Genomic DNA, 44,878 nt, shown 5'->3' with positions numbered 1-44,878 from the left:
CTTCATCGAGCACGGCTACCGCCGCTTCATCGAGCGCCGGCTGCGCGAGGAGTTCGGCTTCGCGGGCGTTACTTCTTCTTGTTCGCGCCGCGCTTCTCGCGCACCCGCACCGAGATGTGGATCGGCGTGCCCGCGAAGCCGAACTCCTCGCGCAGCCGGCGCTCGATGAAGCGGCGGTAGCCGTGCTCGATGAAGCCGGAGGAGAAGAGCACGAACCGCGGGGGCTTGGTGCCCGCCTGCGTGCCGAACAGGATGCGGGGCTGCTTGCCGCCGCGGACCGGGTGCGGGTGGGCGGCGACCAGCTCGCCGAGGAAGGCGTTCAGACGGCCGGTCGGGACGCGGGTCTCCCAGCCGTCCAGGGCCGTCTCGATCGCCGGGACGAGCTTCTCCATGTGCCGGCCCGTGCGGGCCGAGACGTTCACCCGGGGCGCCCAGGCCACCTGGGCGAGCTCGGTCTCGATCTCCCGCTCCAGGTAGTAGCGGCGCTCCTCGTCGAGGGTGTCCCACTTGTTGAAGGCGAGGACGACGGCGCGGCCGGCGTCGACGGCCATGGTGACGATGCGCTGGTCCTGCACCGAGATGGTCTCGGACGCGTCGATCAGGATGACCGCGACCTCGGCCTTCTCGACGGCGGCGGCGGTGCGCAGCGAGGCGTAGTAGTCGGCGCCCTGCTGGAGGTGGACCCGCTTGCGGATGCCGGCCGTGTCGACGAACTTCCAGGTGACGCCGCCGAGTTCGATGAGCTCGTCGACCGGGTCACGGGTGGTGCCCGCGACCTCGTTGACGACCACGCGGTCCTCGTTCGCCACCTTGTTCAGCAACGAGGACTTGCCGACGTTCGGGCGGCCGATGAGGGCGATGCGGCGGGGGCCGCCGACCGCGGTGCCGAAGGTCTGCGCCGGGGCCTCGGGCAGCGCCTCCAGGACGGCGTCGAGCATGTCGCCGGTGCCGCGGCCGTGCAGCGCGGAGACCGGGTGCGGCTCGCCGAGGCCGAGGGCCCAGAGGTACGAGGCGTCGGACTCGCCGCTCATGCCGTCGACCTTGTTGGCGCACAGGACGACGGGCTTGCCGGCCTTGCGGAGAAGGCGGACGACCGCCTCGTCGGTGTCGGTCGCGCCGACCTTGGCGTCGACGACGAAGACGACCGCGTCGGCGGCCTCGATCGCGTACTCGGCCTGGGCGGCGACGGACGCGTCGATGCCGAGGACGTCCTGCTCCCAGCCGCCGGTGTCGACGAGCTTGAAGCGGCGGCCCGCCCACTCGGCCTCGTAGGTGACGCGGTCGCGGGTGACGCCGGGCTTGTCCTCGACGACGGCCTCGCGGCGGCCGATGATGCGGTTCACCAGGGTCGACTTGCCGACGTTCGGGCGGCCGACGACGGCGAGGACGGGCAGCGGGCCGTGGCCCGCCTCCTCGATCGCGCCCTCGACGGCCTCGATGTCGAAGCCCTCTTCCGCGGCGAGCTCCATGAACTCCGCGTACTCGGCATCGCCAAGCGCCCCGTGATCGTGCTCTGCCGAGCCGTCGGGCTGGATGTGGTCGTTCATGAAGTCCGTACCTCGTCGTTCATTCGTGGTGATCGGTGGAGCACCCGTAAACCGGGTGATCCACTACTAAGTGTCGCCTAACGCCCGGCGGGGCGCCCGGCGTTTTCCCGGCGTCCGGTCAGATGTCTGGCGTTGTCCAGGTGGGCGCTGAGGTGCTTCTGGATGCGGCCGGTGGCCTCGTCCAGCGCCTGTCGCGTACGCCGGCCGCTGCCGTCGCCCGCTTCGAAGGGGTCGCCGAAGACGACGTCGACCCTGCTGCGCAGCGGGGGCAGCGCCTTGGTCAGCCGGCTGCTCCGCTCGGAGCTTCCGAGGACCGCGACGGGGATGATCGGGGCTCCGCTGCGTACCGCGAAGTACGCGAGCCCGGCCCGCAGCGAGGCGAAGTCGCCCTCGCCCCGGGTGCCCTCGGGGAAGATCCCGAGAACTCCGCCGGACGCCAGGACGCCGAGGGCGTCCGTGATGGCGGCACGGTCGGCGATCTCCCGGTCGACCTTGAGCTGGCCGATGCCCAGCAGGAACGGGTCGAGCGGGCCGATGAACGCTTCCTTCTTGATCAGGAAGTGCGTGGGCCTGGGCGCGACGCCCATGACCATCGGCCCGTCGATGTTGTGGGAGTGGTTCACGGCCAGGATCGCCGGGCCGGTCGCGGGGACCTTCCAGGCGCCGAGCACGCGCGGCTTCCACAGCCCGTACATCAGGCCGACGCCGATCCGGCGCCCGACCTCGGCGCGTCTCGCGGAGGGTGCGCTCACTCGGCGGCCCGCTTCTCCTCGACGAGGGTGACGACACACTCGATGACCTGCTGGAGCGTGAGGTCGGAGGTGTCCACCTCGACCGCGTCGTCCGCCTTGGCGAGGGGGGAGGTCTTGCGGCTGGAGTCGGCCGCGTCCCGCTTGACCAGCGCCTCACGGGTCGCGTGTATGTCCGCGCCCTTCAGCTCACCGCTGCGCCGGGCGGCACGCGCCTCCGGGGAGGCGGTGAGGAAGATCTTCAGGTCGGCGTCGGGGAGCACGGTGGTGCCGATGTCCCGACCCTCGACGACTATGCCGGCCGCCGCGGACCCGGCGAGGGTCCGCTGCAGCTCGGTGATGCGGGCACGCACCTCGGGCACCGCGCTGACCGCGCTGACCTTGGAGGTGACCTCCTGCGTACGGATCGGGCCGGCGACGTCGGTCCCGTCGACCGTGATCGTCGGCTCGGCCGGGTCGGTGCCGGAGACGATCTCCGGCTTGCCCGCGGCGGCGGCGATCGCGGAGGGGTCCGTGATGTCGATGTCGTTGCTGACCATCCACCACGTGATGGCGCGGTACTGGGCGCCCGTGTCCAGGTAGCTCAGACCGAGCTTCGCGGCCACGGCCTTCGAGGTGCTCGACTTGCCCGTGCCGGAGGGGCCGTCGATGGCGACAATCACAGCCGGAGCGGTACGGGCGGCGCCGTTGTCCACGGTGGGAACACCTTCCTGGTGCGGGGTGGAGGTCTCTGCGGGACGCGAGGGCGCCCCGCACAAGGTTACCGGCCCCGCGGACCCCGTATTACTGGCCCTTCCCGGCACCCCTCACCGGGAAGGGCGCCGGTCCTACTGGCGCAGCGCCCAGCCCCGCTCCCGCAGGGCCGCGGCGAGCACCGGCACGGCCTTCGGCTCCACCATGAGCTGCACCAGACCGGCCTGCTGACCGGTGGCGTGCTCGATGCGTACGTCCTCGATGTTGACGCCGGCCATTCCCGCGTCGGCGAAGATGCGGGCGAGCTGACCGGGCTGGTCGTCGATGAGGACGGCCACGACCTCGTAGACGCGCGGCGCGGAGCCGTGCTTGCCGGGAACGCGGACCTGGCCCGCGTTGCCGCGGCGCAGGACGTCCTCGATGCCGGAGGCTCCCTCGCGGCGCTTGGCCTCGTCGGAGGACTGCAGGGCGCGCAGGGCCTGGACGGTCTCGTCGAGGTCGGCGGAGACGTCCGCGAGGAGGTCCGCGACGGGGCCCGGGTTCGCGGAGAGGATGTCGATCCACATCCGGGGGTCGGAGGCCGCGATCCGGGTCACGTCGCGGATGCCCTGCCCGCAGAGCCGTACCGCCGTCTCCTCCGCGTGCTGCAGGCGCGCGGCGACCATGCTGGACACCAGGTGCGGCATGTGCGAGACGAGCGCCACGGCGCGGTCGTGGGCGTCCGCGTCCATGACGACGGGCACGGCACGGCAGTGCGAGACCAGTTCCAGGGCGAGGTTCAGGACCTCGGTGTCCGTGTCCCGGGTCGGGGTGAGCACCCAGGGCCGGCCCTCGAAGAGGTCGCCGCTCGCGGCCAGCGGGCCGGACTTCTCGCGGCCCGACATGGGATGGGTGCCGATGTACGGGGTGAGGTCGAGGCCGAGCGCCTCCAGCTCGCGGCGGGGGCCGCCCTTGACGCTGGCGACGTCGAGATAGCCGCGGGCGAGACCGCGGCTCATGGCGTCCGCGAGGGTCGCGGCGACGTGCGCGGGCGGTGCGGCGACGATCGCGAGGTCGACCGGTCCCTCGGGGGCCTCGTCCGTGCCGGCGCCGAGCGCGGCCGCCGTACGGGCCTGCTCCGGGTCGTGGTCGGCGAGGTGGACGACGACGCCGCGGGCGGCGAGCGCGAGGGCGGCGGACGTGCCGATCAGCCCGGTTCCGATGACGAGTGCGGTCCTCACTGGGCGATGTCCTTGCGCAGTGCGCCCGCGGCGCCGAGGTAGACGTGTACGACGTCGGCGCGCGGCCGGTCGGACTCGATGTGGGCGAGAACACGGACCACCCGGGGCATCGCGCCCTCGATGTCCAGTTCCTGCGCGCAGATCAGCGGGACGTCGACGATGCCGAGCTTGCGCGCCGCCGCGGCCGGGAAGTCGCTGTGCAGATCGGGGGTCGCGGTGAACCAGACGCTGATCAGGTCGTCCGTGGTGAGCGCGTTGCGCTCCAGGATGGCGGTGAGCAGTTCGCTGACCTGCTCGTCCATGTGTCCGGCCTCGTCCCGTTCCAGTTGGACGGCGCCCCGGACCGCTCGTACCGCCACGGTGATGCTCCTCGCTGATCTGTGTGCCTGTCGTGTCACACCAGCGTAGTCAGCCCCTCGCGCGCGGGTGCGCGGCGCCCGCCTGACGAGACGCGGGGCAGGGCGCCTTCGCGGCCCGCGCCGGTGGCCCGGCATTGCCGCTGTCACCCGAATCGCCCCATTCCGTCACCTCTGGCGAGAACGCGCCCGTGCGCCTCTGGACGCGGGCGCGCTCGTCCGCTCTCATGGCTCATGGCAGGCGGCCCGCGCCGGGGGAGGACCGGATGAAGCGACCAGGACCCCTTCTCACCCTTCTCGCGGGGCTCGTGCTCGGCGTGTTCCTGCTGACGCTCAACGCGACGACGGGGACGAAGAGCACTTCGAATCCGTACAAAGAGGCGTCGCCGGGTGTCTCGGTGTCGGCCACTGCGCCACCGGCCTCCGCCCCGGCGTCGCCGTCGCAGGCGCCGTCGTCGAGTCCGTCTCCGTCCCGCAGCGCCGTGCCCAACGCCGACTACGCGGGCCGCACCGACGACGACACCTCGGCGGTCGCGGTCTCCCTGCGGGGCGGCAAGGCGATCGCGTACTTCTGCGACGGGCACGACAAGGAGTCCTGGCTGAAGGGTGCTGTCGAGGACGACGGCACCATGAAGCTCACGGGCGGGAACGGCGACGAGCTGAACGGCACCCTCCAGGACGACAAGCTGATCCGCGGCACGGCCGACGTCGGCGGGCAGCGGTACGCGTTCACCGCCGACCGGGCCGTCAAGCCGTCCGGCCTGTACCGGGCGACGGCCACCGTGCGCGGCGCGAAGATCGACGGCGGCTGGATCGTGCTGCCCGGCGGACGGCAGGTCGGCGTCGTCGAGCGCGACGGCACGCCTTCGGCGGCGCCCGAGATCGACCCGGAGACCGGCGCCGTGACCATCGACGGCCAGAAGATCATCGCCCGTCCTGTCACCCCCTGACCTCCTCCTCCACAGGGAGCCGTTGATGACCGTGGACCCGAACGCCGCCACCCAGGGCTTCCCCTCCCCGCCGCCCGGCCACGGCAGCCCGAGCGCGGCCCGCTACCTCGTCCCGGCCCTGGTCGGCGCGGCCGTCGCGGTCGCCCTCGGCGTCTACGGCAAGGTCCACGACCCCGCGGGAACGGCGTTCAACCTCGCCGGATTCAGCAGCACGGGCGCCGTCAAGTCCTGGCTCGCGACGACGGCGTTCTTCTTCGCCCTCGTGCAGCTCGTGTCGGCGCTCATGCTGTACGGAAAGCTGCCGGGCCCGTCCTGGTCGGCGACGCTGCACCGGTGGTCGGGGCGCGTCGCGTTCCTGGTGGCGGTGCCGGTCGCGGTGCACTGTCTGTACGCGTTGGGCTATCAGACGTACAGCACGCGCGTCATGTGGCACTCGCTCCTGGGGTGCTTCTTCTTCGGTGCCTTCAGTGCCAAGATGCTGCTGCTCCGCTCGGAGCGCCTGCCCGGCTGGCTGCTGCCCGTCGTCGGCGGTCTCGTCTTCGCCGTGCTCACCGCGCTCTGGCTGACGTCCGCCTTCTGGTTCTTCCGTACGTTCGGAGTGACGACATGACCCACCGCTCGACACGGCGCACGGTGATCCTCACCACGGGAGCGTCCGCGCTGCTCGCGGCGTGCAGTCAGTACGGCGACGACAACAGCTCCTCGAACGCGTCACCGAAGGCGTCCAGTGGGCAGCAGCTCGCCGCGACCGGCGACATCCCGGTCGGCGGAGGCACCGTCTTCAAGGACCAGAAGGTCGTGGTCACCCAGCCGGCGAAGGGTGACTTCAAGGCCTTCTCGGCGGTCTGCACCCACCAGGGGTGCCTGGTGGACAAGGTGGCGGACGGAACGATCGACTGCCCGTGCCACGGCAGCAAGTTCAGTGTCGAGGACGGGGCGGTGAAGGCCGGTCCCGCGCCGCGTCCGCTGCCCGCGGAGAAGATCACGGTGCAGGGAAACTCGATCAAGCTGGCGTGAGCGGGCCCGTACGCTCCTGGCATGCGCTCCGAGCCCCCCGTACCCCAGGCAGCCCCGACGCGGCCGGTTTCCCCGGCACCGGTGGTGCCGCCCGTGCCGTCCTCGCCGTCCGACGCGCCCGCGCCGGCGGTCCCGGCGGCCGGGCTCTCGCTGGTGCGTGACCACACGGTCTACTCCTGTGTGATGGGCTCACGCGCCTTCGGGCTGGCCACGGACGACAGCGACACGGACCTCCGGGGCGTCTTCCTCGCCCCCACCGCGCTGTTCTGGCGCTTCGAGAAACCGCCGACGCATGTCGAGGGCCCGGCGCCGGAACAGTTCAGCTGGGAGCTGGAGCGGTTCTGCGCGCTCGCGCTGCGCGCCAACCCGAACATCCTGGAGTGCCTGCACTCCCCGCTCATCGAGTACGTGGACGACTCGGGCCGCGAACTCCTCGCCCTGCGGCAGGCCTTCCTCTCCCGTCAGGCGCACGAGACGTTCGCCCGTTACGCCGTGGGCCAGCGCAAGAAGCTGGAGGCCGACGTCCGCACGCACGGCGCCCCGCGCTGGAAGCACGCCATGCATCTGCTGCGCCTGCTGACGAGCTCGCGCGACCTGCTGCGCACCGGGTCCCTGACGATCGGCGTCGGGGAGCAGCGCGAGCCGCTGCTCGCGGTGAAGCGGGGCGAGGTGTCCTGGGGCGAGGTCGAGCGCTGGATGCTCCGGCTGGCGGCGGAGGCCGACGAGGCGGCCGTCCGCAGCCCGCTCCCGCCCGAGCCGGACCACGCGCGCGTGGAGGACTTCCTGATCCGGACCCGCCGGGCCTCAGCGCTCCGGGACGCCGCCGGACACCGTTAGTCCTCCCGGGACCACGTCCTGGCCTCCCCCGAAACCGTCCAGGCGGACCCTGACGGCGAAGGCGTGCAGCGCGTCGTACGCGGAGGCGGCGTCCGGCAGTTCGGAGGCCTCCTGTGCCTCGTCGAGCAGGACGTGCAGCCTCTCCACGTCCTCCTCGACCCGGGCGCGCGGGATGTCCGCGGGCCCGTGCTCGCGCTCCGCCTTCGCGGCGATCAGGTCCGGGAGATACGCGGGTGAGGCGATCTGCCCGGCCAGCGTGGGCAGATCGGCCTGCACCTCGCCGCTGCGCATGAGGTGGACGCCGGTGAGCAGCACACGGAACGTGTAGAGCAGCGGCTTGAGTTCGCCGCTCTTCTCGAAGAGCCGCCACTGCGTGGCCGCGAACCCGCGGTAGTGGTGGGCGTGGTGGCGGGTGAGGACCCCGGGGGCGAGCGCGATCAGCTCACGGTGTTCCTCGCTCGTGCGCACGACCAGTGGCGACAGGAGCTGCTCCAGCACATAGCCGTTGCGCCGCAGCATGAGGCGTACGAACTTGCGCAGGTCGTGGGTGACCAGGTCCATCTCGGTCCCGTCCCGGAACCACATGCGCGACCTGGTCTCCTCCGGCTCGCCCAGCCCGACGAGGGCGGCCGTGGGCAGCAGGTGGACGCCGCGCAGGTCGACGTCGGAGTCGCGGGAGGGGAAGCCGTACAGGTGCGCCCCGGAGACGGTGGCGAAGAGGACGGGGTCGGGCTGTTCGCCCACCACGCTCGCGAGGTCGGCGCCGGGACCGAGGACGTCTGTCATGGCTCAAGCATCCCAGAGCGCCCCCAGGGACATGAGGTCGCTGTGGTACTCGATGCGGTCGGCCCAGGCGGTCGGCCAGGCCTCGGAGCCGTGGTGGGCTCCCGCGAACGCCCCGGTCAGGCAGGCGATGGAGTCGGAGTCGCCCGAGGTGCAGGCGGCCCGGCGCAGCGCGGTGACGGGTTCGTCGACGAACATCAGGAAGCACAGCAGGCCGGTGGCGAACGCCTCCTCGGCGATCCAGCCCTCACCGGTGGCCAGGCAGGGGTCGTCCTCGGGCGACGCGGTGCGCAGGGCCTGACGGAGGGTGCCCAGGACGGCGATGCACTCGTCCCAGCCGCGGGAGATGTACGCCTCGGGTGTGGCGTCGTGGCAGAAGGTCCACAGGTCGCCGAGCCAGCGCGAGTGGTAGCGGTAGCGGTTCTCGTGCGCGTACGAGAGCAGCAGGCCGATCAGTTCCGCGGGCTCGGCTCCCTGGGAGAGCAGCCGGACGGTGTGCGCGGTGAGGTCCGAGGCGGCGAGCGCTGTGGGGTGGCCGTGGGTGAGGGCGGCCTGGAACTGGGCGGCGCCCGCGCGCTGTTCGTCGCTGAGGCCGCGGACGAGCCCGACGGGCGCCACGCGCATGTTGGCGCCGCAGCCCTTGGAGCCGGCCTGGCTGGCCTCCTGCCAGCGGCGCTTCTCGTCCTTGAGGAGGTCGCAGGCGACCAGGCAGGTCCGGCCGGGGGCGCGGTTGTTCTCGGGCGACTGGTACCAGTTCACGAACTCCTCGCGCACCGGCCGTTCCATGCGCAGCGGGTCGAGCAGGCCGCGGTCCATGGCGGTGCGCAGTCCGTGGGCCAGCGCCAGGGTCATCTGGGTGTCGTCGGTGACGATCGCGGGCCGGGGCAGCGCCATCTGCCGCCAGGGGCCGAACTTGTCGAGGATCGCGGGCACGGTGTTGAACTCGGTGGGGAACCCGAGCGCGTCTCCGAGGGCCAGGCCGATGAGCGAACCGGTGGCGGCGCGTTTGGTCAGGGTCGTGCTGGTCATCGGGGCCGTCCTTACGAGGTGGGACGCAGCAGTGGTGGATGCAGAACCTTGGCGCCACCCGCGCGGTAGAGGGCGGCGGGTTTGCCGCGGCCGCCGGTGAGGCGTGCGGCACCGGGGACCTGTTCGACGAATCCGGGCGTGGCGAGGACCTTGCGCCGGAAGTTGGGGCGGTCGAGCGCGGTGCCCCACACCGTCTCGTAGACGTGCTGCAGCTCCCCGAGGGTGAACTCGGGCGGGCAGAAGGACGTGGCGAGGCAGGAGTACTCGAGCTTGGCGCCGACGCGTTCATGGGCGTCGGCGAGGATCCGGTCGTGGTCGAAGGCGAGCGGGCCGAGCGCGTCGAACGGCCGCCACTCGGCCCGTGCCGCGTCGCCGCCGCCGCGCGGTTCGGGCGGGTCGGGGAGCAGGGCGGCGAACGCGACGGAGACGACCCTCATGCGGGGGTCGCGGTCGGGTTCGGTGTAGGTGCGCAACTGCTCCAGGTGCAGTCCCGAGAGGTCCGACAGGCCGGTCTCCTCGGCGAGTTCACGCCGTGCCGCCGCCTCGGCGGACTCGCGGGGCAGCACGAAGCCGCCGGGCAGAGCCCAGCGGCCCGCGTACGGTTCCTGGCCCCGTTCGATCAGCAGTACCTGAAGTGCGCCCGCGCGCACGGTCAGGACGGCCAGGTCGACGGTGACGGCGAAGGGCTCGAAGGCGTGTTTGTCATAGCCCTCGGGTGCCGCGCCCCCCGGCGCGCGGCCCTTGCCCGTCTCCACTCCCGCGCCCCCCGGTTTTCATGGTGACCCTTTATGGTCACCCTGACCATGGTCAACTCGACTATAAAGGGAGCGCGGGGCGTCAACAAGGCTTTCGACCGGGGGAAGTTGTGGTCCCCAGGGCAGGCGATGTCACCGGACCCGGCCGCGCGACTCCTCCGGCCGCCGGACCCCGGCCCGGGGCGCATCCGGCCGGCGCGCCGGAGCGTGAGCCGGGGCCAGGGCGGCCACCAGTGCTCCGGCGGCCGCGACTCCCGCCGAGACCCACAGCGCCGGACCGCATCCGTCGACGAAGTCACGCGCCGAGCCGTAGCCCCCGAAGTGCGTGAACACGGCCGCCGCGGCGGCGATCCCGAAGACTCCGCCCAGTTCGCGCAGCGCGTTGTTGACGCCGGCCGCGACACCCGCGTCGGCGGGCGGCACCGCGGACGTCACGGCGTTCGCGACGGTGGGGAAGACCATGGAGATGCCGACGCCCGCGACGATCAGGGGCAGCACCAGCCGTCCGTAGGCGACACCGGGCTGCACCTGCCAGGCCAGCAGGCCGAGTCCGGCCGCCTGGAGAACGAGTCCGCCGAACATGAAGGGACGGTTCCCGAACCGGTCGGCGAGCGCGCCCGCGAGCGGTGCCACGAGCAGGGGCATGCCGGTCCACACCAGGATGCGGACGCCGGCCTGGAGGGGCGAGTTCCCGAGGCCGAGCTGGAACAACTGCGAGATCATGAACAGGGAGCCGAGCAGCGACATGAACGTCAGGAAGACGGCGCCGTTGGCGGTCGAGAAGGCGCGCCTGCGGAAGTAGCCGAGGGGCAGCATCGGGTAGCGCGCCCCCGACCGCTCCCAGCCGAGGAAGGCCGCCACGAAGACGACGCCGACGGCCAGCGCGCCCAGCACCTCAACACTCCCCCAGCCCGCCTGCGGGGCCCGTACCGGCGCCCAGGCCAGGCCGGTCAGCCCGACGGCGGCCAACAGCAGTCCCACGACGTCGAGTTGCGGACGCGGGCCATGGCTCTCCCGCAGTCTCAGCGCGGCGAGCGGCAGCATCGCGAGCCCGGTCGGCACATTCAGCCAGAAGATCCACTGCCAGGACAGGCCCTCGGTGACCGCGCCGCCGAGCACGGGTCCGGCCGCGACACCGAGGCCGGTCACCCCGCCCCAGACCCCGATGGCCACGCCCCGCTTCTCGGCCGGGAACGCCTCGCTGATCAGGGTCAGGGTGAGCGGCAGCAGGACCGCGGCACCGGCGCCCTGGAGCACCCGCGCGGCGATGAGCTGGCCCGGCCCCGGGGCCAGCGCGGCGAGGGCCGAGGCCAGGGTGAAGACGGCGAGCCCGACGACGTACATGCGCCGCCGCCCGAACCGGTCGCCGAGCGCGGCACCGGTCAGGGTGAGGCAGGCGAAGACGAGGTTGTACGCGTTGATCGTCCACTCCAGGTCGGACAGGCTCGCCCCGAAGTCGGCCCGCAGGGCCGGCAGCGCGGTGGCCACGACGACCACGTCGAGGGAGCAGAGCAACGCCCCGAGTCCGGCCAGGATCACGGTCCACGCACGGCGTGCGGGCGGGGCCGACGGCTGCTGGACGGGGGCGCGCGCGGTGGTGTGGGTCATGACGGTTCCTTCCGTGAGGATCACTCACGGAAGACGGACCCGGGGCGGGGCGAAAAGGAATCGCGCGTGGGGTGCCGGCCGAGGAACGCGAGGAGCCGGTCGCCGGGCGGGGTCCCCGGCGGGGCGTCGACGGGGCCGGCGAAGCGCACGCCCCGGTCGGCGTCGGTGACCACGAGGTGCGCGAGCGGGAGCAGTTCCAGGGCCAGTGCGGACGGGATCGGCCGCGCCCGCCCGCAGGCCCGCGCGACGTCCCAGCCGTGCACAGCGATCTCCAGGGCGCCGACGGCCACCAGCAGCCCGGCGCCCAGGGACCGGTCCCCCACCGCCGGGTCCGGGGGTGGCGCCCCGGACACCGCGGCGCAGACGCCGAGGAGGGCGCCCGCCCGCTCGCGGAAGGCACAGACCGGATCGGCGGCGGGGCGGGCCGGGCACAGCCCGACCCGCCCGTCCGCGACGCCTTCGTAGAGGGCTTCGACCGAGTCGTCGAGGTGGTGGAGCAGCTCCCCCAGATCCCACTCGGCGCACGGCGTCGGCCGCCGCAGGCCCGCGCGCGGCACGGCGGCGACACCGACGCTCGCGTACGCCAGCGAGCGCTCCAGGAGCTCTCCGGGATTCACGGGAGGATCCCGGGGAGCCCGAAGGAGCCGAACAGTCCCGGGTCCAGGAAGACGGTGAGCCGTGCGACACCGCCCGCCTCGACCGTGAGCACCTGCACGGAGTGCGCCCGGAGCACCCCGTCGGCGCCGCGCTCGTAGGCCGCCACCGCGGGCTGCCCGTTGGCCCCGACCGGCAGCATGCGGATCCACCCCGCCGCGCGCCCGGAGAGCACCCGTACACGCAGGAACCGCAGGACGTCCTTCCGGCCGCTGAACCACTCCAGGTGGGGCGGCATCTCCAGCTCGACCCCGTCGCGCAGCAGCGTCAGGAGCGACTCCATGTCGGCGTTCTCGAAGGCCGACATGTAGCGGTCGAGGAGTTCGCGGTCGTCGGGACCGTCGGGCTCGACCACCAGGTCCTCCTCCGGCGCGACCTCGCCGAGCCGGGCACGCGCGCGCTGGAGGCTGCTCTTGACCGCCGCGGTCGACGTGTCGAGCAGGGCGGCGACCTCCGAGGCCCGCCAAGCCAGCACGTCCCGCAGGATCAGCACCGCCCGCTGCCGCGCGGGCAGATTCTGCAGCGCGGCGACCAGGGCGAGCCGCAGGCTTCCGCGCGCCGCCACGACCGTCGCCGGATCGACGAGCCTGTCGGGCAGCGGCTGGAGCCAGGGGATGTCCGTCGCGGGGCCCCGCAGCGGCTCCTCGGGCGCGTCTCCCGGACCGCCGAGCCCGGTGGGCAGGGGACGGCGCCCCCGCCCCTCCAGGGCCGTCAGGCACGTGTTGGTGGCGATCCGGTAGAGCCAGGTGCGCAGGGAGGCCCGGCCCTCGTACCCCTCGTAGGACCGCCAGGCCCGCAGGTACGTCTCCTGGACGAGGTCCTCGGCGTCGTCGACCGAACCGAGCATGCGGTAGCAGTGGGCGAGCAGCTCCCGCCGGTACGGGTCGGTCAGCCGGACGAATGCGTCGCGGTCCGTCGTCGCGGTCATCGCCGCTCCCTTCGTTCGCACGGGGGCATGCCAGGGCACACCGGTGGTTCGTTCACAGGTGCAGACCGTCGGGGAGACGAAAACGAATCGGCCGGCCCCGGAGAAGTTCCGGGACCGGCCGTCGCGGGCGCGGTGGATGTCCGCGGGCCGCCGGAGCCACAGGGGCTCCGGGGCCTCAGGGGGCCGGCTGGATCAGAGACCGACCTCGGCCATGAGCATGCCGACCTCGGTGTTCGACAGGCGGCGCAGCCAGCCCGACTTCTGGTCGCCCAGGGTGATCGGGCCGAAGGACACGCGCACCAGCTTGTCGACCGGGAAGCCGGCCTCGGCGAGCATACGGCGCACGATGTGCTTGCGGCCCTCGTGCAGGGTCACCTCGACGAGGTAGTTCTTGCCGGTCTGCTCGACGACGCGGAAGTGGTCCGCCTTCGCGTACCCGTCCTCGAGCTGGATGCCGTCCTTGAGGCGCTTGCCCAGGTCGCGCGGGATCGGGCCCACGATGTGCGCGAGGTAGACCTTCTTCACGCCGTACTTGGGGTGGGTCAGCCGGTGCGCCAGCTCGCCGTGGTTGGTGAGCAGGATGACACCCTCGGTCTCGGTGTCGAGCCGGCCCACGTGGAAGAGCCGCGTCTCGCGGTTCGTCACGTAGTCGCCGAGGCACTGACGGCCCTCGTTGTCCTCCATCGTGGAGACGACACCGGCGGGCTTGTTCAGCGAGAAGAACTGGTACGACTGCGTCGCGACCGTCAGGCCGTCGACCTTGATCTCGTCCTTCTCCGGGTCGACGCGCAGACCCTGCTCCAGGACGATCTCGCCGTTGACCTCGACCCTGGCCTGGTCGACCAGCTCCTCGCAGGCGCGCCGGGAGCCGTAGCCCGCTCGCGCGAGGATCTTCTGGAGGCGCTCGCCCTCCTCCTCGGCACCCGGGAAGGTCTTGGGCAGCTTGATCTCGGGCTTGCCCGCGTACCGGTCGCGGTTGCGCTCCTCGGTCCGCGTCTCGTACTCACGGGAGCGCGAGGGCTCCGTGCGTCCGCCGCGCTGCTGGCCCTGCTTGGGCCCGCCCTTGGCACCACCGCGCGCCGAGGCGCCGCGCCCGGACTTCGGGCCTTCGTGCGTGCCCCCGGGGCCTACGTCGTAACGGCGCTCCTCGGGACGGGGCTTGCTGGGACGCTTCGGCTGGTCGTCGGCGCGATCCGCCGCCGAGCTCCTCGGCTGGAAGCCGCCGCCGCCCGAACCCCGGGAACCACCGCCGGCTCCGCGCGAGCCACCGCCCCCACCGCTCCCACGGGGCGCGCCGCCTCCACGCGAGCCACCGCCCCCGCCGGCTCCGCGCGAGCCACCGCCCCCGCGAGGCGCGCCGCCTCCACGCGAACCGCCGCTCCCGCCGGTTCCGCGCGAGTTGCCGCTCCCGCTGTTCCTGCCACTGCCACTGCCACTGCCACTGCTTCGCATCAAAGTTCCGTCGTCGTCGTGTCGTCTTCGTCTGCATCCGGTGCGTCCGGATCGAACGACGGGACCCCTTCCAGCGTCTCTGCTTCGATCGCGTCCGCCTCGGGGAGGAAGGGCGCGAGCTCCGGGAGCTCGTCCAGACCGCGCAGGCCCATTCGCTCCAGGAAGTAGTTCGTCGTCGTGTACAGGATCGCACCTGTTTCGGGTTCCGTGCCCGCCTCCTCGACCAGACCGCGCTGGAGGAGGGTCCGCATCACACCGTCACAGTTGACTCCGCGGACCGCGGAGACCCGGGACCGGCTCACCGGCTGGCGGTACGCGACGACGGCCAGAGTCTCCAGAGCCGCCTGGGTGAGCCGGGCCTGCTGGCCGTCCAGGACGAAGCGTTCGACGGCGCTCGCGTAGGCGGGACGCGAGTAGAAGCGCCAGCCGCCCGCGATCAGCCTGAGCTCGAATCCGCGGCCCTGGACGGTGTATTCGTCGGCCAGCGCGCGCAGCGCGTCCGCGACCTGCCGCCGGGGCCGCTCCAGGATCTTGGCGAGGTGTTCCTCGGTGGCCGGCTCGTCCACGACCATCAGGACGGCCTCCAGGGCGGCCCCGAGATCGAGGTCGGCGACGGTGGGCGGCCCCGCGGGGGTGCCGGTGGTCTCCTCGCTCACGCCTTCTCCTTCTTGGCCCCGCGCCCTGCCTCGTCGTCCGCCGTTTCCGCCGGCCGGTCGAACTCGTCGGTCACCCGCGGCGCCTCTTCGCCCTCCCCGCCCGTCCAGCGCACCATGAGGTCCCCGAGGGCCTCCTCCTGGTCCAGGGCGACGGCCTTCTCCCGGTAGAGCTCCAGCAGGGCCAGGAAGCGGGCGACCACGGTGAGGGTGTCGTCGGTGTCCTCGACGAGCGAGCGGAAACTGGCCTCACCGAGTTCCCTCAGCCGTGCCATCACGATCCCGGCCTGTTCCTGCACGCTGACGAGCGGCGCGTGGATGTGGTCGACGTACACCTGGGGCTTGGGCTTGGGCTGCATCGCCTTGACGGCGAGCTTCGCGAAGCCCTCGGGCCCGATGCTGATGACGACCTCGGGCAGCAGCTCGGCGTACCGCGCCTCCAGGCCGACGGTACGGGGGTAGCGGCGGGCCTCCTCCGCCAGGCGCGTGTTGAAGATCTCCGCGATCTGTTTGTACGCGCGGTACTGCAGCAGCCGCGCGAACAGCAGGTCACGTGCCTCCAGCAGGGCCAGGTCGGCCTCGTCCTCGACCTGGGCGGCCGGCAGCAGCCGGGCCGCCTTCAGGTCGAGGAGGGTCGCCGCGACGACGAGGAACTCGGTCGTCTGGTCGAGGTCCCAGTCCGGGCCCATCGCGCGGATGTGCGCCATGAACTCGTCGGTGACCTTGGACAGCGCCACTTCGGTGACATCGAGCTTGTGCTTGGAGATGAGCTGGAGCAGCAGATCGAAGGGCCCCTCGAAATTCGAGAGGCGCACCTTGAAGACCCCGTCCCCGGGGACGGCGGAGGCGGCGCCGGATCCCTCTACGGGCGACGCGGAGGGCTCGGCGGGGGCTCCAGGCGTCCCGGCGGGCTCGGCCGCGGTCCCTGGCCCGGCCGGCCCCCCGGCGCCCTCACGGGGCGCCTGGGAGGGCTCACGGGGGCTCGTCAAGGGTTCGGCCGGTGGTCCGGACGACGGTTCGACGGGCGGGGCGGTCGCGGGTTCGGCCGGCGGGCCGGACGGCTCGGGGGGTGCCTCGACCGGTCCTGGCGCGGGGCCGGGACCACGCCCCAGTGCACGCCGACGGCCGCCGGGGGCGGCTGACGAAGGCGGGACGTTCGAGGTCATAGCCGTCGAAGGCTACCTCTACCGCCCGCGCAGGCGCCGTACGAGAATGCTCGCGTCCCCGCGGGACTCCAGGTCCGCCAGGACCACGGCGACCGCCTCGCGGACGATCCGCCCGCGGTCCACGGCGAGACCGTGTTCACCGCGGAGCACCAGGCGCGCGTGCTCGAGGTCCATCAGCTCCTCGGCGGACACGTACACCGTGATCTTCTCGTCGTGCCGCTCCCGCCCGGTGGGCCTGCGGTTCGCGCCGCGCCCCCGCTTGCGGGACGACTGCACGGACGTGGAGGAGGAGGCAGAACCTTCCTGCGCCGGCCTGCCGCGCCCCGAACGGTCCGGGGCGCCGCCCCGGCTGCGCGACTCCCCCGCGTCGGACGGCTCGGCGCCGGCGGCGACATGTTCGTCGCCCTCGCCGTCACCGCCCTGGACGGGCACCGACTGGGGCGCGTCCTCCCCCGCCGCCGCGTCGCTCTCGCCGGCCGGAGCCGGCACCCGGACCTCGCCGTTGGACCGGCGAGTGGGGGTGGATGACTGGAGCGCCATGCCCCCGGTGGTACGGAACAGTTCGTCGGCCCCCGGCAGACTCACTCGGCGTGACACCGGGCGAGCACCTCCCTGGCGAGCTGGCGATAGGCGGCGGCACCGACGGAGTTGGAGGCGTACGTGGTGATCGGCTCACCGGCGACCGTGGTCTCCGGGAAGCGGACGGTCCGGCCGATCACGGTGTGGTAGACGTGCTCGTCGAAGGCCTCGACCACGCGCGCGAGCACCTCACGGCTGTGCACCGTGCGGGAGTCGTACATCGTGGCGAGGATGCCGTCGAGCTCCAGCTCGGGGTTGAGCCGTTCCTGGACCTTCTCGATCGTCTCGGTGAGCAGCGCGACACCGCGCAGCGCGAAGAACTCGCACTCCAGCGGCACGATCACCTTGTGGGCCGCCGTCAGCGCGTTCACAGTGAGCAGGCCCAGCGAGGGCTGGCAGTCGATCACGATGTAGTCGTAGTCGGCCAACAACGGCTTCAGGGCGCGCTGCAGCGTGGACTCGCGCGCGACCTCGCTCACGAGCTGTACCTCTGCGGCGGACAGGTCGATGTTGCTGGGCAGCAGGTCCATGTTCGGGACCGCCGTCTTCAGGAGCACCTCGTCGGCCGCCATGCCCCGCTCCATGAGCAGGTTGTAGACGGTGAGGTCGAGCTCCATCGGGTTGACGCCGAGTCCCACGGACAGCGCGCCCTGCGGGTCGAAGTCGACGAGCAGCACCCGGCGTCCGTACTCCGCGAGCGCGGCACCCAGGTTGATGGTCGACGTGGTCTTGCCCACGCCGCCCTTCTGGTTGCACATCGCGATGATCGTCGCGGGGCCGTGACTGGTCAGCGGACCCGGGATCGGGAAGTAGGGCAGCGGGCGCCCTGTCGGGCCGATGCGCTCACGGCGCTGACGGGCCGCGTCGGGCGCGAGCGTCGCCGCGTACTCCGGATCGGGCTCGTACTCGGCGTCGGGGTCGTAGAAGTGCCCCTCGGGCAGTTCGTCGTAGTCGGCGAAGTGGGTGTGGTTCTCGCCACTTCCGTTGCCGGCCATGGCGTTCACGTGATGGCCATCCATGCTCGGGTGTGCTGTCCGGGTCATCCGGGGACTCTGGTGGGCTGCGAAGGTGCGGACAGCGACGGAGCCGACAGCCTCGAGCCCCGTGGGGCTCTGGCCCCGCGCCGGCATTCCTGGTTGACCACCCCCGGGAGTAAATGTCGACTCATTCACAAGTCGTCTTACCTCCTTGGTGACCAGGGAACTTCTCGATAGGTCAGCGTGGCACCATGCCGACGATTGGCGACTCTATGGCGTGTCACCGCTCCGCAGCAACACAATCCGCCGGACCCGACCCGATGTGTCGGCAACCGAACACCCCTCTGTCAAGGGCGTAAGGCCGTCGCACGGCAGGTTTCACCGGTGTGTGAATCGGTTGAAGAGTTACGTTCGTGCCGAGTTGAACGAGTGTCGCAAAGTGAGCCGACACACACCCGGCCGGACCTTGTCGTGCAAGGTCCGGCCGGGTGAGCGGTGTTGACGACCGAGTTGACGTATCGCCTTTTGTCGACGCCAAGTCGACCGAAAATGTCGACTAATGGAGCCATCGGCAAACTCAGCCGAGCAGGCTCTCCAGTGCCACGTGCTCCAGCCCGTGCGCCTCGGCGACCTCGCGGTAAACAACCTTGCCGTCGTGGGTGTTGAGACCCTTGGCCAGCGCGTTGTCACGGCGCAGCGCCTCGGTCCAGCCCCGGTCGGCGAGCTCGACGATGTACGGCAGCGTGGCGTTGGTCAGCGCGTACGTCGAGGTGTTGGGGACCGCGCCGGGCATGTTGGCGACGCAGTAGAAGACCGAGTTGTGGACCGGGAAGGTCGGCTCGGCGTGCGTGGTGGGGCGCGAGTCCTCGAAGCAGCCGCCCTGGTCGATCGCGATGTCGACCAGGACACTGCCCGGCTTCATCCGGGAGACGAGCTCGTTGGTGACCAGCTTCGGCGCCTTGGCGCCGGGGATCAGCACGGCACCGATCACGAGGTCGGCCTCGAGGCAGGCCTTCTCCAGCTCGAAGGAGTTGGACATGACGGCCTTGACCTTCGTGCCGAAGATCTTGTCGGCCTCGCGCAGCTTGTTGATGTCGCGGTCGAGCAGCGTCACCTCGAAGCCCATGCCGATGGCGATCTGCGCGGCGTTCCAGCCGGAGACACCGCCGCCGATCACGACGGCCTTGGCCGGCAGCACGCCCGGGACACCGCCGGGCAGAACACCGCGGCCGCCGTTGGCGCGCATCAGGTGGTAGGCGCCGACCTGCGGGGCGAGGCGGCCCGCGACCTCGGACATCGGGGCGAGCAGCGGCAGGGCGCGGCTGGGCAGCTCGACGGTCTCGTAGGCGATCGCCGTGGTGCCGGACTCCAGGAGCGCGTCCGTGCACTCCCTGGAAGCGGCCAGGTGCAGGTAGGTGAAGAGCGTCTGGTCCTTGCGGAGGCGGTGGTACTCCTCCGCGATGGGCTCCTTGACCTTCAGCAGCAGGTCGGCGGTGGCCCAGACCTCGTCGGCGGTGGGCAGGATCTGCGCCCCGGCGGAGACGTACTCCTCGTCCGTGATCGAGGAGCCGACACCGGCGCTCTGCTCGACGAAGACCTGGTGGCCGTGGCGCACGAGCTCGTGCACACCGGCGGGGGTGATGGCCACCCGGAACTCGTTGTTCTTGACCTCGCGGGGGATGCCGACCTTCACGTCGATCACGGTCCTTGACTCAGAGGGCTCTGGGGGATGCATGCCGAGGCGATGCAAGCCAGGCAATGCATGTCATACCCGACGTACGGGAGCACACCGGGAGACACCACGGAAGAACGCGGCGGAGCCAGTCTAATGAAGGGATTCCCTCTGTCTAGCCTTTCAATGCATCAATCTTCAGCGGATGCACTGCGGATTTCGTAGGCATTACCGTCGCATTCCGAGCCGGATGTGCTGTCCGGGAGCTCCTCTCCCAGCATGCGCTCGGCCGCCGCTCGGTGCAGCCGGGCGGCCGCCGGGTCGCCGAGCCGGTCCAGGGTGTCGGCCAGCCTGACCTGGAGCGCGGCCTGCAGGCGCACGTCGTCCGCGCGGCGCGCCCACTCCACGGCCTCCTGGCAGGTGCGCAGCGACTCCTCGGGCCGTCCGGCGTACTCCTGGACCCGGGCCATCTCGCTCAACGCCCTTGCCTGGGAGGCGACATCACCGTTCTTGCGGTGCCAGGCGACCGCGGCGCGCCAGTTGACCTGAGCCTCGCCGTAACGGCCCGCGTAGGTGTGCGCGGTGGCGATGCGCCCGTACAGCCGGGCGGCGTCCACGCGCTCGTCCCGCGCGAGCCGCTGGGCGAGCGCCCTGCCGTACCAGTCGGCGGCCCGGTCGTGGTCCTCGAGTTCCTGGTGGGCACCGCCTACGGATTCCATCGCGCGGCCGGTCGCGTACGGGTCGTTCGCCTCGCGTCCGGCGTCGAGCGCGGCACGGTAGCGGGCGAGGGCGTCGGCCTTCCGGCCGGTCTGCGCGTCCAGGTCGGCGAGATTGAGCAGCGCCGCCGCCTTCTCGCGGGGCAGGTTCCGGCGTTCGGCGACGTCCAGGACGAGCCGGTGGACGCCGTACAGATCCGGCGCCGCGGCCCGGGTGCCGAAATGAGCCGCCATCGCCCGCACCAGGGCGGCCATCAGGCGCCGGGCGAGGGTGTCCAGTTCCCCGTCGGCGACCGCGAGCCGGGCCGAGGCGAGCAGTGCCGGCCGGCGCACGCGCAGCCAGTCCTCGGCCGCCCTCGGACTGGCGAACCGCAGGGCGCGCGGCATGCCGGCGAGCTTCTCCCGGGCGGGCGAGCTGTCGGTCTCGGTGATGGCGCGGCAGGACACCAGGAGCCGTACGGTCCGCTCCAGCATCCGGGCGCGGGCGAGCTGCACCTCGGCGGGCCGGTCATGGGTGTCGACGAGCGCGCGGAGCAGGCGATGGAGGCAGCCGGGGACCTCGTACTGCGGCAGCGGCGAGGGGATCGCCCGCACCAGGCCGAGGCCGACGAACTCGTCCAGCGCGGTGTGCGCCGCCTGGACCGAGCAGCCGGCCAGCGCGGAGGCGGTGTGCGGGTCGACGAGGCCCGCGGGGGCGAGCGACAGCAGTCGCAGTATCCGCGCGGCGGTGCCCGGCAGGGAGGTGTACGAGAGCCGGAGGACGCGTTCCAGCGGTGTGCCGTCCTCGCCCTCGGTGCGCAGGTGCTTGGCGAGGTCGGCGACGGCGGAGGCGGGACGCGCGGCGAGCCAGCCGCCGGCCAGCACCAGGGCGGTCGGCTGACCCGCGCACAGTTCGACCAGCCCTTCGGCGGCGAGCGGGTCGACGGTGATGCGCACCGAGCCGGTGAAGTGGCCGAGGAGTTCGAGGGCGGACTTGGTGTCCAGGCCGCCCAGGGTGCAGGGGCGGACGTCCGCGATGCCGGTCAGCGGCCCGCCGGAGACGGCGACGACCAGGCAGTCAGGGGAGTCGGGCAGCAGCGCGTCGACCTGCTCGGCGTCGGCCGCGTCGTCGAGCAGGAGCACCGCCCGGCGGATCGCGAGGGCCTCGCGCAGCAGCTCTCCGAGGTCGTCGGCGCCGGCTCCGGGGGGTGCTGTCAGGCCGAGGGCGGTGAGCAGTTCGCGCGCGGTGGCCTCGGTGGGCACCGGTGTGCCGTCGGGTTCGGTGAGCCGGGCGCGCAGGAGGCCGTCGGGGTAACTCTCGGCGACCTGCTCGGCGAGCCGGCCGGCGAGCGCGCTGCGGCCGGAGCCGGGCTTGCCGGCGATGAGGAGCACCCGTGCCCGCGGGGCCTTGCGGCCGGCGATGGTGTCGAGGCCCGCACGCTCGATGTCCGCCCGGAGTTCCTTCAACTCTCTTGTACGGCCCAGGAACTGACTCTCCGTAGGAGGGGACCCGGCAGCCGGGGGCTGCCCGTGGGACGACACCTTGGTGCCGCCGTCGTCCACCACCTGATCCGCCACGGGCCACGCTCCCGTTCCACTGCACGCGCAAGCCCGCCGGGACTCCGGTACGGGCGTTTTCCAGAGCCTAGTTCACGCTCTGCGACGATCCGGGCGGAGCGCGGCGGCGGCGTCCCCCGATCGGATCAGGCGATCGTAGGACCGGCATCCCCGGATGGGCGTACCCGGCTCCCCGAACGGGCGTAGCCGGACTCCTCGGGCGGGCACGGCCGGACTCCTCGGACGGACGTACCCGGCCCGTCCGAGGCGGGTTCCGGGTCGGCGCGCGCCTCCCCGGAGGCGGGCGTCAGGCCTCGAAGGGGCGGGCGGGCCAGGGCGCATCGGCCGGGCGCAGGGCGTCGAGTCCGTCGCCCTGCCGTGCGGCGAGAAGCGAGAGAACGCCCACGACCAGGCAGTTGTTGTGCAGGTCGCCCGCGAGCACACCGCCGACGAGTTCACCGAGGGGGACGCGGGCCAGCTCCATGTCGGCCTCCTCGTCCTCGACCTCGAACCGCTCGCCCTCCGCCTGGGAGAGGCCGGTGGCCAGGAAGATGCGGATGGCCTCGTCGCAGCCGCCGGGGGTGGTGTAGACGTCGGTCAGCACCCGCCAGGTCTCCGCCTTGACGTGCGCCTCCTCGTAGAGCTCGCGCCGGGCGGCGTGCAGCGGGTTCTCGCCGGGGATGTCGAGCAGGCCCGCCGGGATCTCCCACAGCTTGTGGCGCACGGGGTGGCGGTACTGGCGCAGGACCAGGACACGGTCCTGCTCGTCCAGGGCGAGCACGGCCACGGAGCCCGGGTGGACCTGGTAGTCGCGGCGGACGACGGATCCGTCGGGCATGACCACGTCGTCGGTGCGCACCGAGGTCTTGTTGCCCTTGAAGGGGGTCTCGGTCGCCCGGACCTCCCACTCCTCGGGGGTGTCCTTGATCGTCATGGCCTGTCCTCCCACGCACGCAAACAGAAGCCGGTCCGGTGACGGAACCGGGGCGCGCGCCCGGCGGGAACACCCGCGGACCCGCACCCCGGTCACCGTACAACCCTGGTGTTACTCGCCCGTCTTGCGCGCCACCGCGGCCTTGACCAGGCCCGCGAAGAGCGGGTGCGGCCGGGTCGGGCGGGAGCGCAGCTCGGGGTGCGCCTGCGTCGCGACCAGGTACGGGTGGACGTCGCGCGGGTACTCGACGTACTCGACGAGCTTGCCGTCCGGGGAGGTGCCGGAGAACTGCAGACCGGCCTTCTTCTCCAGCTCGGCGCGGTAGGCGTTGTTCACCTCGTAGCGGTGACGGTGGCGCTCCTCGACGTACTCCTTGCCGTCGTACACCTCGCGCACGATCGAGCCCTCGGCGAGCTTGGCCGGGTACATGCCCAGGCGCATCGTGCCGCCCATGTCGCCCTCGCCCGCCACGATGTCGAGCTGCTCGGCCATCGTGGAGATGACCGGGTGGCCGGTGCCGGAGTCGAACTCGGTGGAGTTGGCGTCGGGGATGTCGGCCAGGTTCCGCGCGGCCTCGATCACGATGCACTGCAGGCCCAGGCACAGGCCCAGCAGCGGGATGCGGTTCTCGCGGGCGTACTGGATCGCGCCGACCTTGCCGGACACACCGCGGTCGCCGAAGCCGCCGGGGATGCAGATCGCGTCGACGTCGCCGAGCTGCTTGGCCGCGCCCGCGGAGGTCTTGCAGTCGTCCGAGGTGACCCACTTGATCTTCACGCGGGCCTTGTTGGCGAAACCGCCGGCGCGCAACGCCTCGGTGACCGAGAGGTAGGCGTCGGGCAGGTCGATGTACTTGCCGACGAGCGCCATGGTGATCTCGTGGACCGGGTTGTGGACGCGGTCGAGCAGGTCGTCCCAGGTCGCCCAGTCCACGTCACGGAACGGCAGGTCCAGCTTGCGGACGACGTAGGCGTCCAGGCCCTCGGTGTGCAGGACCTTCGGGATGTCGTAGATCGACGGGGCGTCGATCGCCGCGACCACGGCGGCCTCGTCCACGTCGCACATCAGCGAGATCTTGCGCTTGATGGCGGTGGGGACCTCGCGGTCGGCCCGCAGCACGATCGCGTCCGGCTGGATACCGATGTTGCGCAGCGCCGCGACCGAATGCTGCGTCGGCTTGGTCTTCAGCTCGCCGGACGGGCCGATGTAGGGCAGGAGCGAGATGTGCACGACGAACACGTTGTCGCGGCCGACCTCGTGACGGACCTGGCGGACCGTCTCCAGGAAGGGCAGCGACTCGATGTCGCCGACCGTGCCGCCGACCTCGGTGATGACGACGTCGACGTCGTCGGCCGCCATGCGGCGGATGCGGTGCTTGATCTCGTTGGTGATGTGCGGGATGACCTGCACGGTGTCACCCAGGTACTCGCCGCGCCGTTCCTTGGCGATGACGGTGGAGTACACCTGACCGGTGGTCACGTTGGCCGAGCCGTCCAGGTCCACGTCGAGGAAGCGCTCGTAGTGCCCGATGTCCAGGTCCGTCTCGGCGCCGTCGTTGGTGACGAACACCTCGCCGTGCTGGAACGGGTTCATGGTGCCCGGGTCGACGTTCAGGTACGGGTCGAGCTTCTGCATGGTGACGCGCAGACCCCGCGCCTTGAGCAGCGCGCCCAGGCTGGAGGCGGTCAGTCCCTTGCCGAGGGACGAAGCGACACCCCCGGTGACGAAGATGTGCTTGGTCGTCGTGGCTGTGCTGTTTCGAAAAGCACTGGGCGGCATGGCCAAGAGGGGGCTCCCGTGGTCGGTCTGGGGTGCGTGCCGGCGTGGGGCCCGGAGATTTCCGGGGGTTGCCGTCGCTGCGGTTCGGGGGTTTCTTGCCCACCGGTCCACGGGCTACCAGGGTATCAGCGACCGGACGAGGCCGCTTCCGGCCACGCTCCGCGCACGCCCGGACACCCGGTCGGGCACGCCCGGACACCCGGCCGGGCACACACCTCACACACCGCTCACTCGATCGGCGCAGCCAGGTTGTCCGGAGCGGCACGCGGATGTTCCACGTGCGTCGTATCCTGCTCGGACACTCGCTGCCGAGCACCTCCGGCACACGGCACCATCCCGCACGTAACCGGAACAAAGAGGGCCTGTCAGTTCGTTTCGAAACGACAATCGCATCGCCCATCGCACCGACAACCGGCGTTTCGCAGCGACGCACGGCGGACGTCCCCCATCATCGACGTTCCGCAGTTACCGACTCCCATTGCCTACTGTTTTGCAGTACCTACGTTCCCTTTGACCGCAAGAGCGACCGCCCCGCGCAGGGGCGCCGTGGCCGTTCGACTGGAGATGCACGTGGCCGGGCGCATCGAGGACTACGCACTCATCGGAGACATGCAGACAGCCGCGCTGGTCTGCCGGGACGGCACAGTCGACTGGCTGTGCCTGCCCCGCTTCGACTCCCATGCCATCTTCGCGGGACTGCTCGGCACGGAGGATCACGGCTTCTGGCGGCTCGGTCCCGCGCACGCCGCCGACGCGCCGCCGCCCGCGGCCTCGCGCCGCCGGTACCGCGGCGACTCACTGATCCTCGAGTCCGAGTGGGACACACCGCGGGGCACGGTCCGGGTGACCGATTTCATGCCGCCGCGTGACGGCGCGCCCCAGCTCATCCGGATCGTCGAGGGCGTCAGCGGCCGGGTGCCGATGCGCTCCGCGCTGCGCATGCGGTTCTCCTACGGCCGCGTCGTGCCCTGGGTGCGCCGGCACGAGGGGCGCACGGTCGCGGTCGCCGGACCCGACTCGGTCTGGTTCGACACGGACTGTCAGACGTACGGCAAGGACCTGACCACCTACGCCGACTTCACCGTGGCGCCGGGCGAGCGCATCACCTTCACCGTGTCGTGGGAGCCCTCGCACAAGGAGCCCCCGCCGCTGCCCGAGCCGGAGCAGTCACTGGAGGCGACCGAGGACTTCTGGCGCGACTGGGTCGACCAGTGCACGTACCACGGCCCCTACCGCGAGGCCGTCGTCCGCTCCCTGATCACGCTGAAGGCCCTCACGTACGCGCCCACGGGCGGCATCGTCGCCGCGCCCACCACCTCCCTCCCGGAGGAGATCGGTGGCGTACGCAACTGGGACTACCGCTACACCTGGCTGCGCGACGCGGCCATCACCCTCTCCTCGCTGCTGCGCACCGGCTACCGCGAGGAGGCCCGCGCCTGGCGCGAGTGGCTGCTGCGCGCGGTCGCCGGCGACCCGGAGAACCTCCAGATCATGTACGGCATCGCCGGCGAACGGGAGTTGGGCGAGGCCGAGCTCGACTGGCTTCCCGGGTACGAGAATTCGGCGCCGGTCCGGGTCGGCAACGGCGCCGCGCACCAGCTCCAGCTCGACGTCTACGGCGAGGTCACCGAGGCCCTGCACCTGGCCCACATGACGGGCCTGTCCCGCAACGACTACGCCTCGCTCCTCCAGTTGAAGCTGATCCGCTACCTGGAGACCCACTGGGACCAGCCGGACGAGGGCATCTGGGAAGTCCGGGGCCCGCGGCGGCACTTCGTGCACTCCAAGGTGATGGCCTGGGTCGCCGTCGACCGCACCATCAAGCTCATCGAGTCCGGGGACGCGCACGGCCCCCTGGAGAAATGGCGCGAACTGCGCGACGACATCCACCGGGACGTGTGCGAGAAGGGCTACGACCAGGAACGGAACACCTTCACGCAGTCCTACGGCTCCAAGGAGCTCGACGCCTCGCTGCTGCTCATCCCGCAGATGGGCTTCCTGCCGCCGGACGACAAGCGGGTGATCGGCACCATCGAGGCGATCCAGCGCGAGCTGTCCACCTCCGACGGTTTCATCCTGCGCTACCCGACCTCCGGCGAACACGCGGGCGTGGACGGCCTGGAGGGCGACGAGGGCGCCTTCCTCGCCTGCTCGTTCTGGATGGCCGACGACCTCGCGATGATCGGCCGGGTGGACGAGGCCCGCAAGCTCTTCGAGCGCCTGCTGGCCCTGCGCAACGACCTCGGCCTGCTGGCCGAGGAGTGGGACTCGCGCCTCCAGCGCCAGGTCGGGAACTTCCCGCAGGCCTTCAGCCACGTCCCCCTCATCGACACGGCCCTGCGGCTGACGGCGAGCGGGGCGTACGGCGGCTGAACCGCACCACGCCGGGCGCGCCGGGGGCCTCCCCGACGCGCCCGATGCGCCGCGCCCGCCTAGCCTGGTAGAAGTCCTGTCCCCTCATGGAAGGGGGCGGCTTCCATGGCTCCCCTTTCGAAGGCCGGCGCGGCACTGGCCGCACTCCGCGCGGGTCTCTCCGGTGAAGTGGTCACCCCTGACGATCCCGGGTACGACGAGGCCCGGTCGATCTTCAACGCGATGATCGACCGGCGGCCCGCCGTGATCGCGCGATGCGAGGGCGAGGCCGACGTGACACGCGCGGTGCGCTTCGCGCGGGAGCTGGATCTGCCGATCGCCGTACGCGGGGGCGGTCACAGCGTCTCGGGCATGTCGCTCAACGACGGCGGTCTCGTCGTCGATCTCAGCCGCATGCACGCGGTCACCGTCCACCCCGGGTCCGAGACGGTCCGGGTCGAGGGCGGAGCCCTGATGAGCCATCTCGACCGGGCCACCCAGCCGTACGGCCTCGCGACCACCGGCGGCCGTGTCTCGACGACCGGCGTCGGCGGCTTCGTCCTCGGCGGCGGCAGCGGCTGGCTGGACCGCTCCTTCGGCCTCGCCGTCGACAACCTGCTCGGCGTCGAGCTGGTGACCGCCGACGGCTCGCCGGTACGCGCCACCGACCAGGAGAACCCGGAGCTGTTCTGGGCGCTGCACGGCGGCGGCGGGAACTTCGGGGTCGCCACCGCGCTCACCCTCAAGCTGCACCCGCTGCCCGAGTTCTCGATCGCCCTGGTGATGTTCCAGCCGGAGGCCGGCCCCGACGTCGTACGCGTCTACCGCGAGATCATCGAGAACGGGCCGCCGGAGGCGAGCGGCGGCGTCCTCTACCTGACCGCCCCGCCCGAGGAGTTCATGCCCGAGCATCTGGTCGGCAAGCGGCTGTGCGCCGCCCTCGTGGCGTACGCGGGCGGCGAGGGGGACATGCGCAAGGTCGCGCAGCCGCTGCTGGCACTGCCGCACGAGGTCGAGATCGTCACCGCCCTGCCCTACCCCGACTTCAATTCCATGCTCGACGACCCGCCCGGCATGCGGAACTACTGGTCGGCGGAATACGTCACCGGCGCGCCCGACGACTTCGTGGACGTCTTCTGCGCCCTCGGCGAGGCCATGCCCGTCCCCACCGGCACCCAGCACGTGCTGTTCCCGCAGGGCGGCGCCATCGCCGCCGGACCGTCCCGGTTCCCGGTCCCCTACCGCGACGCGCCGTGGGCCGTGCACCCCTTCGGGATCTGGGAGGACCCGGCCGACGACGAGCGGTGCGTCGACTGGGTCAGGAAGGTCCGCGAGGACGTCCGGCCGTGGAGCACCGGCGCGGTCTACCTGAACTTCATCGGGGACGAGGGCACGGACCGCGTCACGGCCGGCCTCGGTGAGGACAACCTCCGGCGGCTGGCCGCGGTGAAGGCCGAGTACGACCCGGACAACGTCTTCCGCTTCAACCACAACATCGCCCCGGTACCGGCCGCCGCCTGACCCCGGTACCCACCTCGGACACCGCCCGCGGCGGCTCCGGCCGTCGTCCGTCACGGCCCGGAGATGCCTCCGGAAGCCGTCCGCGGGTAGCGTCCGCTCCATGGACAGCCGTTACGACACCCAGGGCGCCGGAATCACCGTGCAGCGGGCCCTCGAGCTGCCCGGACTGCGGAGCGGGCTGCCGGAGATCATCGCGGGGGCCGACCGGCTGCACCGGACTGTGCGCTGGGTGCACGCGGGCGAGGTCCCGAACATCGCCTCGCTGCTCAAGGGCGGCGAACTGCTGCTGACCACGGGCTACGGTCTCGGCACCCGCCCCGCCGACCAGCGCGCGTTCGTCCGCACGCTCGCCGAGCGCGGGATCGCGGCGCTCGTCGTGGAACTCGGCCCGCGCTTCACCCGGCTGCCCGCCGCGCTCGTGGAGACGGCGCGCTCCACCGGCCTGCCGCTGGTGCAGTTGCACCGCGAGGTGCCCTTCGTGACGGTCACGGAGGAGATCCACACCGAGATCGTCAACGGCCACTACGCACTGCTCCAGCAGGCCGAGGAAGTGCACCGGCGCTGCACCGAGGCCCTGCTCGGCGGCGGCGGAGTACCCCAAGTCCTGCGCATTCTCGCCGACTTCAGCGGCAACCCGGTCTTCCTGGAGACGGCCGACGGACAGCTCCTGTACGCCGCCGGGGCCGGCTCCACGGGCGCCGATCCGCTCCAGGTCTGGGAGGGGCTGCGCGGCCAGCACAAGGAGGAGCCGCCCGCGGGGACCACCCTGGTGGACGTGCCCGGCGGCGGCCCCGGCACCGGCTCCGTACGGGCCCGTCTGGTGCTGCTGCCCGTCGGCGCGCCGGTCGCCCCGGTGCACCGGATCGCCGCGGAGCGGGCCGCCGGCATCCTGGCCGTCGTGCTGATGCAGGCCCGCCAGGAGGAGGAACTGGCGGCGCGGGGGCGCGGCGACTTCCTGACCGACCTCGCCGAGGGCCGTATCGAGGCCGAGGACGCGCCGGCGCAGGCCCGCGTCCTCGGGTTCAAGCCCGGCGCCGGTCCGCTCCTGCCGGTCGTGATGCGGCTCGCCGACGGTCTCGCGCCCGGCGGCGGCTGGGCGGTCCTGGCCCGCGCCGTCGCGGAGGAGCTGGCCTCGGTGGGCGTCCCGGTCCTGCTGGGCGTCCGTCCCGTCGAGGGGCGGGTCCCGCTGCTCCTCGGCCTACGCTCGGAGTCGGAGCGGGCGGCCGTCGCGGACCGTGTCGCGGCCGCGCTGCGCGCCGGGGTGGAACGGGCCGGCATGCAGCGGCCCGGGGCGCAGCCGCCGGTGGTGGTCGTCGGGGTCGCCGGGGGCTGGGCGGCCGCGTCGGCGGGCCTGCGGCACGCGGCGGAGACGGCGACGGCCGCGCAGGGCCTGTCGGACCGGCCCTGGTACGACGCCCGCCGGCTGGACATCGACCTGCTGCTGTGGCGACTGCGCGAGCATCCCGACCTGGCCGCGTTCGTGGAGCGCGCGATCGGCCCGCTCCGCGACCACGACGTCCGCTCGAAACCGCCTCTTCTGCCCACCCTGCAGACGTACTTGGCGCACGCGGGCCGCAAGGCGGAGACCGCCCGCGAACTGCATCTGAACCGGCAGACCCTGTACAACCGCCTCGCCAGGATCGGCGAGTTGCTGGGCATGGACCTGGACGACCCGCAGACCGTACTGGCGTTGAGCCTGGCGCTGCGGGCCCGCAGACACGTTCCCTGAGGGCCGCCCGCCGCTTCGGCGCCGGTCAGGCCGGCGGCCGGAACCGGGTGAACTCGTCGTAGACGCTGAGCACTTGGGCGACCGTCTCGTCCTCGGTCGGCCACGTGGCGGCCTGCCGGGCGCCCTTCTCCCGCAGCGCCTCCTGACGCGCGGGATCGGCGAGCACGCGTACGACGGCGTCGGCGAGCGCTTTCGCGTTGCCGTACGGGACGAGTTCGGCCGCGTCACCGACCATCTCGGGGATGCCCCCGACCGCCGTGGCGACGAGCGGGACGCGCGCGTGCAGGGCCTCCTGCGCCAGCACCGAGCGCGACTCCCATCTGCTGGGCAGCAGCACGACGTCGGCGGCCGCCAGGAGTTCCGCGACATCCTCGCGGCGCCCGATGAGCCGGACCGGCAGTTCCTCGTCCTCGATCCGGCGCTGGAGAACCGCGCGCAGCGGCCCCTCCCCCGCGATCACGAGCAGCGGCATGGGATCGAGGCGGCACCAGGCGCGCGAGGCGTCCAGGAGCGTGTGATAGCCGCGGTGCCGGTCGAGCGAGCCGACCGCGATGAGCAACGGGCGGTCGGTCGACCCGAGTTCGGCCCGCGCCTTGTGCCGGAACCGGTCGGGTTCCACCGGCTCGACGGGCAGGCGCGGCGCCGGGAACGCGACGGCGGCGAGCCGCGCGTCGCGCGCGCCTCTCCTGCGCGCCCGGTCCACCAGGTCGGACGAGGTCCCGAGCACCACGGCTGCGGCCCTGGCGACCCGGCGTTCGACGAGCCGCAGGACATGGGCCCGGGCCCCGTCCGCCTCCGAGCGGGTGTGCCAGGTGACGACGAGGGGAACGCGGCGCCCGCTGAGCGCCAGTACCGCCCGCAGCGCCGCGTGGATCCCGTGCGCGTGAACCAGATCGGCGTCCGCGCAGGCCGCCCGCAGCGCGGACACCGAGGCGGGGTCGCTGCTGCGGGGCACGGGCACGTGGTGCGCGCCGACGCCGGTGAATCCGTACACGCGGTCCGCCTCGGCGGGGGCGCAGACGGTGACCCGGACCCCCCGGGCGACCAGACCCGCGGCCAGCGACCGTACGTGCGCGCTGCTGCCCGCACTTCCGCCGCCGAGCACCTGCACGGTGCGCAGCGGCGACTGGCCGTGCGCTGAGTGGCTGCTCACGTGGCTCACGTGGCCGGGGCTCCTGGTTCGGCGTCGGACGGTCACGAGAAACGTACAGAAGGACCGTGCGGAGAAAGGGATACCGCACGTCGTGCACCGCGTACTACGCCAAGGATGCCAGGCCGCACGGGCGTTCCGGCACCGCCATCACGACGAGGGCACGTCAGACAAGGCAACCCGGCGACGACGGTCACCCGCACGAGTGATGAATAGTCCATTCCGGGGAGGACCGAACCACACGACCGAATAAGCCCCCTGGCCCCGCGGGTCACCCCGGCCTCCGGAAGGCGCCGGGCGCATCACGCGTCACCTCGGCACCGAAGACGCCCGCGCGCGCCGCACCACCGGCAAGGTGCACCCGCGCACCGAGAGGCGCACCCGAGAGCCCGCACTCCCCGGCACACCTTTCGGGTGCGGAGAGTTTCAGCCCCTCTGGCCCGCCTTCGGGTGCGGGGCAAATTTCAGCCCCTCCGGCGTTTGAGGAGCGGGGTCTGGGGCGGAGCCCCAGGTACGGGAAGGGTAGGGGCGGAGGGGGCGAAGAGAGCAGGCGAGACGGCCACGGAGCCCGGGCGACTCCACCCGGCCGGGAGGCAGGACCGCCCCCCGGCGAGAGAGGGGCGGGTCTGCCGCTAGGCGTCCGCGCGAGCCGCCGCCAGCAGCTCCTCCGCGTGGGCCCGGGCCGTCTCGGAGTCCTCCTGCCCGGCGAGCATCCGGGACAGTTCGCGGATGCGCTCCTCGCCCTCCAGCACCTTCACACCGGACCGCGTCACCGAGCCGTCGTTGGTCTTCTCGACCAGGAGCTGCCGGTCGGCGAAGGCGGCCACCTGCGGCAGGTGCGTCACGACGACGACCTGCGCGCTCTTGGCGAGCTTCGCCAGCCGGCGCCCGATCTCGACCGCGGCCTTGCCGCCGACGCCCGCGTCGACCTCGTCGAAGAGATACGTCGGCACGGGGTCGGTCCCGGCGAACACGACCTCGACCGCGAGCATCACACGCGAGAGCTCACCGCCGGACGCGCCCTTGGCGATGGGCCGCGGCGGCGCCCCGGGATGCGGGGCGAGCAGCAGTTCCACCTCGTCGACGCCGGCCGGGCCGTAGGCCACCGGACGTCCGCCGACCTCCACGCCCTCCGGGTCGTCGGTCTGCCGGATCTCGAAGGACACGCGCGCGTGCGGCATGGCGAGCGAGGCCAGCTCGGCGGTGACGGCGGCGGCGAACCGCTCGGCGGCCTCCGTACGGGCGTCCGTCAGGGCCTGGGCGAGGCCGCCCAGTTCGCCGCGCAGCGCGTCCCGCTCGGCGGTCAGCTCGCCGATCCGGTCGTCGTCGCCGTCGAGTTCGGTGAGCCGTTCGGCGCTCCGCTCGGCCCAGGCGATCACGGCGTCGATGTCCTGGCCGTACTTGCGGGTGAGCTGGGTGAGCGCGGCCCTGCGCTCCTCGACGGCCGCCAGCCGCAGCGGGTCGGCGTCCAGGTCGTCGGCGTAGCCCGCGAGTTCGCCCGCGACGTCGCCCAGCAGGATGGCGATCTCGCCGATCCGCCCGGACAGCGTGGCGAGGGCCGAGTCGTGCGACCGTACGGCCTCCAGTGCCCGGTGGGCGCCCGCGACGAGCGTGGCCGCGTCGATGCCCTCGGGGTCCTCGGGGTTGCCCGCCAGCGCGGCGTGCGCGGCGGTCGCGGCGGATGCCAGCGCCTCCGCGTGACCGAGCCGCTCGGCCTCCGCCGCCAGCTCCGCGTCCTCGCCCGCGCGCGGCTCGACGGCCGCGATCTCGTCGAGTCCGAAGCGCAGCAGGTCGGCTTCCTGGGCCCGCTCCCGGGCGCGCGTCGTGATCTCGTCCAGCTCGACCGAGACGGCCCGCAGCCGGCGGTAGGCGCCCACGTACTTGGCGAGCGGTACGGCGACCGCGTCACCCGCGTACCGGTCGAGGGCCTGCCGCTGCCGGGACTGCTTGAGCAGCCCCTGCTGGTCGGTCTGGCCGTGCACCGCGACGAGTTCGTCGGCGAGCTCGGCGAGCACGCCCACCGGCACCGAGCGCCCGCCGAGATGCGCGCGTGAACGCCCCTCGGCCGAAACGGTACGGCTGATCAGCAGCACACCGTCGTCCAGCTCGGCGCCCGCCTCCTCGGCCCGTACGACGGCCGTCCCGCCCGCGGGTACGCTGATCCGCCCCTCCACGACCGCGCTCTTGGCGCCGATCCGCACGAGGGCCGGGTCGGCCCGCCCTCCCAGCAGCAGCCCGAGGCTGGTGACCACCATCGTCTTGCCCGCACCGGTCTCACCGGTCACGGCGGTGAAGCCGGGTGACAGCTCGACGACCGCGTCGTCGATGACTCCGAGCGACCGTATCCGCATCTCCTCCAACACGCCCCCGACCATACGAGGTTTTCCCGGCACCGTGCGACGCCGCCCCCCGCAAAGAGAACCGAGCGTTACCTGACGGGGGTGATCTCGTTCGCCGACGGACCGTGCGGAGGCGGCCCGGCACCCGGGGGAAACCCGGGTGCCGGGCGTGTCCCCGGGACCTGTCCTAGTGCGGTGCCCCGCGCCATCCGGAGACCGGCAGCGCGAACTTGGCGACGAGCCGGTCGGTGAAGGAGGCATGATGCAGCCGGGCCAGCCGCACGGGCACGGCCCCGCGGCGCACCTCGACCCGCGCGCCCGGCGGCAGCTCCACGGTCCGCCGCCCGTCGCACCACAGCACACCCGGCGGGACGTGCGGCAGCACCTCCACGGCGAGCACGGAGTCCGGCGAGGTCACCAGCGGCTTGGCGAACAGGGCGTGCGCGCTGATCGGCACCATCAGCAGCGCCTCGACCTCGGGCCAGACCACGGGGCCGCCCGCCGAGAAGGCGTACGCCGTCGACCCGGTCGGGGTCGCGCAGACGATCCCGTCGCAGCCGAACCCGGTGACGGGCCGCCCGTCGATCTCCAGCACCACTTCGAGGAGCTTCTCGGCGGACACCTTCTGCACGGCCGCCTCGTTCAGCGCCCAGTCGGTGTGCACGATGTCGCCGTTGCGGTGCACGACGACGTCGACCGTCATGCGTTCCTCGACCTCGTAGGCCTTGGTGACGACCCGGTCGACGACCTTGTCCAGATCGTCGCGCTCGGCCTCGGCGAGGAAGCCGACGCGCCCGAGGTTCACGCCGAGCATCGGCACCCCGGAGGCGCGGGCGAACTCGGCGCCGCGCAGCAGCGTTCCGTCACCGCCCAGAACGATGAGCAGCTCGCAGCCGTCGAGGCACTGCGGAGTGGCCTCCTGGACCAGCTCCACCTCGTGGGGCAGCGGCAGATCGGCCGCCTCGGCCGCGAGGACCCGCACGCCGATCCCGGAGCGCAGCAGCCCCTGGACGACCAGCTCGGCGCTTCGGATGGCTGCCGGCCGCCCGGTGTGGGCCAGCAGGAAAACAGTACGAGCTCGGGTCTGTGTCAACGCGGCCCCTCCGCCACTGCACGGTCAACGTCGGCCGGGTCGAGGTCGGGTGCCCCGGCCCGCAGCCACAGAAAGTACTCGACGTTGCCCGACGGTCCGGGCAACGGGCTCGCTGTCACGCCCTTCACTCCGAGCCCCAGCTCACGGGCTCGCCCCGCCACGCCGCGCACGGTCTCGGCGCGCAGCTCCGGGCTGCGCACGACACCGCCGCTGCCCAGCCGGTCCTTCCCCACCTCGAACTGCGGCTTGACCATCATCACCAGGTCGGCATCCGGCGCCGTGCACCGCGCGAGGGCGGGCAGCACCAGTCCGAGCGGGATGAAGGACAGATCCCCGACAACAAGGTCCACGGGCTCCCCATCGATCGCCTCCAACGTCAACTCGCGTACGTTCGTACGGTCCTTGACGGTGACGCGTTCATCGCTCTGGAGAGACCACGCAAGTTGGCCGTAACCGACGTCCACGGCGACGACATGGGCGGCGCCCGCGCGCAGCAGTACGTCGGTGAAGCCTCCGGTGGACGCGCCGGCGTCCAGCGCCCGCCGTCCCTCGACCTTCAGTCCCTGCGGCCCGAAGACGGCGAGCGCGCCGGCGAGCTTGTGTCCACCGCGCGAGACGTAGTCGGGGTCGCTGTCGTCCTTGCTGACCACGATCGCCGCGGCGGTCTCGACCTGCGTGGCGGGCTTGGTCGCGAGGGTCTTGCCCACGCTGACCCGGCCCGCGGCGATGAGCTGTCCGGCGTGCTCGCGCGAGCGGGCGAGCTTCCTGCGGACGAGCTCGGCGTCGAGGCGGCGGCGTGCCACTCCTGCCACGTTCGGTTCAGCTCCTGCGGTCGTACGGCGATGGACAGGGTGCCCGGAAGATTCTCCGGATGTCCCGAAGGTTCCTCGGGTATCCGGAACGTTCTCCGGGTGTCCCGAAGGATCTCATTGCGGGGCGGCGGCCGGGCGGCCGCCGGGAGCCGGAGCGCCCGGGCGGACGTCGAGCGCGGTGAGCTCGTCGCGCAGCCCCCGGTGCACATCCTCGTACACCTCGAGGTGTCCGTCCGTGGCGAGGTGGTCGGCGTCGGCCAGCCGGTCGAGCCGGGCGTCGACGTCGGCGTGGCCCGTCGGGACGCGCGGCACGTTCAGCGGGGCCGGTGCGGCGGGGTCGTAGGCGGGTTCCGGTCCGGCCTCGGCGGCCGGGCCGGGCTCCCGCGCGGTGACGGCCTCGGGGAGCTCGCCCTCGGGGACTGAGTCGTTCATGCCCCGACGCTACCGCGAAGGGCTGCGGTACCGTCGATCACGATGGCGACGACTGAGGAGTGCCGCACCGCACTCGACAAGCTTTCGGACAACATGGCGGGTGCCGACGGGGACGTACGGGCCGCGGCGGCCCTGGACCGCTCGCTGAGCTGCCGTATCACCGACCTGGACATCACCTTCGTCGGCCGCCTCAGGGGCGGCCGTATCGAGGTGCTGGACACACTCCAGGGCCCGCCCCCCGAGCGGGCCCAGATCCGCCTGACGATGAAGGGCGACGACCTGGTGTCGATGGTGAACGGCAAGCTGAACTTCGCCAAGGCCTGGGGCTCGGGCCGGGTGAAGCTGGAGGCGGGCCTGCGCGACCTGCTCCGGCTCAGGACGCTTCTGTAGCGGCCACGGCGGCGCGGACCCTGGCCTTGCGGGCGGCGGGCACCACGAGGGGCGTCCCGGTCTCCGGGTCGTCGATGACCTGGCAGCGCAGCCCGAAGACCTCCTCGACCAGTTCGGCCGTGACGATGTCGTTCGGGGCGCCCTCGGCGACGACCTGGCCGTCGCGCAGCGCGATCAGGTGGGTGGCGTAGCGGGCCGCGTGGTTGAGGTCGTGCAGGACGGCGACCAGGGTGCGGCCCCGCGTCTCGTGCAGCTCGGCGCACAGGTCGAGGACGTCGATCTGGTGCTGGATGTCGAGGTAGGTCGTCGGCTCGTCCAGCAGGAGCAGCGGGGTCTGCTGTGCGAGCGCCATCGCGATCCACACACGCTGACGCTGGCCGCCGGACAATTCGTCGACATAGCGATCGGCGAGTTCGGCGACCCCGGTCGAGGCCATCGACTCCTGCACCACCCGCTCGTCCTCCGCGGACCACTGCCGCAGCAGGCCCTGGTGGGGGTAGCGGCCCCGGCCGACGAGGTCGCCGACCGTGATCCCGTCCGGCGCGATCGACGACTGCGGCAGCAGCCCGAGGGTGCGCGCCACCTTTTTCGCGGGCATCGACTGGATCGCCTGTCCGTCGAGCAGGACCCGCCCGGCCGAGGGCTTCAGCATGCGCGACAGGGCGCGCAGCAGGGTGGACTTGCCACAGGCGTTCGGGCCGACGATCACCGTGAAGGACCGGTCGGGAATCTCCACCGACAGTTTCTCCGCGATGACACGCTGGTCGTAGGCGAGGGTGACGTCGGCGGCGGACAGGCGGTTCACAGTGCTCCTTGGGGTGTTCTCGTCCGCGGTCACGGGGGTGGCCTTCGCCGGGCCGCTCATATCCGGCCCGCCTTGCGTTCGGTGACCAGCAGCCACAGCAGGTAGAGGCCGCCGAGGACGCCGGTCACGACGCCGACGGGCAGTTGGTCGGCGCCGAAGGCGCGCTGCGAGGCCCAGTCCGCGACGATGAGCAGGGTCGCGCCCATGCACATCGAGGCCATCAGGTTCGGTCCGGGCGACCGGGTGAGCCGCCGGGCGAGCTGCGGCGCGGTGAGCGCCACGAAACCGACCGGGCCCGCGGCGGCGGTGGCACCCGCGGTGAGCAGCACGGCGGCCACCATCAGCAGCAGCCGCGTCCGCTCGACGCTCACTCCAAGGGCGTACGACACGTCGTCGCCCATCTCCATCATCCGCAGCCCGCGCGCGTTGCCGAGGACGAGGGGGACGAGGACCGCGCACATGATGAGCAGCGGCCACACCTGGGCCCAGTCCCGGCCGTTGAGGGAGCCGGTCATCCAGACGACGGCGCGGGCCGCGTCGACGAGGTCGGCCTTGGTGAGGAGATAGCCGTTGACCGCCGTGACGACCGCGGAGACACCGATGCCGACCAGGACGAGTCGATAGCCGTGCACGCCCCGCTTCCACGCGAGCAGATAGATGGCCAGCCCCGTCAGCAGTCCCCCGACGAGCGCTCCGAGGGCGACCTCGGTCGCGCTGCCCGAGAACAGGACGATCATGATGAGCGCGCCGGCCGTGGCCCCCTGTCCGAGCCCGAGCACGTCGGGGCTGCCCAGCGGGTTGCGGGAGATCGACTGGAAGAGCGCTCCGGCCAGCCCGAGCGAGGCCCCCACCAGCAGCCCGACGAGGACGCGCGGCAGTCGCAGTTCGTTGACGATGAACTCCTGGCCGGGGCTGCCGTCGCCGGCCAGGGTCTTGAGCACGTCGTCGGCCGGGATCGGGAAGTCGCCGGTGCCGACGAGCACCACGCTCGCCGCGGCCGCGGCCACCAGCAGCGAGGCGACCACGGTGACCATGCGGATGTCGAGCCGGACGGACAGGCCGCCGACGGTGCGGACGGCCCGGACACGGCGCGCGGGGAGTACCGGGACGCTCCGGTCGCGGGCGGTTCGGGTGCTTCGGACACGTGGGGTCGTCACAGCTGCGCCGTCCTCCGTCGCCGTACGAGAAGGATGAAGACCGGACCGCCCAGCACCGCGGTGACGATGCCGACCTGAAGCTCCGCCGGCCGGGCGACCAGCCGCCCCAGGACATCGGCGCCGAGCAGCAGCACGGGCGACAGGACGGTGGCGTACGGCAGGATCCAGCGCAGGTCGGGCCCGGTGAAGGAGCGGACGGCGTGCGGAACCATGAGCCCGACGAACACGATCGGTCCGCAGGCGGCGGTCGCGGCGCCGCACAGCACGGTCGCGGCGGCCATGGACAGCGCGCGGGTGCGGTTCAGGTTGGCGCCGAGCGCCCGGGCGGTGTCGTCGCCCATGGCCATCGCGTTCAGCGGCCGGGCGAGGGCCAGCGCGACCAGCGCGCCGACGCCGAGGAAGGGTGCCACCTGCTCGATCGTCGAGTCGGTCGCCGAGGCGAGCGAACCGACGGTCCAGAAGCGCATCTTGCCGAGCGCCGCGTCGTCCATGATCATCACGGCCTGGAGATAGCCGTACAGCGCGGCGCTGATCGCGGTTCCGGCGAGCGCGAGCCGCACCGGGGTCGCACCCCGGCTGCCGCCCAGGAACCAGACCAGCGCTCCGACGGCCGCCGCGCCGAAGAAGGCGAACCAGACGTAGCCGCTCAGCGAGGTGACGCCGAAGTACGTGATCGCGGTGACGACGGCGGCGGACGCGCCCGCGTTGATCCCCAGCAGACCGGGGTCGGCCAGCGGATTGCGGGTCAGCGCCTGGAGTACGGCACCGGACAGCCCGAGCGCGGCGCCGACCAGCAGCCCGAGCACGGTGCGCGAGATCCGGTCACCGACGACGACGTCCGCGTACGTCCCCGAGTCGTGGAACAGGCCGTGCCACACCTGGGCCGGCGGCAGGGCTTTCGCGCCGATCGCGATACTCGCCAGCGCGACCAGCAGCAGGACACCCACGGATACGAGGAGTCCAAGAGTCCGTATCGCCCGGCGGCTTGGGGGCGCGGGGGCGGTTTCCGCGCGCTGTTCAGGAGGACTGTCGACCAACACGAGGTTAGGTTAGCCTACCCTCGCGTTGCGTTTCGATGCGCCCGCACCCTTGATCCCGCGCCGAAGCCCAGGTCAGCCCGGTCCCGGCCCAATCCGGCACGAGCGACCGCCGCCCCGGTCCCCACGCCCTCCCCGGACGGCCCAGGGCGACTGCCCGGGATCTGCCGGATCGGACAGATCCCGGCCGGTCGGGACGCCAAGCCGGTCACGCGGGTCCTACAGGCCCAGCCGGGCCAGCGCCTTCCCGCCGTCCAGCTCGCACACGCCCTCGCCCGCGGACGTCCACGCAGCCGCGCACAGCGCCCGCAGCCCGTCCAGGGCCTCGCCCTCGCCCGTCAGCTCCAGGGCGTCGCCGCCCGCCGTCGCCGTCCAGCCGCCGCAGCGGAACCCGTCACCCGCCTCGACGACCTCGGGCTGCCCGGTGAGCATGCCGCGCAGATCGGCGTCGACGTACGTCGGACGGTGCCGCGGCGGCGCGGCGAGAAGCTGCGCCCCGTCCGTCACACCGGTGAGGACGAGCAGCGAGTCCACCTCTCCGTTGAACGCGCCCTCGATGTCCGTGTCCAGCCGGTCCCCGACCACCAGCGGCCGCTCGGCCCCGGTCCGCAGAATCGTCTCGCGGTGCATCGGCGGCAACGGCTTGCCCGCCACCTGGGGATCGGCACCCGTGGCGATACGGACGACCTCCACCGCAGCGCCGTTGCCGGGCGCGATCCCGCGCGCGCCCGGAATCGTCAGATCCGTGTTGGACGCGAACCAGGGAACCCCGCGCGCGATGGCGTAACACGCCTCCGCGAACCGGGACCAGGTCAGATCGGGACCGCCGTACCCCTGCACGACCGCCACGGGCTCGTCCTCCGCCGAGTCGACCGGCTCCAGCCCGCGCTCGCGCAGCGCGACCCGCAGCCCCTCGCCGCCGATGACCAGCACACGCGACCCCGCCGGCACCTGCTCGCTGATGAGCCGTGCCACGGCCTGCGCCGAGGTGATGACGTCCGCCTCCACCGTCGGGATGCCCAGCTCCGTCAGGTGCCCGGCGACCGCGTCCGGGGTACGCAGCGCATTGTTGGTGACGTACGCGAGGTGCATCCCGCCCGCCCGCGCCGTCGCCAGCGATTCCACGGCGTGGGCGATGGCGTCGCCGCCCGCGTACACCACACCGTCCAGGTCCAGCAGCGCGGTGTCGTACGCCTCGCTCAGGGCCTGCTCACTGCCCTCGGGCCGCGTCCTGACGGTCTGGCTCATTGCGCATCGCTCCTCGTTCGATCCCGTTGCCCCGATCATCCCGCATGCCACGGACACACTTACGATGCCCCAATGAACTATGCAGGTCCCGAGGAGGAAACACCGGCAGGGAGCGGCCTCGAACTCACCCCGTTCCGAGGCCTGCGCTACGACCCCGACCGGGTCGGCAGCCTGGCCGCCGTGACGTCCCCGCCGTACGACGTGATCGTCCGGCCCGACGGACTGCTCGAACTCGAATCGGCCGACCCGTACAACATCGTCCGGCTCATCCTCCCGCAGGACGGCACCCCCGCCGCCCGCAACCGCCAGGCGGCCGACACGCTGAACCGCTGGCTGTCGGAGGGCATCCTGGCCGCCGATCCCGAGCCGGGCCTGTACGTGTACGAGCAGCGCGACGGCGACCTGCTGCAACGCGGCGTGATCGGCAATCTGCGGCTGTCCGATCCGGCCGACGGCGTCGTGCTCCCGCACGAGGACGTGATGCCGCACGTCATCGCGGACCGCGCGGCCCTGATGCGCGCCACGTCCGCCAACCTCGAACCCCTGCTGCTGACCTATCGCGGCAACGGTTCCGGGTACGGCACCGCCGCCGTCATCGAGCGCACCGCCGCCCTGCCGCCGCTGCTGTCCACCACCACGGAGGACGGCATCAGCCATCGCCTGTGGGCGGTCACGGACCCGGCGGAGCTCACGGAGATCCGCACGGACCTCGGCCGGCACCAGGCCCTGATCGCCGACGGACACCACCGCTGGGCGACGTACCTTCGTCTACGCGCGGAGCATCCTTCGCCGAGCCCCTGGGACTACGGTCTGGTCCTCCTCGTGGACACCGCCCGCTACCCGCTGCGCGTCCGGGCCATCCACCGCCTGCTGCACCGCCTGCCGGTCGCCGACGCGCTGGCCGCCCTCGGGGACTCGTTCCGCGTACGCCGCCTCGACGTGCCCCTCCCCGAGGCGCTGGAGTCCCTCGCCGCCGCGGCCGCCGAGGGGAACGCCTTCCTCCTCGCCGGCGACGGCGCCTTCCACCTCGTCGACCGCCCGTCGCCCGACCTCCTCGCCCGTACGATCCCGGCCGAGCACCCGGAAGCCTGGCGCGCGCTGGACGCGACGGTCCTGCATGCCACGCTCCTGGACCATGTGTGGGGCATCCCGGAGGACTCCCCCGCGCACATCGCGTACATCCACGACACGACCGCCACGGTCGAGAAGGCGGAGCACGACGGGGGCACGGCCGTCCTGATGCACCCGGTCCATGAGGAAGTGGTACGCGAGCTCGCGCGCCAGGGGGTCACGATGCCGCGCAAGTCGACCTCCTTCGGGCCGAAGCCGGCGTCCGGTCTCGTCCTGCGGGCGCTCACTCCCTGAGAGGTCACGGTCCCGGGAAACAACCGCGGAAACGCCACGTGGGCGGCGGGTCACCTTCCGGTGTCCCGCCGCCCACGTGTTTGCGCCGTGGTGTCCGGCGTCAGCTCTGCGGACGCTGAGGAGCGTCGTCCTCGTCGTCGTCCTCGTCCTCGTCGTCCTCGTCGTCTTCTTCGTCGAGGTCGTCGACGTCGTCCGTGATCCCGTTCGTGGTCACGGACTCGATCTCGTCGTCGTCCTCGTCGTCCTCGTCGTCGGCCTCGTCCGCGTCCTGGTGCTCGTCCTCGACGGGGGTCTCCGTCGCGGTCCCGGTGGTGTCCGCGGTCCCGGCCTCGCCGTCCTCGTCGAGGGCGTCGACGAACTCGACGCCGTCCATCGCGGCGAGCCGGTCGGAGGCGTCCGTGCTGCCGTCCTTGTCGGACTCGACGGTCTTGGCGAACCACTCGCGTGCCTCGCCCTCGCGTCCGGCGGCGAGGAGTGCGTCGGCGTAGGCGTACCGCAGTCGGGCGGTCCAGGGCTGGACGGAGTTCGAGGCGAGCTCGGGGCTCTGCAGGGTGACGATGGCGGCGTCGAGCTGATCCATGTCACGCCGGGCACCGGCGGCCACGAGACGCATCTCGACCTGGCTCGCCTTGTCCAGCTTCTGCACCTCGGGCGCCCCGGCCATCTCCAGCGCCTTCTCGGGCCGACCGAGACCGCGCTCGCAGTCCGCCATCACGGGCCACAGCTCCACGCTGCCGGTCATCCGACGCGCGGCACGGAACTCGGCGAGCGCCTCGCTGAACTGCTGGTTGGCGTACGCGGCGAAGCCGGCGGCCTCACGCACGGCGGCGACACGCGAGGCCAGCCGCAGGGCGATCCTCGAGTACGCGTAGGCGGCCTCGGGGTCCTCGTCGATGAGCCGGGCGACCATCACCAGGTTGCGGGAGACATCCTCGGCGAGACCCTTGGGCAGGCTCATGAGCTCCTGCCTCACATCCGCGTCGATCTCCTCCCCCGTGACCTCGTCCGGGATCGGCAGACGCTTGATCGGCTCGCGGTCCCGCTCCCGCTCGTCGCGGTAACGGCCGCCACCGCGGCGGTCGTCGCCACCGCGGTCGTCGCGGCCACGGAAGCCACCGCCGCTGCCGCCCCGGTCGTCGCGACGCGGTCCACCACGGCGGTCGTCGCGTCCCCGGTCGTCACGGCCACGGAAGCCGCCGCCGCTGCCGCCCCGGCTGTCGTCGCGGCGGAAGCCACCACGGTCGTCGTCACGGCGCGGGCCGCTGGGCCGCTCGTCACGACGGAAGTCTCCACGGTCGTCACGGCGGAACGGCGGACGGTCGCTGTCCCTGCGATCGTCGCGGCGGAAGTCGCCACCGCCACGGTTGTCGTCGCGGCGGAAGCCACCACGGTCGTCGTCGCGACGCGGGCCGCTGGGCCGCTCGTCACGACGGAAGGAGGACGGACGGTCCGCGTCGCGGCGGAAGTCGCCACCACCCCGGTTGTCGTCCCGGCGGAAGCCACCACGATCGCCCTCACGGCGGTCGCCACGATCGTCGCGGCGGAAGTCGCCACCGCCACGGTTGTCGTCGCGGCGGAAGCCACCACGGTCGTCGTCGCGACGCGGGCCGCTGGGCCGCTCGTCACGACGGAAGGAGGACGGACGGTCCGGGTCACGGCGGAAGCCACCGCGGTCGTCGCCCCGACGCTCGTCACGCCGGTCATCACGACGGAAGTCACCACGGTCGTCGCGACGGAAACCGCCGCCACTGCTGCTGCCGCCGCCACCGCGGTTGTCGTCGCGACGGAAACCGCCGGCACTGCCACCACGGTCGTCACGACGGAAACCGCCACCGCCACCGCTGCCGCCACCGCGGTTGTCGTCACGGCGGAAACCGCCGGCACTGCCACCACGGTCGTCACGACGGAAACCGCCACCGCCACTGCCACCGCCACTGCTGCCGCCACCGCGGTTGTCGTCACGGCGGAAGCCGCCACTGCTGCCGCCGCCACGGTTGTCGTCGCGACGGAAACCGCCGGCACTGCCACCACGGTCGTCACGACGGAAACCGCCACCGCCACTGCTGCCGCCACCGCGGTTGTCGTCACGGCGGAAGCCGCCACGGTCACCACCGCCACTGCTGCCGCCGCCACGGTTGTCGTCGCGACGGAAGCCGCCGGCACTGCCACCACGGTCGTCACGACGGAAACCGCCACCGCCACCGCCACTGCTGCCGCCGCCACGGTTGTCGTCACGGCGGGGGCTGCTGGGCCGATCGTCGCGGTTGAAGGCGGGACGGTCCCCGTCCCTGCGGAAGCCGCCGCCGGCACCTCGGTCGTCGCGACGCGGGCCGCTGGGCCGATCGTCACGACGGAACGGCGGCCGGCCGCCCCGATCGCCCTCACGACGGTCGTCCCGGCCCTGGTGGCCACCGCCACCGCTGCCACCACGGTTGTCGTCGCGGCGGAAGCCGCCACGGTCCCCGCCGCGGTCCCCGCCACGGTCGCCGCCACGGTCGCCGTCACGGCGATCGTCACGCCGGCCGGAGCCACCTCGGTCGTTGTCTCGGCGCGGACCACCGCGGTTGTCACCGCGGTCACCACTGTCACGACGGCGCTGGTCGCGCTCCGGTCGCTCGTCGGGAGAGTTGGTGGACATGGGTGACTCCTGTCTTCGGTACCGCAAGTCATTCTCGCGCAGCCAGGTACCCGGCGCGCTTCGGCAAAACAAAAAAGGACCCTTGGCCCCAGCGAGTCGCTGGGACCAAGGGTCCTCCAATTTTAGTTCGGCGGCGTCCTACTCTCCCACAGGGTCCCCCCTGCAGTACCATCGGCGCTGTGAGGCTTAGCTTCCGGGTTCGGAATGTAACCGGGCGTTT

The 44,878-nt window shown here is 72.3% G+C and carries 40 protein-coding genes, 1 rRNA gene and 1 pseudogene; 10 read left to right on the top strand and 32 right to left on the bottom strand.

The features are described 5' to 3' along the window. Positions 1–68 precede the first annotated feature (68 nt). The 5 genes from der to aroH all read right to left on the bottom strand — a co-directional run bounded on the left by der (position 69) and on the right by aroH (position 4,568). Positions 69–1,547 carry a ribosome biogenesis GTPase Der gene (der, locus tag ACWEBX_RS22540; RefSeq protein ID WP_451886617.1) on the bottom strand — a complete coding sequence of 493 codons (1,479 nt, stop codon included), beginning with the start codon at positions 1,545–1,547 and terminating at the stop codon, positions 69–71. A 77-nt stretch (positions 1,548–1,624) separates the two neighbouring features. After that, positions 1,625–2,338: a lysophospholipid acyltransferase family protein gene (locus ACWEBX_RS22535; protein ID WP_451886616.1), complete on the bottom strand. Its 714-nt coding sequence runs from the start codon at positions 2,336–2,338 to the stop codon at positions 1,625–1,627. Then, the gene (cmk, locus tag ACWEBX_RS22530; protein ID WP_451886615.1) at positions 2,296–2,991 is read right to left on the bottom strand and encodes a (d)CMP kinase; all 696 of its coding nucleotides are present in this window, start codon (positions 2,989–2,991) and stop codon (positions 2,296–2,298) included. Before cmk ends, ACWEBX_RS22535 begins: the two co-directional genes overlap by 43 nt. A gap of 132 nt (positions 2,992–3,123) precedes the next feature. Beyond that, positions 3,124–4,209 (bottom strand): prephenate dehydrogenase, encoded by a 1,086-nt coding sequence (locus tag ACWEBX_RS22525; RefSeq protein ID WP_382789504.1) that lies wholly within the window; start codon positions 4,207–4,209, stop codon positions 3,124–3,126. Then, positions 4,206–4,568 (bottom strand): chorismate mutase, encoded by a 363-nt coding sequence (gene aroH / locus ACWEBX_RS22520; protein WP_451886614.1) that lies wholly within the window; start codon positions 4,566–4,568, stop codon positions 4,206–4,208. Before aroH ends, ACWEBX_RS22525 begins: the two co-directional genes overlap by 4 nt. A 263-nt stretch (positions 4,569–4,831) precedes the next feature. On the opposite strand from aroH, the gene ACWEBX_RS22515 reads away from it, so the two are divergent. The 4 genes from ACWEBX_RS22515 to ACWEBX_RS22500 all read left to right on the top strand — a co-directional run bounded on the left by ACWEBX_RS22515 (position 4,832) and on the right by ACWEBX_RS22500 (position 7,369). Beyond that, positions 4,832–5,515, top strand: coding sequence for a hypothetical protein (locus ACWEBX_RS22515; RefSeq protein WP_451886613.1), 684 nt, complete (start codon positions 4,832–4,834; stop codon positions 5,513–5,515). Positions 5,516–5,540: 25 nt separating this feature from the next. After that, positions 5,541–6,125, top strand: coding sequence for a DUF6529 family protein (locus ACWEBX_RS22510; RefSeq protein ID WP_451886612.1), 585 nt, complete (start codon positions 5,541–5,543; stop codon positions 6,123–6,125). Continuing rightward, positions 6,122–6,532, top strand: coding sequence for a Rieske (2Fe-2S) protein (locus ACWEBX_RS22505; RefSeq protein ID WP_451886611.1), 411 nt, complete (start codon positions 6,122–6,124; stop codon positions 6,530–6,532). Before ACWEBX_RS22510 ends, ACWEBX_RS22505 begins: the two co-directional genes overlap by 4 nt. A 183-nt stretch (positions 6,533–6,715) precedes the next feature. Then, on the top strand, positions 6,716–7,369 hold the full coding sequence (locus tag ACWEBX_RS22500; protein ID WP_451886621.1) for a nucleotidyltransferase domain-containing protein: 654 nt from the start codon (positions 6,716–6,718) through the stop codon (positions 7,367–7,369). Here ACWEBX_RS22500 and ACWEBX_RS22495 read toward each other — a convergent pair. The 15 genes from ACWEBX_RS22495 to ACWEBX_RS22425 all read right to left on the bottom strand — a co-directional run bounded on the left by ACWEBX_RS22495 (position 7,337) and on the right by ACWEBX_RS22425 (position 24,590). Continuing rightward, a complete protein-coding gene (locus tag ACWEBX_RS22495) occupies positions 7,337–8,155 on the bottom strand; it encodes a nucleotidyltransferase domain-containing protein (RefSeq protein ID WP_451886610.1) in 819 nt (272 codons plus the stop codon). The two genes, ACWEBX_RS22500 and ACWEBX_RS22495, sit on opposite strands and share 33 nt — an antisense overlap. Positions 8,156–8,158: 3 nt before the next feature. Continuing rightward, positions 8,159–9,181 carry an ADP-ribosylglycohydrolase family protein gene (locus ACWEBX_RS22490; protein ID WP_451886609.1) on the bottom strand — a complete coding sequence of 341 codons (1,023 nt, stop codon included), beginning with the start codon at positions 9,179–9,181 and terminating at the stop codon, positions 8,159–8,161. Positions 9,182–9,192: 11 nt separating this feature from the next. After that, the gene (locus ACWEBX_RS22485; RefSeq protein ID WP_451886608.1) at positions 9,193–9,936 is read right to left on the bottom strand and encodes an NUDIX hydrolase; all 744 of its coding nucleotides are present in this window, start codon (positions 9,934–9,936) and stop codon (positions 9,193–9,195) included. A gap of 132 nt (positions 9,937–10,068) precedes the next feature. Further along, the gene (locus ACWEBX_RS22480) at positions 10,069–11,544 is read right to left on the bottom strand and encodes a DHA2 family efflux MFS transporter permease subunit (RefSeq protein WP_451886607.1); all 1,476 of its coding nucleotides are present in this window, start codon (positions 11,542–11,544) and stop codon (positions 10,069–10,071) included. A gap of 20 nt (positions 11,545–11,564) precedes the next feature. After that, positions 11,565–12,161: a TIGR03086 family metal-binding protein gene (locus tag ACWEBX_RS22475; protein WP_451886606.1), complete on the bottom strand. Its 597-nt coding sequence runs from the start codon at positions 12,159–12,161 to the stop codon at positions 11,565–11,567. After that, complete coding sequence (locus tag ACWEBX_RS22470) at positions 12,158–13,126, bottom strand: sigma-70 family RNA polymerase sigma factor (protein WP_451886605.1); 969 nt, start codon at positions 13,124–13,126, stop codon at positions 12,158–12,160. The genes ACWEBX_RS22475 and ACWEBX_RS22470 overlap by 4 nt, the downstream gene beginning before the upstream one ends. 192 nt (positions 13,127–13,318) lie before the next feature. After that, positions 13,319–14,578: a pseudouridine synthase gene (locus ACWEBX_RS22465; protein WP_451886604.1), complete on the bottom strand. Its 1,260-nt coding sequence runs from the start codon at positions 14,576–14,578 to the stop codon at positions 13,319–13,321. Then, a complete protein-coding gene (gene scpB, locus ACWEBX_RS22460; protein ID WP_451886603.1) occupies positions 14,578–15,234 on the bottom strand; it encodes an SMC-Scp complex subunit ScpB in 657 nt (218 codons plus the stop codon). Before scpB ends, ACWEBX_RS22465 begins: the two co-directional genes overlap by 1 nt. Then, entirely contained in the window at positions 15,231–16,397 is a 1,167-nt protein-coding gene (locus ACWEBX_RS22455) for a segregation and condensation protein A (protein WP_451886602.1), read from the bottom strand. The genes scpB and ACWEBX_RS22455 overlap by 4 nt, the downstream gene beginning before the upstream one ends. Positions 16,398–16,415: 18 nt before the next feature. After that, entirely contained in the window at positions 16,416–16,994 is a 579-nt protein-coding gene (locus ACWEBX_RS22450; RefSeq protein ID WP_451886601.1) for a hypothetical protein, read from the bottom strand. Next, positions 16,979–18,106: a ParA family protein gene (locus tag ACWEBX_RS22445; protein WP_451886600.1), complete on the bottom strand. Its 1,128-nt coding sequence runs from the start codon at positions 18,104–18,106 to the stop codon at positions 16,979–16,981. Before ACWEBX_RS22445 ends, ACWEBX_RS22450 begins: the two co-directional genes overlap by 16 nt. Before the next feature lie 424 nt (positions 18,107–18,530). After that, positions 18,531–19,646 carry an alanine dehydrogenase gene (gene ald / locus ACWEBX_RS22440; RefSeq protein WP_384797544.1) on the bottom strand — a complete coding sequence of 372 codons (1,116 nt, stop codon included), beginning with the start codon at positions 19,644–19,646 and terminating at the stop codon, positions 18,531–18,533. 170 nt (positions 19,647–19,816) lie between these two features. Next, positions 19,817–21,898, bottom strand: a complete 2,082-nt coding sequence (locus tag ACWEBX_RS22435) for an AAA family ATPase (RefSeq protein ID WP_451886599.1) — start codon at positions 21,896–21,898, stop codon at positions 19,817–19,819. A gap of 286 nt (positions 21,899–22,184) precedes the next feature. After that, positions 22,185–22,811, bottom strand: coding sequence for an NUDIX domain-containing protein (locus ACWEBX_RS22430; protein WP_451886598.1), 627 nt, complete (start codon positions 22,809–22,811; stop codon positions 22,185–22,187). A 111-nt stretch (positions 22,812–22,922) separates the two neighbouring features. Beyond that, positions 22,923–24,590, bottom strand: a complete 1,668-nt coding sequence (locus tag ACWEBX_RS22425; RefSeq protein WP_451886597.1) for a CTP synthase — start codon at positions 24,588–24,590, stop codon at positions 22,923–22,925. A gap of 570 nt (positions 24,591–25,160) precedes the next feature. On the opposite strand from ACWEBX_RS22425, the gene ACWEBX_RS22420 reads away from it, so the two are divergent. The 3 genes from ACWEBX_RS22420 to ACWEBX_RS22410 all read left to right on the top strand — a co-directional run bounded on the left by ACWEBX_RS22420 (position 25,161) and on the right by ACWEBX_RS22410 (position 30,192). Continuing rightward, positions 25,161–26,963: a glycoside hydrolase family 15 protein gene (locus ACWEBX_RS22420; RefSeq protein ID WP_451886620.1), complete on the top strand. Its 1,803-nt coding sequence runs from the start codon at positions 25,161–25,163 to the stop codon at positions 26,961–26,963. Between the two features lie 105 nt (positions 26,964–27,068). Next, positions 27,069–28,463, top strand: a complete 1,395-nt coding sequence (locus ACWEBX_RS22415) for an FAD-binding oxidoreductase (RefSeq protein ID WP_451886596.1) — start codon at positions 27,069–27,071, stop codon at positions 28,461–28,463. Positions 28,464–28,563: 100 nt separating this feature from the next. Then, positions 28,564–30,192 (top strand): PucR family transcriptional regulator, encoded by a 1,629-nt coding sequence (locus ACWEBX_RS22410; RefSeq protein ID WP_451886595.1) that lies wholly within the window; start codon positions 28,564–28,566, stop codon positions 30,190–30,192. 25 nt (positions 30,193–30,217) lie between these two features. On the opposite strand, the gene ACWEBX_RS22405 is transcribed toward ACWEBX_RS22410, so the two are convergent. The 5 genes from ACWEBX_RS22405 to ACWEBX_RS22385 all read right to left on the bottom strand — a co-directional run bounded on the left by ACWEBX_RS22405 (position 30,218) and on the right by ACWEBX_RS22385 (position 36,018). Next, positions 30,218–31,354 (bottom strand): glycosyltransferase family 4 protein, encoded by a 1,137-nt coding sequence (locus tag ACWEBX_RS22405; RefSeq protein WP_451886594.1) that lies wholly within the window; start codon positions 31,352–31,354, stop codon positions 30,218–30,220. A gap of 620 nt (positions 31,355–31,974) precedes the next feature. Continuing rightward, positions 31,975–33,717 (bottom strand): DNA repair protein RecN, encoded by a 1,743-nt coding sequence (recN, locus tag ACWEBX_RS22400; protein ID WP_451886593.1) that lies wholly within the window; start codon positions 33,715–33,717, stop codon positions 31,975–31,977. A 151-nt stretch (positions 33,718–33,868) separates the two neighbouring features. Continuing rightward, positions 33,869–34,774, bottom strand: coding sequence for an NAD kinase (locus ACWEBX_RS22395; RefSeq protein ID WP_355772652.1), 906 nt, complete (start codon positions 34,772–34,774; stop codon positions 33,869–33,871). Continuing rightward, a complete protein-coding gene (locus ACWEBX_RS22390; protein ID WP_451407777.1) occupies positions 34,771–35,586 on the bottom strand; it encodes a TlyA family RNA methyltransferase in 816 nt (271 codons plus the stop codon). Before ACWEBX_RS22390 ends, ACWEBX_RS22395 begins: the two co-directional genes overlap by 4 nt. A gap of 114 nt (positions 35,587–35,700) precedes the next feature. Next, positions 35,701–36,018, bottom strand: a complete 318-nt coding sequence (locus ACWEBX_RS22385) for a hypothetical protein (RefSeq protein ID WP_451886592.1) — start codon at positions 36,016–36,018, stop codon at positions 35,701–35,703. 42 nt (positions 36,019–36,060) lie between these two features. Between ACWEBX_RS22385 and ACWEBX_RS22380 the strand changes: the two genes are divergently transcribed. Then, positions 36,061–36,408 carry an SCP2 sterol-binding domain-containing protein gene (locus ACWEBX_RS22380; protein ID WP_451886591.1) on the top strand — a complete coding sequence of 116 codons (348 nt, stop codon included), beginning with the start codon at positions 36,061–36,063 and terminating at the stop codon, positions 36,406–36,408. Here the strand turns inward: ACWEBX_RS22380 and ACWEBX_RS22375 are convergent. The 4 genes from ACWEBX_RS22375 to ACWEBX_RS22360 all read right to left on the bottom strand — a co-directional run bounded on the left by ACWEBX_RS22375 (position 36,392) and on the right by ACWEBX_RS22360 (position 40,655). Beyond that, complete coding sequence (locus ACWEBX_RS22375; protein WP_451886590.1) at positions 36,392–37,273, bottom strand: ABC transporter ATP-binding protein; 882 nt, start codon at positions 37,271–37,273, stop codon at positions 36,392–36,394. The two genes, ACWEBX_RS22380 and ACWEBX_RS22375, sit on opposite strands and share 17 nt — an antisense overlap. Further along, a complete protein-coding gene (locus tag ACWEBX_RS22370; RefSeq protein ID WP_451886619.1) occupies positions 37,270–38,271 on the bottom strand; it encodes a FecCD family ABC transporter permease in 1,002 nt (333 codons plus the stop codon). Before ACWEBX_RS22370 ends, ACWEBX_RS22375 begins: the two co-directional genes overlap by 4 nt. Positions 38,272–38,366: 95 nt before the next feature. Then, complete coding sequence (locus ACWEBX_RS22365) at positions 38,367–39,410, bottom strand: FecCD family ABC transporter permease (protein WP_451886589.1); 1,044 nt, start codon at positions 39,408–39,410, stop codon at positions 38,367–38,369. Positions 39,411–39,626: 216 nt separating this feature from the next. After that, complete coding sequence (locus ACWEBX_RS22360) at positions 39,627–40,655, bottom strand: HAD hydrolase-like protein (RefSeq protein WP_451886588.1); 1,029 nt, start codon at positions 40,653–40,655, stop codon at positions 39,627–39,629. 72 nt (positions 40,656–40,727) lie between these two features. Between ACWEBX_RS22360 and ACWEBX_RS22355 the strand changes: the two genes are divergently transcribed. After that, positions 40,728–42,020: a DUF1015 domain-containing protein gene (locus tag ACWEBX_RS22355; RefSeq protein WP_451886587.1), complete on the top strand. Its 1,293-nt coding sequence runs from the start codon at positions 40,728–40,730 to the stop codon at positions 42,018–42,020. Between the two features lie 100 nt (positions 42,021–42,120). Here ACWEBX_RS22355 and ACWEBX_RS22350 read toward each other — a convergent pair whose 3' ends face one another. Both ACWEBX_RS22350 and ACWEBX_RS22345 read right to left on the bottom strand, forming a co-directional pair. Continuing rightward, positions 42,121–42,978 (bottom strand): hypothetical protein, encoded by an 858-nt coding sequence (locus tag ACWEBX_RS22350; protein WP_451886618.1) that lies wholly within the window; start codon positions 42,976–42,978, stop codon positions 42,121–42,123. Positions 42,979–43,569: 591 nt separating this feature from the next. After that, positions 43,570–44,127 (bottom strand): annotated as a pseudogene (locus tag ACWEBX_RS22345) (DEAD/DEAH box helicase); the annotation flags it as partial. A gap of 297 nt (positions 44,128–44,424) precedes the next feature. Between ACWEBX_RS22345 and ACWEBX_RS22340 the strand changes: the two are divergent. After that, positions 44,425–44,664, top strand: coding sequence for a hypothetical protein (locus ACWEBX_RS22340; RefSeq protein ID WP_451886622.1), 240 nt, complete (start codon positions 44,425–44,427; stop codon positions 44,662–44,664). Positions 44,665–44,783: 119 nt separating this feature from the next. Here the strand turns inward: ACWEBX_RS22340 and rrf are convergent. Continuing rightward, positions 44,784–44,878: ribosomal RNA gene (gene rrf, locus ACWEBX_RS22335) — 5S ribosomal RNA — on the bottom strand; the annotation flags it as partial.

Source organism: Streptomyces sp. NPDC005070, assembly GCF_053600395.1.
This window is presented reverse-complemented; position numbering and strand designations above follow the sequence as displayed.

What these genes read in the sequence shown, in the direction of transcription:
- ACWEBX_RS22480 (WP_451886607.1), bottom strand. Translation starts at nt 11,544, where the DNA reads ATGACCCACACCACCGCGCGCGCCCCCGTCCAGCAGCCGTCGGCCCCG.
- ACWEBX_RS22510 (WP_451886612.1), top strand. Translation starts at nt 5,541, where the DNA reads ATGACCGTGGACCCGAACGCCGCCACCCAGGGCTTCCCCTCCCCGCCG.
- ACWEBX_RS22515 (WP_451886613.1), top strand. Translation starts at nt 4,832, where the DNA reads ATGAAGCGACCAGGACCCCTTCTCACCCTTCTCGCGGGGCTCGTGCTC.
- der (WP_451886617.1), bottom strand. Translation starts at nt 1,547, where the DNA reads ATGAACGACCACATCCAGCCCGACGGCTCGGCAGAGCACGATCACGGG.
- ACWEBX_RS22505 (WP_451886611.1), top strand. Translation starts at nt 6,122, where the DNA reads ATGACCCACCGCTCGACACGGCGCACGGTGATCCTCACCACGGGAGCG.
- ACWEBX_RS22375 (WP_451886590.1), bottom strand. Translation starts at nt 37,273, where the DNA reads ATGAGCGGCCCGGCGAAGGCCACCCCCGTGACCGCGGACGAGAACACC.
- ACWEBX_RS22490 (WP_451886609.1), bottom strand. Translation starts at nt 9,181, where the DNA reads ATGACCAGCACGACCCTGACCAAACGCGCCGCCACCGGTTCGCTCATC.
- ACWEBX_RS22355 (WP_451886587.1), top strand. Translation starts at nt 40,728, where the DNA reads ATGAACTATGCAGGTCCCGAGGAGGAAACACCGGCAGGGAGCGGCCTC.
- ACWEBX_RS22415 (WP_451886596.1), top strand. Translation starts at nt 27,069, where the DNA reads ATGGCTCCCCTTTCGAAGGCCGGCGCGGCACTGGCCGCACTCCGCGCG.
- ACWEBX_RS22380 (WP_451886591.1), top strand. Translation starts at nt 36,061, where the DNA reads ATGGCGACGACTGAGGAGTGCCGCACCGCACTCGACAAGCTTTCGGAC.
- ACWEBX_RS22470 (WP_451886605.1), bottom strand. Translation starts at nt 13,126, where the DNA reads ATGACCGCGACGACGGACCGCGACGCATTCGTCCGGCTGACCGACCCG.
- ACWEBX_RS22430 (WP_451886598.1), bottom strand. Translation starts at nt 22,811, where the DNA reads ATGACGATCAAGGACACCCCCGAGGAGTGGGAGGTCCGGGCGACCGAG.
- ACWEBX_RS22410 (WP_451886595.1), top strand. Translation starts at nt 28,564, where the DNA reads ATGGACAGCCGTTACGACACCCAGGGCGCCGGAATCACCGTGCAGCGG.
- ACWEBX_RS22385 (WP_451886592.1), bottom strand. Translation starts at nt 36,018, where the DNA reads ATGAACGACTCAGTCCCCGAGGGCGAGCTCCCCGAGGCCGTCACCGCG.
- ACWEBX_RS22360 (WP_451886588.1), bottom strand. Translation starts at nt 40,655, where the DNA reads ATGAGCCAGACCGTCAGGACGCGGCCCGAGGGCAGTGAGCAGGCCCTG.
- ACWEBX_RS22455 (WP_451886602.1), bottom strand. Translation starts at nt 16,397, where the DNA reads ATGACCTCGAACGTCCCGCCTTCGTCAGCCGCCCCCGGCGGCCGTCGG.
- ACWEBX_RS22495 (WP_451886610.1), bottom strand. Translation starts at nt 8,155, where the DNA reads ATGACAGACGTCCTCGGTCCCGGCGCCGACCTCGCGAGCGTGGTGGGC.
- ACWEBX_RS22445 (WP_451886600.1), bottom strand. Translation starts at nt 18,106, where the DNA reads ATGCCGGCGCGGGGCCAGAGCCCCACGGGGCTCGAGGCTGTCGGCTCC.
- ACWEBX_RS22500 (WP_451886621.1), top strand. Translation starts at nt 6,716, where the DNA reads ATGGGCTCACGCGCCTTCGGGCTGGCCACGGACGACAGCGACACGGAC.
- ACWEBX_RS22465 (WP_451886604.1), bottom strand. Translation starts at nt 14,578, where the DNA reads ATGCGAAGCAGTGGCAGTGGCAGTGGCAGTGGCAGGAACAGCGGGAGC.
- recN (WP_451886593.1), bottom strand. Translation starts at nt 33,717, where the DNA reads ATGGTCGGGGGCGTGTTGGAGGAGATGCGGATACGGTCGCTCGGAGTC.
- ACWEBX_RS22425 (WP_451886597.1), bottom strand. Translation starts at nt 24,590, where the DNA reads ATGCCGCCCAGTGCTTTTCGAAACAGCACAGCCACGACGACCAAGCAC.
- ACWEBX_RS22350 (WP_451886618.1), bottom strand. Translation starts at nt 42,978, where the DNA reads ATGAGCCTGCCCAAGGGTCTCGCCGAGGATGTCTCCCGCAACCTGGTG.